Genomic DNA, 57,671 nt, shown 5'->3' on the forward strand with positions numbered 1-57,671 from the left:
AGAATCTTTAAATTTTTATCTTATCTAAGGTTAGTTAATACTTTTTTTATTTTCTATTATTTGATTAAATCTATTTTCATTCTTTATTATGAAATATATCTTCTGTTTTTATCAATAATTATCTTTTAGAAATTTTAAATAATCTTCAAAATAATTGAGCTTTTAAATTAAATAATATATAATATAAAATCTTAAAAGGAGGATAGTTATATGAATATAACATTTCAGGGGAACCCTTTAACCGTAGAAGGGACACAATTACAAGTCGGAGATAAAGCACCTGACTTTTCTTCTGTAAAAACTGATTTGAATTCATGGTCATTATCAGAAGTTGATGGTGTTAAAATTATTTCTGTTGTACCATCGTTGGATACTGGTGTATGCCAAATCCAAACAAGAAAATTTAGTACCGAAGCAAAAAATCTCGGTGGAGCAAGTGTTATTACTATTTCACTAGATTTGCCTTTTGCACAAGCACGCTGGGCTGGTGAAGAAGGAATTGATAATATGACTATTGTCAGTGATTATCAAAATAGAGAGTTTGCATTAAAATATGGCTTGCTGATTAAAGAATTAAAATTGCTTTCTCGTGCTGTTTTGGTTCTAGACAAAGATAATACTGTTAAATATGTAGAATATTTGAAAGAAATTACCGATGAACCAGATTATAGTAAAGCAGTTGCTGCTGCTAAAGCACTTATGTAAATAAAAGAGGAACAAACTGTTCCTCTTTTTACTAATAACGGTAAGAAAAATTAGCTCCGATAAATATAAATTGTTTAGCGTCAATTGTATGCACTAAATTGCCGCTTGTTGTTTCGGTAAAAATGCTTTCCATCATACCGCTTTGTTTCCAGAGCAACTCCCACGTCATATTAGGTAGCATATGATATCGTGCGGAAATTTCTAAAATGGTATTATTGGGAGAATAACCTAATCCTTGTTTTAGAATGTTTCTTACGGTCCAAGAAATTCCAACAGTGAAAAATTTTAATAGTTCTTGTCCCATATCTAATGATGCTTTGAACCACATGTCATTTAGTTTGAAATCTCCATAAATTTCCAGATTGATAAATACGTTTTGCTTTAAGAGTTGTACGCCAAGAGATGCATTATAGTATGTTAAATTAGGAATAGTTGTTTGTACTTTGGGCAAGCGGATGACCCCATCCTGATTGACATTAGGTCGGTCGATGTAATAAAATTCATTAACCCAGCGGGGTTGCCAGCTGCCAAATGCTTGTGAAACTTCAAAACGTATAGGAACAATTTGACTAAACATCATAAGAAAACCTCCAGTCAAGCCAGATCCAGATGGAATAGTGAAATCGGCATTTATGGAGCTGCTGCCTCCAAAAATATGTGTGTAATCGACATAGAGCATAAAATCAAAAATATTTTTTTTCTGAGCTAACTGAAATTCAACTCCTGCTTCGATCATGTTAAATGGAAATGGATTAGATGATGGTGAAAAAAGATACAGACCGGGAGAAAAACTTTGAAAAGGATCTAAATCAGTTCCGTATACAAAATATAACTTTAAATCTTTGAGGAATTGTGCCCGAGGATTTTTAATGCCACTTAATGGTTTGGCGTACAGTTCTATGGCCATAAGATCAGGTTGTGCGATATTCGCTAATAGATAATTAAATCCTATATATGTTGCGTCCATTTGAAAAGATAATGTTTTGAAAACCTCATAAGGACCGAATAGGTTAGGATGATAATCATAAAAAAAACGACCATGACCAATAGAAATACTTTGATTGGTAACGACAGAAATACCGATTCTTTGGAAAATGGTGTTTGTTTTCATGCTGGAATATTGAAAGTCAAAAGTTATTTTAGAAACCAATGCAGCTTTGGTTGTCCAGAGAGCTGTAACAAATGCGCTAGTCCAATCAAAACGCAACGGTATATCATAGCTCATATAAAACCAAGCAATTTGCATATAAGGAGAAAAAAATATATCCGAATAAGGTAATGTGTCAAATTGGCCATATTGAGCACCGATATTGAACCCTGCACGGATTATTGAAGGTTTTTTAGGGCTAGGAGGCACAGGAATATCAGCGAGCCTGTGTAACGGAGGAAGAATGTCTGTTTGTTCAAAGGTTTCAGGAAGATATAATTGAGCATCCGGTACGCTGCTTTCCTGAGGTCTTAGGGCATCACCCTGCTGAATGATGTTATCTCCAGGCAGAAACGTAGCATTTCCTTGAGCATAAACAGAAGCAAAACAGATAAATATGCCAAACAGAAAAGTCAAGTACTTAATTATTTTCATTCTTTAATTATATGGGATTATCCGATAAATTTCAAATTTATTATAAGACTGAATTCTTGATTTTTTAAAAAAAATATTTTATGATAAAGGGAATATCAATGTAAGGAGAATCTATGGCACAAGGTATTGGACAGCAATATACTTATTTAGTCATAGGGATGGGGATTTTTGGCCAGCATATTGCTGAAAGCTTGTCGCGCTCAGAAGCTGAAATTATTGTTGTTGATCAAAATCCTGATCCGCTTCAAAAAATTAAAGATTTTCCTGTATTTCCGTTTCAATTGGATTCTACTGCCGAAGATGCTTGGAAAGAACTTGATATTACTAAGGTGGATTGTGTTATTGTTTGTATAGGTGAGGATATGATGGCTAGTATTTTAACAACATTGCTGATGAAAAAATTTAACATTCCTCGTATTATTGCACGCGCCAATAGTGCCGAACATGCTCAAATTTTAGAGCTGATCAATGTATCGGAAATTATCCGCCCTGAAATAGAAAGTGCTGAGAAGTTAGCTGGTGGTCTTATTGGAGAAACAGGATTTGTTTTATCATATGAACGGATTTGGAAGGATCATGCGATTATTGAAGTGCGAATCAATAAACATATTGCAGGTCAAACATTAGTAAATCTTGATCTTAGACAGATTTATAAAGTGAATGTTATTGCTATCAAGCATCCAGTTGCACGTGTTGATGAAAATTTTCAAAATATTAATGAGTATGTGATTGATGAAGTTCCGGATCCTAGGCAGCCGCTTGCTGAAGGCGATATCCTTATTATTTTAGGCAAGTTGTCTGATATTGATAGGCTGGAAAAATCTCCTATTGCGCAAATGAAATAATCCGGAGGATCTATGCAGCAAGAACTCAAAAGTGAAGATGAAATCATACAGGAATTAATGATTCTTTTTGAAGTCGAAGGGGATCGTATTGGTATTGGAGATGATGCTGCCGTATTGGAGTATCATCAGTTGCTTTCTGTTGATGCGATGGTTGAAGGTGTCCATTTTCTTAAGGAAAAAGCTTCTTGGGATGATGTTGCTTACAAACTTTTTGCTGGAAGTGCTAGCGATATGGCAGCAATGGGTGGTTATGTGACTGGTTACCTTTTGAGTTTAGGAATGCCTTATGATTGGCATAATGATGATTTACGTATTTTTATTCAAGGTATTAAAGAGTTCATTCATGAATTTCCTGCTGATCTATTGGGCGGAGATATTGTGCGTTCAAAAGAGTTTTTTGGGTCTGTTACAGTTCTGGGAAAAACATTTACTCAACCTTGGCTTCGAACTGCAGCCAAGCCTGGTGATTTTATTTATGTAACGGGTACTTTGGGTGATTCACAGCTTTATCTTCAGCATGAATTGAGAAAAAATATTTTGCCTATGAAAGATTTAACTTATTTTAAGCAGCGTCATTATCGACCTATTCCTCGTATTGATTGGGCGCAAGAAATCAATAAAAAATATCGGGTTCATGCGGCGATGGATATTAGCGATGGTTTGATTGAAGATCTTAGTAAATTATGTCGCTTATCAGGAGTTAATTTTTATGTTGACGCGAATCTTCTGCCTTTGAGTACAGCATTTATTGGGGAAGAAAATATTTCAGAACATAAAGTGTTTTATCAGCATAATGCGCTTATCGGCGGCGAAGATTATGAGTTGATTATTATTACGGATGAAATTATGGATGAAGATACTTTGCTAGATCAAGGTGTAAAAATAACTAGAATTGGTCGCATTCTTACGGAAGAAGAAACTAGTATTGTCTTATGGAACAATAAGCGTCATACCAGTAATGAATTTCAGGGTTATAGGCATTCTTAAATGCAACAGCGCTTAGAAAATACTCTTTATAAGGTGATGCGTGCGTATTTTCCAGATTTCTCGGGGGGGGGGGGGGGGGGGGGTAAATATTCCTTATATTAAACTTTCTCAAGGGAGATTCAAAAAACAGCGTAGAAGCATTGTTTTTGGAACGTATGATGCGCTTAAAAATGAAATAAAAATTCATCCTATTCTTTTAGAGTCAGTACCAGAAATTGCTTTAGAGTTTGTTATTTATCATGAATTACTTCATTTTATGGAGCGTGATATTTTGCTGGTACGCAAAAAGAAAATGCGTGTACATACTAAAGAGTTTCGGCAGCAAGAAAAAAAATTTTTTCACTATGATAAAGCCCAAAAAATATTAAAAGATTTGTTATATAATCGTGAAATTTCTTATGTAGACAGACTTTCTCTTGAAGAACAGATAACTGCTTCTGTGGATAACGATAACCTTGACAAGATTTTAACATACTATAAAAACAAACAATAAGGAGTTCTTATATGGTAAAGAAAAGGTATATGAATAAAAATAACTGGCTCATGATGGGATTAGGTATCCTGATTACGTTTTTAGGGTATTATCTTATTTCGCCTATCACTAGAGATTATGAGACTCCTAAAGCATTTTTTGCAATTCTGGTTCTTAATGTTGGATTGCTGATAGTAATTTTAGGGCTTTCCTTAAATTTTTCGGTAGGACAGTCTAGATGATCAATTGCTCACCTAAGGAATCCATTCGTTATTTGGTGACGCAGGCTCTTATTAGAATAGGAGCTGAAATTCCTCATTTTATTGCGGTTGAATCCCCAGAAAATCCAGAATATGGTCATTATGCTGTTCCGATTGCTATGCAGCTTGCGCGTTCTCTGAAAAAAAATCCACGGCTTATTGCTCAAGAAATATATAATATCATACATCAAGATTCTATGTTTTCTAAGGTTGAAATTGCAAGAGCTGGATATTTAAATTTTTTTTTAAGTTCGGATTATCTAGAGCAAAAACTTCAATTTATTATGAGCCATAATGATTATGGAAAAAACTCTTCTCTTCAAGGCAAACATATACTTTTGGAATATGTCAGTGCAAATCCTACAGGGCCTCTTCATATTGGACATGGGCGTTGGGCAGCTATAGGTGATAGTTTGGCACGGTTTCTTAGTTTTTCGGGAGCTTCAGTACACCGCGAATTTTATATTAATGATGCTGGAATTCAAATCGCCCATCTAAATGAAAGTGTTCAGGCAGTACTTAGAGGAGATGCTATTTCAGAAGACGGTTATCATGGAACATATATTACAGAACTTGCTCAGGAAACAAAAGCACTAAATCAGCCTCCGGAACAGATTATGTTGGAAAAACAAAAAGCTACTCTTAATGAATTTCGTGTTGTTTTTGATACTTGGTTTTCAGAGAAAACATTACATGAATCAGGTGATTTAGAAACAGCCATCCAAAAACTTAAGGGAAAAAATGCTGCTTACACTAAAGATGGAGCACTATGGTTTCGTTCTTCTGAATTAGGAAAGGATGATAAAGATCGTGTTTTGGTTAAAAGTGATGGCTCGTATACTTATTTTGCTGCAGATATTGCCTATCATTTCAGCAAAATAAAGCGAGGATATTCTTTTTTGATTGATATTTTAGGTGCTGATCATCATGGTTATGTGGAACGGATTGCTGCAGCTGTAAAAATTTTTGGTGGTGAATTATTTGTGCTTTTAGGGCAGCTGGTGAATTTGTTCCGGAATGGTGAGCCTGTTCGTATGTCAAAACGTACTGGTGATTTGATTTCGTTGGATGAAGTAATTAATGAGATAGGTGTTGATGCATTACGTTATTTATTGTTACGGCGTCCTATCCGTTCAGCACTTGATTTTGACCTGGAGAAAGCAAAAATTATCAGTAATGATAATCCTGTTTATTATGTTCAATATGCTCACGCTCGGATTTGTTCTATTTTAAGAAATACCCAGCTGGATGCCGATTTTCAGCATTTTAAAGGCGAACATGAAAAAGAGTTGCTTAGAGAAATAGTAAAATTTGAAGATATTATTTTAGAAATTGCTCATGATTTTGATTTACAAAAATTGCCTGCTTATCTTGAAGGATTAGCTTCATGTTTCCACCGTTTTTATAAGAACTGCAGAATTATTGACGATCCTAATGAATCATCACGATTAGCGTTATGTGTTGCTGCACGGACAGTTTTTGCCAATGGATTAGAATTGCTGGGTGTCTCTGCTCCAGAAGTAATGAGCCATGAGGCTTGATAAGTGGCTTAAAGTAACTCTTATTTTTAAGCAGCGTTCTAAAGTCGTATCTTACATTGAAAACAATAAAATCCGTGTCAACAACGAGCCGGTGAAAGCATCAAAAACTGTTAAGATTGGTGATGTTATTAGCATACAAAAAGAAATTGGCGTTTATCACTATACAGTTTTGAGACTATCAGAAAAAAATGTGACAACAGTGGAAGCTAAAGAAATGTATGCTTTGCAGATGCTAGAACAACAAGGATCAGAAGATGAGAAATTCATCAGAAAGATCGAAAAAGACAGGGTGCTTGCTGCAAAAAAAGATTGGAACAAAATGTATGATAATAAAAAACAGCAACGTAAGTTACGAGCGCGAAAATATAATTTTGAATAGCGTAGAATTGACATTTCGAGAAAATTGTGATAAACTTTATTTTCAAAGTTAGAAATTATTTATGGAGGCACTTATGTCTTTAATCGTTGATATTCATGCTCGAGAAATTTTAGATTCTCGAGGTAACCCAACAATCGAGGCAGACGTGATTTTAGAAGATGGTACTATCGGTAGAGCTGCTGTACCAAGCGGAGCATCGACAGGCGAAAATGAAGCAGTTGAGCTCCGTGATGGTGATAAAAGTCGTTACTTAGGAAAAGGAGTGCTCAAAGCTGTAGAGAATGTTAACACTATTATTGTTGACGAAATATGCGGTTTAGATGCTCTTGATCAAGTTATTGTTGATAAAACAATGATAGCTCTTGATGGTACAGATAATAAAAGCAAATTAGGTGCTAATGCTATTTTAGCAGTTTCTATGGCTACTGCAAAAGCTGCTGCTCATTATTTGGATGTGCCGCTTTATCAGTATCTTGGCGGTACGAATACCAAAGTTTTACCAGTACCGCTTTGCAATGTTATTAATGGTGGATCTCATGCGGGTAATAAAGTGGATTTTCAAGAATTTATGATTACTCCTATTGGGGCACCAACTTTCCGTGAAGCGGTTCGCTATGCTGCAGAAACCTTTCATGCTCTGAAAGACGTGCTTAAATCAAAAGGATATAATACTTCAGTAGGTGATGAAGGTGGATTTGCACCTGATTTGCAGTCTAATGAAGAAGCACTTCAATTATTGACAGCGGCTATCGAAAAAGCCGGCTATAAACCCGGAGAACAAATTGCTATTGCATTAGATCCAGCTACTTCAGAGCTTTGGAATCATGCAGAGGAACAGGGAAAAAAAGGTTATCTTTTTTGGAAATCCAATAATGAAGTTCTTAATTCAAATGATATGATCAATTACTGGGTAGAAATGTGCAACAAATATCCTATTGTTTCCATTGAAGATGGACTTGCTGAAAACGACTGGGAAGGCTGGAAATTGATGACAGAAAAACTAGGAAATAAAATTCAAATTGTTGGTGATGATCTTTTTGTTACTAATGTAAAATATTTGAAGAAAGGCATTGAGAATAGTACTGCTAATTCTATTTTGGTCAAAGTCAATCAAATAGGCTCATTAACAGAGACTTTCGATGCCATTGAAATGGCGAAAACTGCTAAATATACATCTATCTTATCACATCGATCTGGTGAAACCGAAGATGCAATGATTGCTGATTTAGCTGTTGCAACAAATGCAGGTCAGATTAAAACAGGATCAATGTCTCGTTCAGATCGTTTAGCAAAGTATAATCAATTACTTCGCATTGAGGAAGAATTAGGAAATGGTGCTATTTATAAAGGAATTGAAACGTTTTATAATCTTGGTAGAGTATATCTGCCTGTATATAAATAATATTTGTATTATAAAGTTATAAACTAAATAGAAAAATAATGAACAAGGTAGTAGAAATTGATAGTAAATTTGAACTTATTATCTAATACCTTTTCTTTTTCAATCTATTTTTATAGCTATGTAAGTGTGGAATTGTATATTTTACTCATTATTTGTTTCTTTTAGTGTATTTTTGAGAACATCTTCATATTGAGAATCATCAAGAGGGTGCTCTGTAATATCCCATGGAAGTGTAGTCATTGGTTTTCCTGATTGTTGAACTTTGTAAGTTCCACCAATAGCACGCCCATTATCAATAATGAGGTCATGAGTGATAGTTCCTTTATAAATACCATCAACAGATAGGGTACCTACTAACTTTCCTTGTTGTTTAAAGAGTTTAAAAATCTGAACTTCGTAAGTGCCGTTTATTTTCAAACTTTGATCAATGAAATCTTTATATTCAATCATAATTCTTAATGGTTTTTTTATAATGCCTGTAGTTTTATAGATCAAATGTCCGCCACGCCAACCAGATTTTTTTTCACCAACAAAGTTAAGCATTTTCATTGTACGAATACGAGGTAGTGAAGAATCGATTCCTTTTTGAAATTCAAGAAAAAATTCAATATCACTAACTTTTCGATGACCAATATCTTCCATGCGGTGAATTTCGTTATCTTGATGGTCGAGTGCTACAATGATATATTTGTGTTCACCGAAGGAAACTTTAGAATCAGTAAATTCAGTATTTGTGACAATACTTAAAACTTGGGGTTCTAAGGTAATTTCTTTGCCTTTATGTATTTTTTTAGGAATATGATCGATTCTTAAAATTTTATATTTGACGGCGGCAGGAATTTTTTTCCAAACTAGAATAATTTTATCATTGTAAGTTCCATCACTTGCTGATACAGGAAATATAGGCTGGTTCATAAAAAGCAGCCATAAAAACAATAAATTCCATACCTTCATAAGATCTCCAAAATGATTATAAATTAATAAATCGCTTATCTTTTTGAGCTAATAAATCTAAAATAGTCATATGAATTGATTCTGGATCAGAACTAGCATCTATTATTTCGATATAATCAAAGTCAGATGCTATTTTCTGGTATCCTTTCCAAATAGCTTCATGAAATTCTTTGCTTTCACGTTCAATTCTGTCTAGACCAATGGTTTTATGTTTAATCTGCAAGCGTTCTGTGATGGTTGTTAGTGGAGGGTTTAACAAAAAAGTAATATCAGGATGCTTGTTGAAGACAGCGACTTGAGAAATTTCTCTTAATACTTTTTGGTCCAGATGGCGCCCAAAGCCTTGATAAACCAAAGAAGAATGAAAATAACGATCACTGATAACGACAAATTCTTGTTCCAGATGAGGAATAATTTTTGTTTCTGTTAATTGACTGCGTGCTGCAGAAAAAATGAAGAATTCTGTAATAGGAGTTGATGTTTCCGTTAACAAAAGATCACGTAATTTTTCACCCAAAGGGGTACCTCCAGGTTCACGAACTAATATTACAGGAATTTCATGCTTTAAGCAGTATTCATATAAAAGTTTGCATTGCAAAGATTTTCCCGAACATTCCACACCTTCAAAGCTAACAAATAACCCCTTCATATTTTACCTCTTGAATTTGGTATTTTGCTGCTGATTATTATAGAGTATTTTGGCTTTTTTGTCTACTTAATAAGGTTATTGTAAAATAATTTGACCTTGGAACAATTATTTTTTATAATAATATAGGGCTTAACAATCTTGTGTAGCGGATTGTTAAAATGGAGGAATATTTATGAAAAAATTATTTTTATTGTGTCTCGTTTTGGGTCTTTCGTCTGCATCATTTGCACGTCTTAATCCTACAATCAGCTTAATGAGTCCTATGGATAGGCATTCATTGTTTGTTGCAATGGTAGAATCTGCTGATGCTTATCAAGCGGCAAAACATACCAAAAAAGCAAAAGAATTTTATCGTGCGGCATTGGAAGTATATCCTATTGGCGATCAAGCACATGTCGTTGCTCAAAAGCTTGGCATAGATTTAGATGATGAAGAGACTTTTCAGCAATTTTTGTCGACAGGAGATGATGCTTTCAAGAATAAAAAATACAATACGGCATTAGCAATGTATTTGATGGCATTGGAATTAAATCAGCCTCTTGATTTATACAAAAAAATATATCAAACTTATTATGCTTTAGGTGATACAGAACGTGCTAATTTTTATCAATCCATTCTCTCCAATGATATGAAAAATGATATTGATAATAATATGGACGATCCTTCGATTATAGATGCAGATTATACGGAATTAGCCTACGAAAGTATAGCAGATATTGATCAGCCAGTTCCCTATAATGATCATAAGAAAGAAGAATTAATTCAAGCATTTGACGATCTTATTTAATTTTTACTGATAGTTTGAAATTATGCAAAAAAATGGCATATTCTTTTAATTTTGATGATCCATCAATTATTTTTAATAACAATGTTCCAACGATTTTAGAAGCTTCAGCAGGGAGTGGTAAAACAACTATCCTAACAGAACGTTGGATAGTTTGTTTTCTTTATTTGCTTGTTGGAGAAGAAAAAACAGTTGCAGAAGCGTTGAGTTCTATTATAGCACTTACTTTTACTAAAAAAGCTGCTGCTGAAATGAAAGAACGCATTCGGTATCGTATGAATCAACTCTGGATAAATAATGAATTGCCAGACATGATTTTAAATCTTTCGAAGTTTCATTCTAATATTAATATCTTAGAAGCGATGAAGATTTTGAACGATCAAAAAGAAGAAATTAATGATTTATTATCTTTAAGTACTATCACAACGATTAATGGATTTATTTTGCAGAAATTAAAACAATATCCCTTAGAATCAGGGTTGAATAGTAATTTATCTCCTACAGAGGAGAATAGTAGAGTATCGAATGCCGAAATTAAAGCCCAAATTTCTACGCTTCAGTCTCTTTTTGAACATAAGGAATCTAAAATTTTGCAGAAAATATTTACACTGGGCATAAGTTTATGTGGATTCGCACAATGGGAAAAACTCTTCCAAGATTTGCGAGAGCTTATCACACAGCATAACGAAAATATGATCTACGATGCTTTAGAGAATTCTCAATATATGATTTTTAATAATCAAATACAGAATATATTAAATACTAATGACTCTGTACAAAAAATTTTTGATATTATTTATCCTAAATTAAATGTTCTTATTGCTGCTTTAGAAACAGAAAATGCTTATAAACCGTTGACAAAGAACAATAAAGTATTCTATCAAAATTTATGTAATTTCAATAAGGACCATCTTCTAAGCTTGTTTTCTAAAGATATTCTTGGAGAGTATATATTCAGTGAATTAAAAGATTCAGAAGGGTTGCAATTAAGAGAAATAAGTAATCAAAAGTATAAAGAATTTATTACATGTCAATATCAAATTTTAATTCCATTAATTATACCTATTTCACAATTATGTTCTCAGAAATTAAATCAAATTTATCATGAAGATAATCAAATTTCTTTTAGTGAAAGTGAATATTTATTTTTAGATATTTTAAAAAATCCTCTATTTGACCAAAAAGTCTGCGGAAACATGAAATTTTTATTTATTGATGAGTTTCAAGATACATCGGATATTCAAAAGCAAATTGTCAATAAAATTTTGGAGCATAATCATATTGTTCCATTTTTTGTAGGGGATCCAAAACAATCAATTTACAGCTTCCGTAAAGCAAATGTACAAGTATTTTATGATACTCAAAGAGAATTCGAAAAAAAAGGGTTCCAGCCAAAACAACTCAAAACCAATTATCGTTCTGGTAAATTATATGTAAAACTCATCAATCACCTTTTTAGTGAAATTTTTGCAAACGATGCTCAAAATATTACTTATTTTCCACAAGAGTCTTTTCGAGATGTTCCTGCACAATTTTTTTATACATGTTCTGAAGCATTAGATACGGCTTTTATTCAAGCAGTGCATTTGCTTAGTAGCGAAATGGAACAAGGTACCAATCCTGGAAATGTTATTATTTTATTGAAAAGAAATAGAGATATTCTTAAGTTTCAGAAAGTATTAAAAAAATATTTGCCTGATATTCCAGTGACTTCATCAATTAAAGAGCCATTATGGACCAGTCCGTATATTATGCCATTGATTCGGTTTTTACGAGTATTAGTTATGCCACAGGATAATTTTCTATTGGTCTCTCTGCTTAAAAGTGAATTTTTTAGAAAAAGTGATCCTGAAATAGATAAATTGATTGAGACCTCATTAAAACTTAATATTTCTATATATGATATTTTAGAAAATCATGATAAACAAATTATTACTCATTTGGCTTCTCTTCGAGACCGCATTCCGTTAGATGAATTAATTGATCAAATAATAAAAGAAACAGAATATGATTACGTTCTGCAATTGTATCCCAATCCTGGAGAAGCATTGGCAAGTATGCATTTATTTCTTACGGAAGTACAAATGTTGCAGCAAAATTATTCAATGAGTGTATACGAATTCCTTAACTATGTTGATCAACATCCTGATTCAACGGATACTGCGGAATTTTTAGGAGAAGAAGGAAAAACTCTCAGAATAATGACGATTCATTCTGCTAAAGGTTTAGAAGCTCCCTGTGTTTTTTATATTCATGAAAATTCTTCATTGAGAGAAAAATTTCCACTTTTTATCCAGGATCAAATTGCATTCAATGTTCTGGGAAAAGATGAGTTAGGTGAGAAATTATCTGATCTCTATAAAAAGGAACAATTATCTGAGCAAAAGCGCCTGGCATATGTGGCTTTGACGCGGGCAAAAGAAAAATTTTATTTTTGTGGCCTTCAAAGTATCGTCAAGAAAGTAGAAAAAAAATCTGAAATTTTGCATGATAAAACCTGGTCTACTTTTTTCAATATAGAATTAATAGAAAAATTTTCATCTCTATGTAATAAAATTGAAGATATTCCTGAAAAAGAGCCTTTAATACCGGCTGATCAAGAAAGGCTAGATCAAAATGTTACCTGTTATTATGAATCTCTAAAAAGCAAAGCAGATATTAAGCAGAATCGAGAAATAATACCGCAATTTTTATCAGTAACGCAACTTTTAGATGCTGAATTTTCTCCAAAATATTTTCAAAAAAAATATAAAATTAAAAATTTTGATATTAATAACTATATACAAGAACTTGATGAAGGTGCATTATATTCATATACTCTTGAAATTGGATCTATTTTACATCATATATTGCAAAATTTAGATATGCCCCCCAAAAATGAGGTGGAAACTTATCTTAATTTGCATTATCCTCATATGAAATTATTTTTTGAAGATATTTTACGGTATGCTTATTTGTATTGGAACTCTGAGTTTTATCAACGAGTATATAAAAACAACACTTTGATTGATAAAGAGCGTGAAGTTGCCTATCTTGTTAATCATGATAATAATATTATCATACGGGCAACGGTAGATTTATTTCTTGTATCTCATGAGAAAAATATTATTACAGATTATAAGTTATCGATAAAAAATAAATTGGAACGTTATCATAGGCAATTATCTTATTATGCTTTGTTATCAGAATATGCAGGTTATCCTATCAATGAGCTTATTCTTTTTGATTTGAGTGAAGGAAAAGATATAAAATTATCTTGGTGCAAAAATACTACTGAGAATTTTTTTGATCAGGCTATGCAAATGGCATTAAAATTATTAGCTTAAGTGAGAATATTAAGGATTAATCCTTTTAGTTTATCTGTCAAATTTAAAATGTCAATACGATTTCGTTCGTCATTAAGTATTCTTTGAGCTAAATCAGCTAAAGTTTGATCTATTTGTTGAGAAATCTTAAATAATTTTGTTCTTGTTAGTCCCACCCGAGCAGTAATTTCTTTAGTAATGGAATTTTTTACGATACCTTTAACCATCAAACGTATATATTTTTTATAACGCGCAAAATTTTCTGGTAATGGTTTTTCAGCTAGCTCCCGTCCTATTTTATCTAATTCTTCTCCTAATAATGATATATTATTTAAAACTTCATCACTATTGTGAAGCATTTGTTCAAGTATGGGTTCATCATTAATATCATCCATCATATGTAGGAATAGTTTTTTCGATTTTTCAGTTTGGGAGAGAGATAAATGAGAAAATATATTTTTTTGACGAGTTGTTCGGGAAATAATACGCATAAAAAGACCTCCTTTACTTGTTTCTTAAAAACGATAAAAATAAAACAATAAGCTGTTCTACTGACATTTCCATATCACAGCTGTCACAAAATTCATCTAAAGGTTTTTTAATTTCTGTATCGCTGTAACCAAGTGTGCGCATTGTAAGTAGAATTTCCATTTTCTTTTTAGGTAGAGAAATATTTATCGTAGACATTTCAGCATGCGAGATATTTTTTTGCATTTTTTCTTGGAGATCTAAAATTAATTGTTCTGCTTTTTTGGCACTAATGCCTTTAATCTTCGATAAACTGGCTACATCACCGGTTACTATTGCAGTTCTTAATTCATAGCCTGTCAAATCATTGAGGATTTTAAGCCCTTGTTTGGGTCCTATTCCTTTTGCTGTGATTAACAAATCAAATAAATTCCGTTCTTCCCATGTATGGAAACCAACTAAATACATTTCCTGTTCCCTAACAATAAGTGAAGTATAAATAAAAAAAGTATCATTTTCTGTAGAACTATTCAGGAGTCGATCGGATACAAAGATATCATAACAAATACCTGATGCCGTTTCGATTAATATTTTAGAATCTGTTTTATGAATAAGTTTTCCTTTTACTGCTCCGATCATGATGACTCCAACTGATCATTAATAAAAATACTTTGACCGTCAAAATAAGCTCCTTTTTCTTTAAGAAAATTATTAAGATCTTCTTCTAAAAAAGCATCAATTTCATGTGCTGATTTCATTTTAACAATTTCTTTCCATAAAAATAGACATTCTTTTGGATTGCTGTATGAGCTGACAAATTTCACCAGCGGCAAAAATAAAGGATTCATACTTAACGAACGCATCCCTATACCCAGAAATAAACGTGTATAAACCGCTTCTTTTGCCATCTCTCCACACAAAGAAACTGGTATTTTGAATTTGTTCGCTTTCTGTACAACATGGTAAATGAGTTTGATAATAGAAGGGTGGCTGTTTTGATAATAACGTGCTACAAGTGGATTATTTCGATCTGCAGCAAGAATATATTGAGTAAGATCGTTAGTTCCAATACTGATAAAGTCAATATGAGGGAGAAAATCATCAATGCAGATAACAACGGACGGCACTTCTACCATAATTCCTAATGGTATTTTGTTGCCATTAGGAATTTCATCTTTTAATTCGTCTGCTGCTTGATAATAGATATCTTTTAAGAACATGAGATCTTCCAGTGTTGAAATAAAGGGCAACATTATTTTTATCTTGGGATTAATAGAGGATGCTTTAATTAGAGCGCGCAATTGCATTTTTAACTCGTCCGGAGAGTCAATAAACATTCGTGTAGAACGGTATCCTAAAAAGGGATTGAGCTCATTTATTAAATTTTTATCCCTATGTTTTAAAAATTTATCGCCACCTAAATCAACAGTTCGAATCGTAACTGGATAATTATTGGCATACGTCAAAAATTCTTTATAATATTGATAATGTTCTTCTTCATTCAAACTTCGCTTTTTTGACAAACAGAAAACTTCTGTTCTTAAAAGTCCTATTCCGTCTGCGTGGTGTTTTTTAGCCAGAGTAATATCGTGTAATGATCCAACATTTACCATTATTTCCAATGATTGGCCATCTAATGTTGTGAAAGATTGGCTTATAGATTCTAAAATTTTATTTTCATATTTTATACGCATTTGCCTGAGAGTTCGATAGTTTTCCAACATTTTGCTGTTATGATTTATGATTACTTCACCTTTGTATGCGTCCATGATAATATTTTGATTATTTTTGACATGAGATAGTAAATCTTTTACTCCAAAAATAGCTGGAATTTCCATAGATTCTGCTAAAATAGCTGCGTGGGAAGTAATTCCGCCTTCTGAAGTAACAATTCCTAAAATTTTATCTTTTGAAAATGTCAGAAGATCTGCTACGGAGAGCGATTGAGCAATAAAAATAACAGGATCCGTGATGTTTTGAATTGTCGATGAGCCATTCAATATTTCTAAAATCCTATTCCCCAAAGCAGCAAAATCCTGATAGCGAGCACGGAAATATTCATTATCTAGAGCATCAAAGTCTTTTTTAATAAGCGCTAATTTTTTTAGAATAGCTTCTTGTGCAGAAATTTGCTCATCACAAATGCATTGTGGGATTTTATATTTGAAAAAATCATCATTAATTAATGAATTATAAAGGGTAATCATTTGTTGTCCTGTTTTATCAGAAACTTCTTCATGATTCCATTTTAGTGATTTTAATTCTTCTTTAAGTTTTGTTAATGAGTCCTGGTATAAAAAAACTTCTACTTCTTTACCCTGAAATTTTGCGGTTGTATAATTGAACATTCTTTTAGAATTCTTTTTAAGAAAAATCGGCCCCTCAACGATTCCAGTACTAATTGGAGTTCCTTTAAGGACAAACATTTGCTTCCTCCAAACAAAATTCAAAAATAATTACCATAATCATAGCATAAAAACAAAAATTTCTCAAATTGACTTATAATAAATCAAAAATTATTATTTTTAGTTTTTGGTATCAAATACCGAAATATTATTTTAGAGAAATACTAAGGATAAAATATGGAAGCATTTATTGAATATATAACAATTACAGTATTAATTATTGGTGCAATCTTAGGTGCTATAAAAGGATTTACTGCATTATTTTTTTCTTGGTTCGGCTTAATCGGCGGTGTTATTTTTTCTCATCAATTCTCTTTAGGACTTATGTACCGTTTATTGCCTCAATATACTCATAGTAAAATGTATATTATTTTATTTGCAGTTTTTGTATTTATTGTTATTTATATTTTAGCAGCAATGCTTGGTCATTTTGTTTCGCGTGTGATTTATACATTTCAATTGAGTTTTCTCAACCATATTTTAGGAGTTGTATTAGGCACGATACAAGCTATGCTAATTATTGGTTTTTTTATCGGTTTGCTTAACTATTATGGTTGGATCAATGCTCCTTCAATGCCAGTAACTAAATTTGTTTCCTACTGGGCAACTCAAACGTTTCATCTGCTGAGATCTGTTGTTTCCATGTTGACTCAATGTTGACTCAATATTGATGAGAATTTTGCCTATCTACCCATGCGTGAGCTACTTGTGAGGTCATCGTACGGACTTTTAAAATATAGGATTCTCTTTCTGTTACGGATATGGCGCCAAGCGAACCAAGCATATTAAAAATATGAGAGCATTTAATAGCTAAGTCATAGGCAGCAAAGACAGCTCCAGCTTGAATAGCGTGTGAAAATTCTTTTTCAAGACTGTCAAAAAGTTTGAAATATAAATCTTTATCTGCTACTTCGAATGCATAAATTGAATAGTCCCTTTCTGAATCCAGATGTAAATCGCCATATTTGGTATTTTTATTCCATTGAATATCTTTGAAATGTTCCACATTCTGCAAATACATTGCTATCCTTTCTGTGCCATACGTGATTTCCGCCGGAACTAAGGGTAATGTAATTCCTCCTACTTGTTGGAAATAAGTAAATTGAGTGATTTCCATACCATCCAACCAAACTTCCCAACCTAACCCCCATGCTCCAAGTGTAGGTGATTTCCAATCATCATGGACAAATCTTAAATCATGTTTTTTGATATCAATCCCTAAACATTCTAAACTATTAATATACAAATCGATAACATTATCGGGAGCAGGTTTTAATAGGGTTTGAAATTGATAATAAAATCCTAAACGATTAGGATTTTCGCCATAGCGTCCATCACCCGGACGACGGCATGGTTCTGCATAAGCTGTAGACCACGGTTTATGGCCTAAGGATCTTAAAAAAGTATCCGGATTAAATGTGCCAGCTCCTGTTTCTAAATCATATCCTTCTCTAATAAGACAACCGTGTTGAGCCCAAAATTCTTTTAAGCGGAAAATAATTTCTTGAAATGTTAATGCTTCTTTTTTCATAATATCCCTTTTTTATATTTTGTTCCAGCGCGTATTATTCTGTCACGTAATGCTCTTCCTTCTCCGTAATCAGGAGGGAGCTCACAATATATAGTGTGTGTATTGTTTTTGTCACATTCAAAAAAAGTTTTATATAGTGCTGCCGCGTACGAAATAATAGAGTCAAAGAAATAGCAGTCAACATTAGTATTATAATAATGCAGTGATAATAATGCCGAATGTTCTGAAAAAAATATTTCTTCACCACACTCAAAGAAGACAACAGTTGCTTGTGGTTGATAGTGTTTAAATTGAGTTCCCGGAGAACGATGACTTTCGTGAAGATTATGACTTGGTTTTATGTCAGTTGCATCTGCGATCATTTCTGCAGTGACAGCTCCCGGCCGTAAGATAAAAATTTGATCTTTTTCTACTTTGACTACTGTAGATTCAATACCGATGCTTAAAGGACCACCATCAAGAATAATGGGGACTTTTTGATCCATGTAGAACTGACTCATTTCTAAAGTTGTTGGAGAAACTGCTCCTGAAATATTAGCAGAAGGTGCTGCAATTGGTATATCAAGCCTAGATAATAATTTTAATGCTAAATCATGATCAGGAATTCGAATTCCAACTGTATCCAATCCCCCCGTAGCAATGTGGCTAATTTTGTTGTTTTTGGGTAGTATTAATGACAGTGGCCCTGGTGCGAATATTTCTAACAGCTTTTCTTCAATAGAGTTAATAGAAGCCGCTGCTTGTAAGACATTATTAATTGATGCTACATGGATAATAAGAGGGTTATTTGTGGGTCGACCTTTGATTGCAAATATCTGCTTTAATGCTTTATCTGAAGTTGCATCTGCTCCTAAACCATATACTGTTTCTGTTGGAAATACAACAAGATCTCCGGCATAGAGGGCTTGAACAGCCTGTTGGATTAATGATTCATCTGAGCCTATTAATGTTTGCATTAAAATCGTCTCGCGTGTTTCCGCAATAAAATATCAATAGTTTTAACGTAGTCAGTGTCTGCATTGATTTCAGCATATTCCAAGCCCAGATTTCGAAAAGTTTTTCTATAATTTTCAACAAAGGAGGAATTATTGGTGATCGAATGATGTTGCAAACTAACTAATTTTGATATTCCTGTCTCAATATCTTCCAATTCCGTCACTATTGGTAGATGCAGCATACTAGTAAAATTATGTTCTATTTTGTCATAAATGACAATAGGTATAACTTCATGTCTACGTGCTAATTTTGCTAACGCGGTTTCATAATTTTTGTCAAAAAAATCGCTAAGAAGAAAAATTATGGATTTTTTTTTCAACATCGACGATACACTATGCAACGACTGACTGATATTTGTCAGCCGTGATTTTCCTTGAAAATAATATATGTCGCGGATAATCCTGAGTAAATGCGAATGACTATGAGTCGGAGGAACAACTTTCTCAATATTATCAGAAAATAAAAGCATACCTATTCGGTCATTCGAAAAAAATGCTGTAAAACCAAGTAAAGCCGATATTTCAGCCATTATCGCCCTTTTGGAGATCCGAGATCCAAAATCCTCTGAAGCCGAAATGTCTGCAATAAAATAAGTAGTTAACTGCCTCTCTTCAATGAATGTTTTGATGAAAGGTTCGTTCATACGAGCCGTAACATTCCAATCGATATCACGTACATCATCACCCAATGAATAAGCGCGTACTTCGTCAAATTCCATACCTCTGCCACGGAATGAACTCTTATAATCGCTTTGCAAGGAATCATTAACTAAGCGACGGGCTGTCAGTTCTAGATGTTTGGTTTGCGCTACTATTTCTGCAATTGAAATGTCGCCAATCTGCATAGACATTATTTTTTCTCCTGATCTTCAGTAATATCAATTACCTTTGTGTGAGAACGTTTATATGGATTTTGAGGCTGTGGTTTGCTGGTCATTTTAATGACACGAACACTAGTTTTGTCAGTAAAAAGCGAAATAATCAGCATAATAGCAAATACAGATGCAAATATAACAAACAACCATAATAATATCGGCAGCCAAAAAGAAATGATTAAAATTCCTGCTAAAATTAATGCTATACGGCTTAAAACTTGTTGCCACATAATATCGACCTCACAAATCTTTTCTTTCTTTTCTTATAGAAAAGGAAGTTCATGAAAAATCATATGTAAAACTGCAATGATCAGAGTCAACCAACCTGATGTCAAAGAAAAATAACTTGTAAAGCCTAATATTTTTTCTTTCCAAGAATCAGGTAGCTGTATCCAATCCAGCAATTCAGGTGTCAGGAGTAGTGAATCGATAAACAAAATTAAACAGGGAATTAAAGCACCAATAACTGTGATGTTCCCAAATGATCCGAAATCAGGAGCAAAAAAGTTCCACAAAGCTAGGAAAAATGCAACAAAACCGGAAATTTGTCTTACTTTTGGCTGAGTGAATAAATCTGCTCCTTTTTTCAGGAATACAAGAATTCCTGAAGGCTGCTCTTTTTTGGCTATGCTCTGTTCAATGGCAGATCCCCATTGATCGGCCAGCATGAGAATAGCATAATAAAATAACGCTACGGTAAATAAAAAAACTCCAAAATCCATAAACATAAATTCCTCCATCCGGTAAGATCATTCTCTTACTAGACTTATTATACTGAATTTTATAATGCTCGTCAACAATATTAAATAAAATTCTTACGCTCTAAAAATCTTATAAATCCAATAAGTACTTAACCTTTAGATATCTAAAAAAAGAATACAGTTAAAATGTTGAATTTTCTGATAATGAAATTTGATTTATTTTGTGAAATATTCTATAATTTCATGGAATGATTATTTATTGAGCAGTCAGGAGAGTAAAATGAGTAAAGAAATTAATACCAACAGCATGATAGGCGAAGGCGCTATTTTCGAAGGCAAATTTCATGTTGCTGGCTCTTTTCGTATTGATGGACATTTTGAAGGGGAATTAACTGTTAAAGATCATTTGTTTATTAGCCCTGTTGGGAAACTCAAAACTGATACTGTTTACACTAAAACTATTGCAGTAGCAGGTATTTTTATGGGTAATATTGAAGCTAGCGAAGAGGTACTATTGCTGTCGACAGGACGTGTTTTAGGTAATATCAAATCCCCAAAGATGGTCATTGAACCTGGAGTGGTAGTTCAAGGGACAATCGATATCACCGGAAAACCAGGTGCTTCTCCAAAAATTGAAATTCCTAGTCTTGATGAGGATAGATTCTCAAAAAAGATCTCAAATAAAAATATAAAATCTCAAGGTTCCACAGAAGACTTGCCGAATATATAAGAAAATTAATAATTTTGTGGGGTTTTATGAAAAAAAAGGCTCTAGAAATCGGCTATATGAAGCAGGCCGGTAAATTAGTTGCGGATTGTTTTAATTATTTGAAAACTATCATAAAACCAGGAATAACAGGAAAAGAATTAGATGCTGCTGTAGAAGCCTTAATTTTTTCCCGAGGAGGACGTCCTGCATTTAAAAATTATGCTCCTATGTGCGGTGTTAGGCCTTTTCCTGCTTCAATATGCATTTCTTTTAATGAAGAGGTTATTCATGGCATACCCTCAGATCGTGCCATTCAAGATGGTGATGTTGTTTCTGTCGATATCGGTGCTGAATTAAATGGATATTATGGTGATTCCGCTTATACTTTTTTGGTAGGTAAAGTATCTAACGAAGTGGAAGAATTATCCCGAATTACACAAGAAGCCCTTAAAGCAGCTATTCGCGTATGCGAACCAGGAAATTATATTGGCGATATCGGCAAAGCAGTAGAATCAGTGGTTAAGAAAAAGTATGGTATTGTCCGTGAATTCTGTGGCCATAGCATAGGTAAGCGCCTACATGACGGCATCAGTATTGTCAATTATTATGATCCTAAACGAAAAGGACCCAAACTTGAAGCAGGGATGACTTTAGCAATAGAACCCATGATTAATTTGGGAACAGAAAAAGTTGTTGTACTAGATGATGGATGGACTGTAGTTACTCAAGATGGTAAACCGTCGTGTCATTGGGAGCATTCTATTGCTATTACTTATGACGGTCCCGTTATTTTGACAGATAGGGAAGATTTTTTTCTTGACTGAAGTGATTCTTTTCGGATTGTTTGTTAAAATATAAATTATTTTTTCATTCTTATCTTTGTATAAAAAATTTAATCTTATTTTTTAATTTTTTTTGTATAGTCCTTGATTTGTCTTATTTTATTTTTTTATAATAAAAATATCATATTTTTTTAAAATTAATGTTAAGAGGACTTTATGAAAAGAATTTGTCCGGCTATTGAGTTACTCAATAACGACTGTAAGCATTGTATTGGAAAGATCAGTCATTTCAACAATGTTGACAGACTGACCTTCCAAAAATTAACTAGTTTGGGTGTCTGCAAAGGCTGCCCGATCTCTATTGAAAAGCAAACAATTTTTGCTGATCCTATAATTTTTCAAATTAACGATTCCCGTATTGCACTGCGTAAGAAAGAAGCTCAATTGCTCATGATTGAACTCTAGATTAATATAGTATTTATTGGGAGAAGCAGCGCAATGAAAAAAGCATTTTTAATCGGCAATCCGAATGTGGGAAAAACCGCCGTTTTGAATATTTTAAGCGGGTCATCATTCAGTGTTGGTAATTGGGCAGGTGTAACAGTTTCTCGCCAAGAAGGTGTTTTAAATTTGAGTAACGGAAAAATTCATCTTTTAGATCTTCCCGGTTTATATAGCTTGTCTCCGTGTTCCCAAGATGAAGGTATTAGTGCTCAAGAAATTTTCGGCAGTGATGCTGATGTTTTTTTGAATATTATTGATGTGAATAATTTGCACCAAAATATTATGCTTTCTGCAGAATTGGGAGAACTTGGAGTTCCAGTGATCGGATTGCTGAATTTTTATGATGAATTCAGCCAATCTCAGGAACTGGATATTAAAGCATTAGAAGAAGTATTAGGTTATCCGTTGATTGCTTTCAGTGCTCGAACAGGGCAAGGAGTGGAGCAACTAAAAACTTTGTTAGATGAAACAAAAGATTTTTCAGTATGGAAAAGCAAAACTAGAATAGTAACACAACCAGCATATCAAAAGCTCCCTGAAATCTTCTCGCGGGAGTTCGAACGTTATGGTCTTGCTCGTTTTGCTTCTAAATTAGATCCTATTGCTGTACTAGCTCAGCTTTCTGTTAAAAATTCTGTCGTTATGCAAAAGTTCCATCTTACTGGAAAAGATGTTGATGCTGTGCTACTGTCTCGTAGAAATGACGTACCCGATTTCATACAGGATATCATTGATAAAAAAGAATATGTCGTTCAAAGTGCGAAAGTAGTCTTGAAGCCTGGAAAAAAAAGCAAATCATCTCAAGCACGTGCTGCTGATTCAATACTTTTACATCCTATATTTGGAATGGTGAGTTTTTTTGCTATTATGTTGATTTTATTCACGATGGTATTCAATTTAGCTAATCCTTTTATCGATTTTATAGATTGGTTGGTTGGTGAAAAATTTGCTACTTATGCTTCGGAATTTCTTGGTGATACGCATCCAGCTTTTCAGTCTTTTATTGTTGACGGGCTGATCGGAGGTATCGGCAGCATCTTAACTTTTGTTCCACTTATATTTATTCTTTATATATTTCTGGCCGTCCTTGAAGAAAGTGGCTATTTAGCTCGGATTGCTGTTTTGTTGGAATATCCTTTGTCAAAGATTGGGCTTTCCGGTAAAGCTTTTTTTCCGATGATGCTGGGGTTTGGATGCAATGTTCCAGCAATTTATGGTGCTCGTGTTCTTGAAACTCCTGAACTCCGTAGATTAACGGCTTTATTGGCTCCATTGATGTCCTGTGGGGCAAGGCTGACTGTTTTTGCACTTTTTGTATCTGCCTTCTTCCGAGGAAATGCTAGTCTTATTTTGATAAGCATGTATCTTGTAGGACTTGTTATTGCTGCAGTATTGAGTTATATTTTTTCAAGATTCACACTATTTTCATCGGATAACAGCTGTTTTGTAATGGTTTTGCCGCCGTATCGAGTACCTAATGGAAAAGTAGTTTTTCGAAACGCTGCAAAACATGCCGGGTCTTATATTCAGAAGGCTGGAGGTATTATCCTTGGATTACTAATGGTCATTTGGGCTTTGTCATATTTTCCTAACGACGGCGATATTCATGAATCGTACCTCGCAAAAGCTGGTCGCGTAATTCAACCGGTTTTTGTGCCTCTGGGCTTTGGCGAACGCTGGGAGCCTGTGGTATCAATTATTCCATCTCTTATTGCCAAGGAAGCAGTAGTGGGTTTTCTAGGGCAAGTGCTTGTTTCAGAAGATGATAGTAATGATGATGAGCCCCAAGCTCAATTTTTATTAGGGGAAGAACTCCGAGAAATAAGCCGTGAATTTTTGGTGACAGTTCAGAAAGCTGTGGTAGGGTTTTTTACATGGAATGTTGCAGATTTGTTCACTCCTCCCGATGAAGAGGAACTCGAAGCCGAAGGTGGTGTAGGAATTGTTAATAGGTTGCGCAATATTTGGGGTGATGATCCTTTAGCCCCCGTGAAAGCTTATTCGTTTATGCTTTTTATTTTGTTGACAGTGCCTTGTGTTGCCTGTATTGGAGCCCTTAAACAAGAACTTGACAGAAAATCTTTTTGGATTACACTGACATTGTATGTATTTTTGCCTTATGTTGTAGCATTGTGTTATTATCAAATAGCCAGATTTCTTGGTTAAAACGGAGGTCTTTATGAAAACTATTATTATTCTATTGGTGCTAAGTCCTTTCTTATTTAACGGTATCAAAGCATTATGGCGCTTTTTCAAAGGTGAAAAAGTCGAGTGTGGCACATGCCCGATGAGCGATGGCTGTTCCTGCAAAACAGATAAGTGTGGTCGATGTTAATAAGCAATATTTAAGAAAAATTTATGATTCGCAGCAAAATTTCCGATAATATGAAAGTATAATTGGAGGAAATATGCTGCAACAAACATCTGTCCCGTCAATAAAAAGAAATAAAGTTTCTCAAGGTATTCGTTCGCAAAGATTAGTACATTTTTTTCGAGCTGTTGCGTTATTTTCAGTGCCTATTCGTTCGGTGGAATTTGGTCTTAGGCGTAGAAAATAATCTGCTTTTATTTTTATTGCTGAGCCAAATAGTACATAAAAATAGCAGTTAATAAATAAAGTCCTGGAGATAGTTCTTTTCTTTTTCCCAGTACAATCTTGATAAACGTATATAGTATCAATCCAACTGCAATTCCGTTAGCAATTGATCCCGAGAATGCTGTTATTGCCATCATGCTGAGTGGTGCAATAGTATCATCCAGCGTACCAAAGTTAATATGACTTAGACTGTCTAGAAGCATTAAACCAACAATAATAAGGCAGGGAGCAGTAGCAATATTTGGGACCATCAAAATCAAAGGCGTAAAAAGCAGTGCAGTAAAAAAACATAACCCTGTAAATATAGCAGTTAATCCTGTTCGGCCTCCTACAGAAACTCCTGATGCTGATTCTATATAGGTAGTGACTGTAGTTAATCCAAAGCAGGAACCGATAATTGTTGATACGGCATCAACGAAAAAAGGTTTTTCAATGTTAGGGAGGTTTCCATTCTTATCCAGCATTTTTGCTTGTGATGCAACGCCTAAAAGAGTACCTAGCGTATCAAAAAAATCTCCAATAAAAAATACAAAAATGAAAGGAAGCGTTGAAGGCGTTGTCAATCCAGAAAAATCAAATTTAAACATAACAGGTTCCAAAGACGGTGGTAGCGAAAAAATTTTGTCGGGCCACTGAGTAATTCCCAACGGAGTCCCAGCCAATGTAATGCTAATAATACCAATCAGCATGCTACCGGGAATTTTGCGTAGCTGCAATGCAATTGTTAATAATAAGCCACCCAAAGTTAATATGATATTAGGGGTATTTAGTTTAGCCATACCTAATCCATGAGTTGTAGGGATAATGATACCTGAGTTTTTTAGCCCTAGATAAATGAGAAAGATGCCGATAACTGCACCTATTCCGAGTTTGATAGAAGCAGGAAGAAAATGTGCAGTTGCTTCCCGGAAACCGAATATAGTCATCAAGAGAAACAAAATTCCCGAAAACAATACTAATGATATTCCTTGCTGCCAAGTGAAAATCCCTGAAGCAACTAACGTAAAACTGAAAAAGATGCTAGTTCCCATGCCTGGCGCTAAAACAAAAGGATACTTACTATAAAGACCCATAAAAATAGATGCTATCCCGGATACCAAAGCTACAGCTGTGGCTACGCTGCCTACCGGCATGCCTGCACTTGCCATAATAGTGGGGTGCACTGCTAGAATGTAAGACATAGCCATAAAGTTAGTAATTCCTGCAACAAATTCGGTTTTGACCGAAGTATGATGTTTTTTTAACTGAAAAATTTTTTCCAGTGATATAGCCATAAAGTTCTCCTTATGTTGAAATGAATTGCCTATAAATGAACCATAATATCATTTCATGATAGGAAAAACTGCAGTATACTATTGAAAAGTAATGTGTTGAATATATGAAATAACATCATAGCGTTTCATTTACAGTGAAACGTAGAAACTCCTGTCCTTATTACAGGGATATATGAGGCTCTTTATTATAGGTAATACTTTTCAGTTTGTCAAGATTTGACTGTTGACAAACTAGTATTTTTTTGATAAAATATTAAAATTTGGTTTTGGGGTGGGAAATGAAAAAATTATTGTTCATCTTTCTTTTTGTTATTGTGCCTATAGATGGGTATACAAAAGCAGTATCTGAGGAATTGATAGCTCGGCAAGAAAAAGTTCGAGCAAAGTGGAAATATAATCCTTTTCGTACTAGTAACCGTGAACGTTTATTGTTTGGGTGGCAGAATCCTAATGCGTTTATCACCCGATTTTGGATTGGTGGGATACCTAATCTGCATTCTGTTTTTCCTAATCCCAACATGAAAACACACGATATTGCTATGGCATTTGCTCCTTTGCTGGCAACGGAGCTTAATGTGATTCCCTTTGAAGTGGGGCAACTTAAAGTCCGAATTGGTATTGGGTTTTTGGCTGATTTGAATTTTTTTGTTTATAAATCTCATATAAAGCAGTTGTATGGAAATACGTTTTTGGTTTCGGATTTTCTTAATGTATCTACTTTTGTTGATTTTGTCGTTGATGATACCTGGAAACTCCGATGGCTTCCACTGATTCACTTATGCTCGCATGGGGGTGGCGATTATTTTGGTGACCCTTCTCTCGGTGGCACAAAGGAATGGGCAGATATGGGTTATGAAAGCATGGGCTTTGAATTCTATTACAACTGGAATTATTTTACTTTTTATTCGGGAATACGTTTCGGTATGCGGGGTGTTTTTGGATCTTATTATGCGACGTTATTTAGTTTGTTTGCTGGTGCGGATGTTCGTGTCCCGGTGTGGGGGTATTTGAACTTTATTGTAGGATTTTTTGTTGCTGGTGATTATAATACAATCAACACCTTAAAACGGGAAGGTAATCATGTTAGGAGGCTTGCTTCCCACAAACAATGGAATCCAGTATTTTCATCTGCATTAGGTGTAGAATTAGACAGATTAACGCTTTCTTTTAAGTATAGTCAAATGCAGTCTCGTCATTTAGTTGCGTTCTGGAAACGGGATATCCGTTACGGTTTTGAAGCTACAGTTTATTTTTAAATTTCTTGCCTTTATTCAATAAGTAAAGTAGGATATTGTTGTTTATCAATTTTAGGTATTTAATGATGAAATATAATGTTTTTTCAAAAACTGTGAATTTTCTGACATTGGTTTCGTTTATTTTTGGTGCATGTTCGTTGACTCCTTCTCAAGAAATTGGCGAGACTGAAAATGGCAAAGAGAATCTTCAATATCAGAGAATGCCATTAGACTCCAGCCCATATTATGGGCGTTCGTTATTAAATGGTAACTCTTTAAAAGCATATGATTTTATCCTTGAACATCACTTTACTTTAAGGTCAATGCTGGGTGTATAATGATATTTATCATAGTCTTTTAATTTGATTAACAAAAATATTTACATAACCAAAGAAGAATTGAATCGTGTTCTTAACCATATTATGAATGATGATCCTTGCTTATATACGATGCACCCAGTTGCTAGTATAGAAACTTATCAAGGTTCTTCTGTTGATTGTATGTAGGGTTCCGTTCATCAACATCGGATTTATTATACATAGAAGAAATAGAAAAAATTTATCAAAATACGGATAAAATTTTATAGAATATCTTGTCTGGGATGAAGGAAGCACAAAAAGTTCGGGTTATTCATGACGAATTTATAAAATTGGTTTGCTATAGTATGCTCTTAGAACATGAAGGGGATCTTAGGGGTGCTTTTATAAACTTCAGAATGGTATGTGAAGGATATGCGCGAGGATTATTGTTTCTTTTTACAAAGAGCTGGTATTTTGGGTGTTTATATTGCTGGAGATACCCCTCAAGGAATGCATGCTGGGAAACCAAGGTCCGTATTGATGGTCAGTGGTATAATATAGCTCCTACATGGAATTATCTTGTTGGAGTGAATGCTGAAGTTATTTATGACTGTTTTTTGAAAAATGATGCTGAGTTTTATATCAATCATACTCCTAAAACTGATACATATGGTTATGCAGTTCTCCCTGATTCCTCTGATCAAAGTTATGCGTTGTTAGACACTGAATTTGTTGTGCATTAAAGCCGCATGTAAGTTTTTTTTCTTAAAAAAATAAAAAAATATTGATTGTGATGGTTTCAAAATGGTATAATTATTTAGGAGATTATTATTTCAAAATCATTCAGTAAGGAGTAAATATGAGTGATACAGCTTTACATGAATTTATGGAGCAGGAATATCAGCATGGATTTCACACAGATGTAGAAGTTGATCAGGCTCCTCTTGGGCTTAACGAAGATATTATTCGGCTTATAAGCGAACGCAAAGGTGAGCCAGAATATATGTTAGAATTTCGTCTTAAAGCGTATAAACACTGGTTGACAATGACCCCCCCCGAGTGGTCGCGCAATCAGTTAGAAAAAATAGATTTTCAGAAATTGCGTTATTATTCGGCCCCCAGAAAACGTTCTGGGCCTCAAAAGGCATCGCTAGATGAAGTAGATCCTGAAGTGTTAAAAACTTTTGAACGTTTGGGAATTCCGCTCAGCGAGCAAAAACGGCTAGCTAATGTTGCGGTTGATGCAATTTTTGATTCAGCGTCTGTTGCAACTACGCATCAAAAATTTCTTGCTCGTCACGGAATTATTTTTTGCTCAATCACCGAGGCTATCAAAGAATATCCCGATCTTATCAAACAATATTTAGGTTCAGTTGTTCCGGTTACGGATAATTATTATGCTGCTCTTAATTCGGCGGTATTTACGGATGGATCGTTTTGCTTCATACCGAAAGGTGTAGTCAGTCCAATGGATTTAAGCACATACTTTCGCATCAACTCTCAAGAAACAGGCCAGTTCGAGCGTACACTTATTGTTGCGGAAGAAAAAAGTTTTGTTAATTATATTGAAGGCTGTACAGCACCACAATTTTCATCTCATCAGTTACATGCGGCTGTTGTGGAAATTGTTGCTTTAGAAGATGCCGTTGTGAATTATTCTACAGTGCAGAATTGGTTTCCTGGCGATAAAGATGGAGATGGCGGCATTTACAACTTAGTTACCAAAAGAGGCATCTGTAAGGGTGATCGTTCTAAAATTACATGGACGCAGATTGAAGTTGGGTCGGCAGTTACGTGGAAGTATCCATCAGTAATTCTTAAGGGAGACCACAGTAGGGGGGAATTTTATTCCGTTGCACTTACCAATAACAAGATGCAGGCTGATACTGGTACGCGTATGGTGCATTTAGGAAAAAATACAAGTTCTTACATTGTTTCAAAAGGGATTTCTGCGGGACAAAGCCGAAATGTTTACCGTGGTTTGGTGTCGATGGCGAAATCAGCAGTGAATGCAAAGAATTTCACTCAATGCGATTCCATGCTGATTGGTGGTGAATGTTCGGCAGTGACGTATCCCTATATTGAAGTTAAACATCCGTCATCGCAGATTGCTCACGAAGCAACTACCAGTCAGATCAGTGAAGAACAAATCTTTTACCTCCAATCGCGTGGCCTGGATAGAGAACAAGCAGTATCATATATTTTGAATGGATTTTGCCAGGAAGTATTTAAAAAATTGCCGGCCGAATTTTCTGTGGAAGCTGTTCGGCTGCTAGAATTGAAATTAGAAGATAGTATAGGATAAAATAAAGTATTAAGGACAAATTATGTTAAAAATAGAGAATCTCCATGTACGAATTGAAGAAAAAGAAATATTAAAAGGTATATCATTAGAGTTCAAAAAAGGCGAAATTCATGCTGTTATGGGTAGAAATGGCTGTGGAAAAAGCACCTTGGCCAAAGTTATTGCTGGGCACCCCGATTATGAAGTTACGGATGGCGATATTTTAGTAATGCAGGATAGTACTTATGTTTCGATGCTGGAAATGGAACCCGAAGAACGTGCTGCTTTAGGAGTATTTGTGGGGTTTCAAACGCCTGTGGCTATTCCTGGACTTGATAATGAAAGTTTTTTACGTACTGTTTACAATAATTATCGCGAGCGGCACGGGTTAGAACGTATGGATGCTGTGGATTTTCGTGAATTTGTGAGCGAGAAAATGACAAATTTAAGTATGGGCGAAGAGTTCCTTAGTCGTGGTGTTAATAGTGGTTTTTCTGGAGGTGAGCGTAAAAAAAATGAAATGATTCAACTGTCTCTATTAGAACCTAGTTTGGCAGTTCTTGATGAAATTGATTCTGGTTTGGATGTTGATGCACTTGCTACAATTTGTAGCGATATCAAAAAATTGAAAACAACTGATAATACTTTTGTGCTTATTACACATTATAATCGTATTTTGAAACATTTAAAACCGGATTTTATCCATGTTTTCAATGACGGCAAATTGGTACTTAGTTCGAATGATGCTGAACTTGCCCATCAAATTGAAGAGCAGGGTTTTGAATCGTTCCTGAAGGGGGCGTAAATGAAAACTTTAGATGCTTATTTTCAAGAGTATCTTGGTGATCGATCCAATGATAAAGCTGTTATATTTCCAAACGTCAAAAGTGAAGAATACCGCTACAGTATGATTGTTCCCAAATTGGCATCGATGGCATTGGATCCTTTCCAAAAAGGTCAAATTATTGATGTGCTATGGGAAAGTGATTATAATTTTTTTTCTGATCAACAAAGTGAATTTTTCTCATTAATGGCCTATGATCAGCTATCTCCTTATTTTTTTAGACATAAGAATTATTTCAAACAAGCAAGCATAGCAAAAGATCCTTTGTTTTATAATATTAAATTTCCAGAATCGCGTGATACTATGACGATTACTTTTGCTGGTAGTAAAGGGTCGCTGATGGATAAAAAAGTTTATATTTGTGTTGGGGCAAACCGTAAAGTGAAAATCTATATTAATTTTTTGTCTGAACATAGTTCACTAATGATGCCACTTATCTTTGTTGAAGCAGGTGCTTACAGTCATGTAGAAGTTATCTATGTTGTGCCTCCTTTGTTTAATCGAGGTGTGATACTGCCTATTTACGAATTTATTGCGCAAAAAAACAGTCATATTTCATTGCAGACGTTCACGGAGGGAATAGAGTTTCACCGCTTAGCATTTATTGGTTATCTTGCCGGTACTGAGAGCCATATTGATTTGCGCACTGGATTTTGCCTGCGCGGCAAAGAAGCATGTGATTTATATGTGCGTATGTTCCATGAGGCTCCTGACAGTACTAGCAACCAAATGATCAAAGCATCTACTTTTGACTCTTCGACGATGAATTTTAATGGTCAAATTTATGCAAATCACGAAGCAAAAAATATTTATGCTTATCAGATGTTGAAAGGGATGCTTTTGGGAGAAGATTCACAGATTTTTGCCCGACCCCAATTGGATATTGAGTATTTTGAGCTGGCCTGTTCGCATGGGGTTTCTATCGGTGGCTTTGATCCGGAAGAACTCTTTTATCTGAGAAGTCGAGGTGTTGCTGATAAAGATGTGTATCCTTTGTTGCTTTACGGGTTTTTTGCAGAGCCTTTTATGGAATTGGATTTGGAAGATTTTTGGATTTCCAAGATAAAAACCGCACTTGGTACAGAGGCATCTTAAAATGGCTGAACTTGGACAAGTTATTGCTTCTATTCGTGATAATTTTTCGTTTTTTTCAATGCCGAACAACCAAAATTGGGTTTATTTTGATAATGCTGCAACTGCTCTTAAACCTGATGCTGTTCTTAAAGCAGTGCACGGTTATGATACGGAATATACGGCAAATATTCACCGTGCTGTATTCGACAACAGCTACAAGGCCAGCGAAGCATATGAAAATGCACGCTCCATAACAGCACGTTTTTTGGGAGCAACGTATCCAGAAGAAGTTATTTTTACATCAGGAACGACAGCGTCTGTTAATTTATTTGCCCGAAGTTTTGCGGAAACCTTTCTTCAACCTGGTGACCGCGTTGTTTTATCAGAAATGGAACACCATGCTAACATGCTGCCATGGCAAAAATTGGCTTGCGAATTTAATTTCGAATTGGCTTTTATTCCGATTACGGAAAAAGGAGAGTTAGATCTTTCTGACATTGATATATTACTAAGCAGCAACACAAAGTTGCTTGCAATAACTGCTGTTTCCAATACATTGGGAACGATAAATCCTATTGATTTTTTGGCGGAAAAGTGTAAAGAAAAAAATATTTTTGTTTTTGTTGATGCTGCTCAAAGTGTAACTCATCAGCCCTATTGTTTAGCTGAAAGTGCTATTGATTTTTTGGCATTTTCCGGCCATAAGATTTTTGGTCCTACGGGAATAGGTGTATTATGGGGGCGAAAAGATTTGCTCAAAAAAATGCCTCCTTTCTTTTACGGAGGAGGTATGGTTTATGATGTATCACTGGAGCAAGCTACTTATGCTTCATTACCATCTCGATTCGAAGCCGGAACACCGCCCATTGCTCAAGCGATTGGTTTGGGAGCCGCTTTAGAATATGTACAACAGTTAGGTTGGCAAGCTATTAAAGAAATTGAAGCACAAAATATTGAACGTGGCAAGAAAATATTCAACCGATTCAAGGATTATGTTTCGTTGGTTGGAGATTCTACTAATAGAGTACCGATTTTTTCTTTTGCGGTCGATGGCATTCATCCTCATGACGCTGGTTCGTTTTTCAGTGAAGCTAAAGTTGCTGTGCGTACGGGGCATCAATGTACACAGCCTGTAATGAAACGTTATTGCTTGCCGTCGGTGTCACGGATTTCAGCTTCTATTTACAATACAGAGCAAGATTGGCAGCAGTTTGAAGCTGCTTTGTCAGCTCTTTTGGAGTTTTTTTATGTCAAATAACTTGGCAAGTTTATATCAGGAATTAATTCTTGAACATAGTCGTAATCCCCGTAATTTTGGGACTCTTCCGGTGCCACCAGCTCAGGAAGGTTGGGGGGTTAATCCGTCGTGTGGCGATAAACTGGTGTTGTATTTGGAAAAAGATAGTGATAAAATTGTCAACATCAAATATGATAATGAGGGATGTGCTATTTTTAAGGCTTCCTGTTCATTGATGAGCCAGATGTTGATGGGAAAAACAACAGAGGAAGTAAAAAAAATTCTTAATGTCTACATGGATTCTCTTATACTTAGTAATGATGTGCCAGATAATGAAAGTATAGAATTATTAGGTAAATTGAAAATTTTCGAAAATGTAAAAAATTATCCAGCCCGTGTGAAGTGTGCTGCTTTATTTGCGCGTACAATGCAGAGTATGCTGGATAATGAAAATACGGTTGTCAGTTCTGAAGATATTTCTTAATTGAGATCTTATACGGTCTCAAATTTTTTTTTTTTGTTCCGATATTGAGATATCTTGTGGGAGGCGTGCCGTGCGATTAGTATTTTTTTGTTTGCTGTTGATTAATAGTTCTGCTTTTGGATTGATGGCGAAAATTTCTTTTGCCAAGCAAAATTATACCAGTTCTGAACCTATACAAATAGTTCTTTCGGTGTATAATACGAATAATAAAAGCGTTAATATTGCATTATCAGATACTTTGTACCAAACCATTAGTTTTGAACTCCGCACAATAAAAAATGAAGCAGTTCCTCTTAAACCATCTGTGGATGCACAAGTAAGAACTATCTATGCAAATCCTTCTTTGTACCGATATATTACTCTTGAGCCGAATGAAATTTTTTCACGTATTTTTGATTTGCGCGACTTTTTTGATATAACAGCTTTCAATTCGTATTACGTAAAGGCGTCGTTTTTTCCGGATCCCGATAATCGGGCCGAGTTTTTTAAATCCGATTATACGGTATTTACGCATATTCCTCCAGTGTCTGTTCAGCAAGAAATAGTTCTTGTGCAGACAGAAAGAGAAAAAATACTTCAAGAAGCAAAACTTTTGCTTCCTAGCGAAAGTATTGCAGACTTGTTTGAAGCGCAAGCTGTAAAAGATTGGGAACGATTCTTGGTGCATATCGATGCAGAACGTTTGATCAACAGCTTTGATAATTATGCTCAGCAGTACAATGCTGCACGTGAGGGGTCCTTTAAATTAGATATTCTGGAAAATTTCAAACGCTTTCTCACTGTCCATTGGAACTCAACGTTGATCAGCTATGATATTAAAGAAACTCTTATTCAGGAAAATAAAGCATATGTTACTGTCGACGCTGTTGAAGGAATAAGATTCACTAGCCGCCGATTGCGTTATAATTTCATTATGTACAAAAATGGAGCTGGTCAGTGGTTGATTGAAGATTATACGGTGCTTGCTTTAAATTGATTGGGATCAATACTTGAATTTCTATAAGAGTTATGGTATAATGCCAGATAAGGAGTACTTATGTTGGATACCATATGGGTAATATTGATTCAGTCAAAAAATAATATGACCAGTTTTATTGATAATTTAAAAAAATATTTTATTAAAAATTCTATTCGTTTATTTGCTCATGCTTCAGAGATTGATGTTCCTGGTTTCAAATCTTATTCTATTCCAAAACAAATTACTATGGTAGCAGGGATCCTAGTATTTTTGTTAATGCTGGCGTTTTTCTTTGGCACACAGAGGCCGCTATCCTATAGTAAAATGGGAGATGCGGTTATTACTTCGGTGATTGCAGAGAAAGAATTTAATACGATTGCGCTTCGTAAATCTATCGAAACTAAACAAGATTTAGATATGCTGTCAAAAAAAAAACCATTAGCTTTTGCATTTTATCGGATTCTTCCTGGAGAAAATATGTCTTCTGTTGCACAGAAATTTGGACTTTCTATTTCTACAGTACTATCGTTGAACAGTTTAGATAATGCACATTCCGTTAGAGTTGGTCAGCGTATTTTATTAGCGACCCGTTCTGGTATTATATACAATTCTACCCAAGATGAACCTTTATCTTCGATAGCGGAACGTTATGGTATTTCTTTTGATGACACGATGCTTGTTAATAGTTTGGATTCTACAGATATTTCGGAAGGCAAAACTTTATTTCTACCAGGTGCCAATTTTACTGTAAAAGCCATGGCCGAAATTTTAGGTTATTCGTTTGTGGCTCCTGTGAAACGTTTTCGTTTTACTTCTCGATTTGGTTATAGGCGTCATCCTTTGGGATTAGGGCGACGTTTGCATGCTGGAATAGATCTTGCTGCTCCAACAGGTACGCCTATTTATACTGCACGAGAAGGTCGTGTGATTTTTTCTGGTTCTGATGGAGGGTATGGTTTAATGGTGCGTATTCGCCATCAAAATGGATTTACTACTTATTATGCTCATATGTCGAAGATCCGCGTAAAAACGGGTGATTGGGTAATAGAAAATCAACGTATTGGTGATGTTGGCAATACGGGACGTTCGACAGGACCTCATTTGCACTTTGAAATCCGAAAATATGGAAAACCTGTTAATCCTTTAACACATGGTCTGCAATTGTAATTTAAGTTATTTTATTAAACTATTGACAAAAAAATCAAATTCTATTATAATTTTTTTATTATCGACCTTCTTCCCAGAAATGGGCATGGTCCGAAAGGAGGAAATATGCAGAGAAAGTATGAAATCGCTTTTCTACTCCGCGAAAACGAATATACAGCAGTAATAGAGCGTATTAAATCAGCTCTTGAAAAAGTCAGTGCAGGTCTTCAGTCTGAAGATACGAAAATGGGAGTACGAGAGTTAGCTTATATTTTGATCAAAAATCGTGAGAAATTTCGCCGTGCTTTTTATTATTTTGTTAAAGTGGAAGCGACGCCTGAACAAATACGTAATTTTGAACAAGAAACTAAGTATGATCAGGGTATACTACGTCGTATGATTGTTGCGGAGTAACTTGTGGCTTGGGATATCAATAGAGTAATATTAATTGGCCGTTTATCTAATGATGTTGATCTTCGTTATACGCCCAGTGGTGCTGCTGTTGCTAAATTTGGTCTTGCGGTAGGTGGGAGGCCAAATAGAGAGAATCAAGATTCAGTTTCATTTTTTAATATTGTAGTTTGGAATAAAACTGCCGAATTTTGTGGCCAATATTTGAAAAAAGGTGATCGTATTGCTATTGATGGTCGTTTGGAACAACGTTCTTGGACTGCACAAGATGGCGCTCGGCGTTCTGTAGTTGAAATTATTGCTGATAGGGTTGAGTCATTAGGATCTGCAGGTGTGTCTTATTTTAATAATAACAATAATACTCAAGCAGCACCTAAACCGGTTGCTCCTCAAAAACGAGAAGATGATTATTATGATAATACAGATTTTAACGATGCTCCCTTAGATGGTTATGATCCTTTTGATGAAGAAGTTCCGTTTTAAGTAAACTAATTTTTGGAGAATATTATGTTTGAAGAACAAAAAAAAATTAATCCCCAAGAAGGTCTGGAAGATGCTGGTCAGATCTTAGGAGATTTGAATAAAAAAAATAATCAGGAAAAAGAAGATCGTCTTGCTAGAGAAAATCAAGGACGTATGCCTAAAGATAATCATTTTCGTGGTGGATCTAAAAAGAAATCATTTTTTGCAAAAAAAGTATGTAAATTTTCAACTGGACAAATAGATCCAGCTTCTATTAATTATAAAAATGTTGAACTATTGAAGCGATTTATTATGCCTAGTGGTAAAATTGTTCCACGTAGAATAACAGGAACATGCTCAAAATATCAGCGTATACTTGCTAATGAAATTAAAAAAGCACGTATTTTAGCATTATTACCATTTTCTGCTCGTTAAAGGGTAAAATAATGGAATTTTCTATATTTATATGGGTAATTAGTTTAATCTCATTCTTATTGTCTCACTTGTTAAGACCAATTAATAAATATATTGCTTATAAATTAAAGTCTTTAAACATGCATGCGTATTATTTTTTGGGGTTACTTATATTATTTATTGTTTTATTTTTATATTTGCCGTATGAAAAGGTTTTATGGAAAAACTTAAATACTTATATCCAATTTACTTTTAATGCATTAGATATTTCATTTATATTTCTCATACAAAATATTTGGCATATTATTGTGTTTTTTAGAAATATTTGGCTGGGATTTTTAATTGCATGTTTAAGTATAGATATTGAAAATCTTAATTATCCTTTTACGGGTTCCTATAGAAATATGAAAAAATTTCATCATACCAAAATTTTACTTTTGGTATTTTCATTATTTTTATATTTGGTTTTGCATCAATTTTCATATAAAGGAATATGGAGTTTAGTGCTATTAAATATAGTTGTTTATACAGCTGTTTATTATTGGCACTTTGGGTTTTACACGTTGTTATATATATTTAAACGAAGTCATATTCCTTATCCATTGGGGTTACTTATTTTACTGCTTCCTATTATGATGGCAGGTGAATCGTTTTTTTTACCTTTAGTAGCGTGTGTTGGGATTGGCATTTCAGATATATGGATGGATTACCATCGACGTAATGCAGCTTCTTTGTTATTTACTTTTGAATTAAGATAAATTAAAAATTGGAGGACACTATGAAAGTTATTCTTCTTGAAAATATTCCAGGTTTAGGTCGTGCTGGTGATATTAGAATGGTACGTGATGGCTATGGTAGAAATTATTTAATACCACAAAGATTAGCAGAAATGGCGACTCATAGTCGTGAAAAATATTTAGAACGTAAGAAAGCTTCATTAGCGAAAAAAGCTCAGTTAATGTATGAATCTGCTCAAGAATTGAAAGAAAAATTAGAAGAAATTTCTCTTTCAATTGCAAAAAAATCTAGTGTAGAAGGTAAAATTTTTGGTTCTGTAACAGGTGCTGATGTTGCTTCTTTGATTGCAGAACATGGATTTACGGTTGATAAGAAACGTATTTCTATCCAACATGTTAAAACATTAGGTGAGCATACATTTTCGGTTAAATTGGATGAAGGTGTAACGGCACATATGAATATAACAGTTTTATCTGAAGATGCTGCTATTGTTGGATGATGATGAATTCTGTTGAAAAAAATATACTTGTTTCGCCACACTCTGTTGAGGCAGAACAGGCTGTTTTGGGGGCAGCTTTATCTAATCAAAGAGCTTTATATGCTATTACAGAGTCACTTGTTGAGAGTGATTTTTATGATCCTGCACATCAATCTATTCTTCGTACAGTTGTTATGCTTGAGTCGAAATCTCGGCCTGTGGATATTATATCTGTTACTGATGCACTGACTAAATCGGGAGAGCTTGCTAAAATTGGTGGTCATCATATATTAATTGATTTAGTAGATCGTTATGCGTCTGTAGCTAATATAGAATATCATATTAAGCTAGTTAAAGATTATGCTTTGTTAAGGGCTTTGATTTCTGCGTCCCGTGAAATTATTGATTTGGCAATGAAACGGGAAGATGATGTTGAAACGATTTTAGATAAAGCTGATAGTTTAATGTTTGAAGTTATTGGTAAGCGGGAATCCTCTGAATATAATCGATTATCAGTCTATCTGAAACGTGCTTTAGAGATGGTTGATCAGCGTTCAGCTGCGGGTAATTCACTGATGGGAATTCCTACAGGATATCCTGATATTGATAATCTTACTAATGGACTTTCTAAGGGTTCGCTTATTATTTTGGCAGCACGTGCAGGTATGGGAAAAACAGCTTTTGCTCTTAATATTGCACGTAAATTTCTTCAAACTGTGCCTCATGATCAGGATAATAAATTAGGTGTTTTAATGTTTTCGCTTGAGATGACAGGTGAAGAAATAGCAATGAGATTTCTTTCAGCTGAGTCACTTATACCAATGGACAAAATTAATAAGGCACAATTGACTGTGGATGAAGCAGAATCTCTTTTAGATGCTGCAGGGACTCTTAATCCTTTAAATATTATCATTGATGATACAGGAAATATTGCTTTGAATACACTTAGAGCAAGGGCTCGTGCTGTTATGAGAAAGTTTCCATACCAATTGATGATTATCGATCATATTCAAATAATTTCATTACCGGGAAATACTTATAATGCAAATCGTAATAATATGCTAGCACAAATTACCGGTACTCTTAAAGCTTTAGCGAAAGAATTAGGCATACCTATTATTGCTTTATCACAGTTGTCAAGAGGAGTGGAGTCGCGGCAGGATAAAACACCTCAATTGATGGATTTGAGGGAGTCTGGATCTATAGAGCAAGATGCCGATATTGTTGCGATGTTATATCGTGAAGATTATTATCGAAAAGATTCTCAATGGCCTGGTATTGTTGAATTGAATTTTGCTAAACATCGAAATGGCAAAACTGATATGATACCACTCCGATTTTTTGGAGAAACCATGCGTTTTGAAAGTTTAGATCAAAATGCTCAGTATGCTTATAAAGAGTATAAAAAGAATCAATCTGAAAGTTTTAAGCCATTTCCCCAAAAAAAATATAATCAAGATTATTCTGATCCTGCATTTTAGTTGACAAAACCTATAATTTATAGATAAAATATACAATATACCTTTTTAGGGTTAATTAATGAAAAATATAACGAAAACTTTTGACGGATTTAAGAATTTTCTTGTTGAAATGGGAGAATTTGGTGTATATAGTGTTAAGATATTTAAATCTTTTCCTTCTATTATTCACTATCGTTCGGAATTTTTAACGCAGATTGTTAATATTGGTATTAAATCTTTGCCTATTGTGATTTCTACAGGATTTTTTATGGGAGCAATCTTAGGAATACAGCTTGGTGCTGCGATGAATCATGTTATTCGTGGATCTGCATTTCTTATTAGCGGTGGTGTTTTTCTTGCATTGGTTCGAGAGATGGGCCCTGTTTTAACCGCTTTAGTTGTTGTAAGTCGTGTATGTTCTTCTGTAACAGCAGAAATCGGATCCATGACAGTTACAGAACAAGTTGATGCGTTAAGAGTCATGTCTGTAGATCCTGATGAATATTTAGGAGTTCCACGAGTCTTAACAGGTATGCTTGCTTTGCCGATAATGGGAACAATGTCTATTTTTGCAGGAATTATAGGATCATGGCTTTCTATGTTGTTAGTTCATGGTGTGTCAACACAGATGTTTTTTGATAATGGACTTTCGATTCTTATTTTACGTTTTGTTATCGAAGCATTGTTGAAATTATTACTATTTGGATTGCTGCTTTTGCTTATTGCAACATTTTATGGGTTTCGAACAGTTGGAGGATCAGTTGGCGTAGGAAATGCCACAGTCAAGTCAGTAGTTGTTGGTACCTTTGCTACGATTATTTTAGATTATGTTGCAGGTACATTATTCCTGCTTATCTGGTGAGCTTATGAAAAGTATTATTGAAATTCATAATTTGCGTAAGTTTTTAAGAGATCGATTTGTATTAGACGGTATTAATCTTGAAATTCATGAAAGTGAAACTTTTGTGTTGCTAGGCCAGAGTGGCACAGGAAAAAGTGTTTTACTTAAACATATTATTGGATTAATGCAGGCGGATTCTGGGACCTTATTTATTAATGGTCATGATATGACAAATGCTTCAGAAACTGAATGGCGCAATATCAGGAAAAATATAGGAATGTTATTTCAAAGTGGTGCTATTTTTGATTCTTTAACGGTCGGTCAAAATTTATTGTTTGTTTTAGATCATTTGATGCCTCATATGTCTTATCCTGAAAAAGAAGAAAGAGTTAGTTATTGTCTTAAAGTTGTTGGACTAGAAGGACTTGAAAATATTATGCCTGCTGAGTTATCCGGTGGTATGCGTAAACGTGCAGCATTAGCTAGAACTATTGCTACCAAACCTGATATTATTTTGTTTGACGAGCCTACGACAGGGTTGGATCCTATTATGACTGCAGTAGTAGATGATCTCATTCTTGATGTAAAAAAAGAATTGGGAACTACTTTCATTGTGGTTACTCATGATATGGCTAGTGCTATGAGGGTTGGTGACCGATTAGCTCTTCTTTATAAGGGTCAAATTAAATTTTTAGGTACTAAACAGGAAGTTGAAAATACAGATAATCCCTATATGGTACAGTTTATGAATGGGGATTCTAAAGGTCCTATGACGGAAAATCAAATTGTTGGAGATACAACATGGCTACCATTAAAAGAGAAAAACCCAATTACACAGCAATAGGTGCGTTTTTGTTTATAGGTCTTGCTCTCATTCTAGTTGGAGTAGTTTTTGCCGATAAATTGGTCTATAAAATTAAAGGAGGATATCCTTTATATGTTACGTTTAATAACGTGGATGGACTGTTAGTTGGTTCGAAGCTGAAAATAGGATCTGGTAAAGAGATCGGTCAGGTTGATAAAATTGATGTTGACGGGTCTACATTAATTCTAACGTTGGTTGTTGAAAAAAAATATAAAATTAATCAGGATGCTAATTTTCAGATTTTTTCCAGTAGTTTAGTAGGCGGAAAATTTATAGAAGTAGTTAATTATACTGGTAAATCACCGCATTTGGAAGCTGAAACTACTATTAAAGGAATTGATCCATTCTCAATTAATCAAGTGTTTTCAATGTTAGGTTCTTTTATGTCAGGCGATTCTGCTGATGGATTGGGTAGTAATGTAAATGGTATTTTTTCGTCTATAAGTACCACTGCAAATACAATAGCGCGTATGGTAGAAGATAATCAGACAAATGTGGATGTAGCTATGGAGAATTTAGCATCAGCTTCTGTGAAACTTAATAGTTTAGCGTATTCCTTGGATAGGAAACTCAATCTTTTAAGTGATAAAGATTTTGATAAAATTATTAAAGATCTGGAAAGTAGTCTTTCAGAATTGAGTGTGTTCATAAAGGCTGTAAATGCTGCTGATGCTCCTCTTTCGGTACTCAAAGATCCTGCTATTAATCACAGCATCCGTACTATTGTTACTAACTTAGAAGACACTACTGAACGTGTTAAGAAAAAGCCGAGTTTATTGTTTAGAGGCTAAGGAGGAACACAATGATTCCGTTTGTTGATCTGAAAGTGCAATATCAAGCTTACAAAGAATCTATTAATGCGCGAATTCAGAATGTTTTAGAAAGAGGAGATTTTATTTTAGGTCAAGATGTTCATGAATTGGAAGAAAAAATGACAGAATATGTAGGTGCATATACTGTCAGTGCATCATCAGGAACAGATGCGTTACTTATTCCTCTTATGGCTCAGGATTTGCAGCCTGGAGATGAAATTATTACAACACCGTTTTCATTTTTTGCTACTGTAGAAGTGATTCTATTATTGAAATTAAAACCTGTTTTTGTTGATATTAATTCGAATACTTGTAATATTGATACTTCTAAAATAGAAGCAGCTATTACCTCTAAAACGAAAGGTATTATTTCTGTGTCGTTGTATGGTCAAACGTCTGATCTTGATGCAATAAATGATATTGCACGGAAATATAATATTTTTCATATGGAAGATGCGGCACAAAGTCTTGGAGCTGTCTATAAGGGGCAGATGTCGGGCAGTGTTGCTGAAATGTCTGGTACATCGCTTTTTCCAGCAAAATCTTTAGGTGCTTATGGAGATGCAGGATTAATGTTTTTCCGTGATAAACAATTTGCCAATGAGTGTCGTATTTATATGAATCATGGGCAAGAATCGCGTTATAATCATAAATATGTTGGAATTAATGGCCGGCTGGATACACTACAAGCTGCTGTTACGTTAGCAAAATTTGAGCATTATGAGGAAGAACTAAATAAAAGACAAGAACTTGCTGATTTTTACAATAAGGCATTTAATAATACAAGTATTGAATTTGTTGAACGGTCTAAATTTACTGATAAACATGTTTGGGCTCAATATTCGATTAAAGTTAAAAATAGAGAATCTTTTGCAATTTACTTAGCCAATAAGGGAATCCCTACTGCAGTTCATTATCCTAAACCTTTGCATTTACAGCCCGCATTAGGGTTTTTAGGATTAAGAGAAGGTTCATTTCCTGTCGCTGAAAAAATATCTAAAGAAATCATCAGTTTACCTATGCATGCATTTATCTCTCTTGAAGCAAGAAATGTAATAGCAGATAATGTTATCAAAGCATTGGAGCACTCTTCTGAAGGGTAAGACATGAATGCAACATTTTTACTAGTTTTAGCTTTAGTATTAATGGCTGCTTCTGCATTTTTCTCGGCATCCGAAACTGCATTTTTTTCGTTAGACGAGTTGAAAATCAGAAAATTTAAGCCTTCAGATGCGCGTCATATCCGTAATTTATTAAAAAATGCTACTATATTATTAGTAACGTTACTCACAGCAAATACTATTACTAATATATTATTAACAACAGTTTTAAGTGCATGGCTTGAAGCTAAGGGTTATCATTTTTCATTTTTAGTATCTACTCTTATTGTATCGGGAATTATTATTCTTTTTGGAGAAATACTACCTAAAGCTGTTGCGACAGCACAAGGAGTAAAAATTATTCCCTATGCTGTTTTTCCTGTTTCTTACTTGATTCGTGTTCTGGATTTTATTATTCGGCCGCTAAATCGCTTATCAGAACGATTTACACAATATTTTCAATTTCTTCTCCCTGAAATGGATAATAAAGAAGATAGACGTACAGCATTATATAATGTGGTATCGCGTGGTAAATTCTTAAAACAAGAAGAAAAATTGTTAATTGCTCGGATTCTTTCGCTGGCTGAAAGAAGAGTAACTGCCGTGATGACGCCAAGACCTCGAGTTTTTTCTATTGATGAAAAAGCAACTTTAGAGCAACTAAAAAATGATCTTTTACCGGAACAGCATAGTAAAATTCCAGTATATAAAGATCAAGATAGTCAAGTTATAGGAGTTATTTATTTTGAAGATATCGCGATAAACTTTCGTGATTCTAAGTCGTTAAATCTTAATATTAAAGATTTTATTCGGCCTATATATTTTGTTCCTGAATCAAAAACGCTTGCAGAACTCTTAGAAGATTTTCGTAAAAAACATATTCGGATTGCTGCGGTTGTTGATGAATATGGTGATTTTCTTGGTATTGTAACGTTGAGTGACATTTTAGCAGAACTTGTTGGCGAGGTGGTTGATGAGGATTTTGAAAAGGATATCGTTCAATTATTACCTAATCGTTACTTTGTGAAAGGGGAAGTTTCTCTTTTGGAATTTAATGAAGAGTTTAAAGTAAATCTTGTAAGTGAAGAATATGAAACGATTGCTGGATATTTGATAGAACAAGCCGGTGGAATTCCCCCTTTATTTTACAGCTATGAGCATGATAATCTCGTGTTAACAGTTCGTGAACGTACGGCAACCCGAATTGAAAGTTTATCCGTGAGGATTAAGTAATGATCGATTGGCATCTGGCAGTGGAGTATTTTGGTTGGTCTATGTTTAACTTAGCTTTGAGTGGTTTTTTAGGTGGCAGTGAAACAGCATTTTTATCATTAAATCGAATTTTCCTATATGCTCGTCAAGAAAGCGGTTCTCTGTCCGCAAAAATTTTAATTTTCCTTGTAGAACGTTCAACATTGTTTGTAACGGCGATTGTTATTGCCAATAATGTAACATTGATTTTAGGTACTTTATATATTACTCGTATTCTTATTGAAGTATTTCATGTGTCACTATTATGGACTACAATTTTGGGAGCAGTCATTACAACTCCGTTTCAATTAATCATAGGTGAAGTATTGCCTAAATCTTTTTTTCATCCGTTTTCTAATCTTTTGTCTTATAAATTTTCTTTTATTTGGATTATTATTTATTTTGCCTTGCTTCCTTTATCTTTATTTTTTAGAGGAATTTTATTTGTTTTAAGCAAAATTTTTGGCGTGAGCAGTAAGGATGAACAAGGATTTGCTCAAAGTGAATTCCAAGATCTGTTGGATGTGTCTCTAAAAAGTGGTGCATTAAATACAGGTGAACGTGAATTTATCAATAATATTCTGGAATTCCGTGATATCCGTGCACGTGAAGCGATGACTCCTTTGTCGCAACTTGTTTGTGTTGAGCAAAGCGAAACAGTACAACGTACACTTGATATTATGAAAGAAAAACAAGTATCTATATTGCCTGTATACCATTCGCGTATTGATAATCCAATAGGAAGGGTGAGAGCAAAAGATCTATTAACTGCTATGCCGAATGAGCCTGTTTTGAATTATGTACAAGAAGTTTTTTTTATTCCGGCTACAGCACATTTGGAAAAAGTATTAATTCAAATGCAGCGTCGTCATCTACCTTTAGCGTTTGTTGTTGATGAGTATGGTGGTATTGTTGGCGTTTTGAGGGTTGAAGATATTGTTGTTGAGATTGTTGGAGAAGTAATTGAAGAAGGTGAGATTGATTTTCTTATTAATCCTGACGGTTCTGTCTTTGCTGATGGTTTGTGTGATATTGATGATTTGTTCGGTATTCTTAAACTTGTTATCAATACTGATGAAGTCAAAACTTTAGGAGGATTTATTATGGAAAAATTGGGTAGAATGCCTCAAGTGGGTGATGTTATTTTTTATAAACCTTGGTATTTTTCTGTTCAAAGCTTGCGGGGACGCAGTATTGAAAGAGTTATTATTTCTAAAAATAAACCAAAATCCCATATTCAAAATGAGTCTGAGAATGGAATTTAGCGGTAAAGAATCACGTCGATTAAAATCCGTGGATCGAGAAGAAATTGTTCGCATTCAACGTTTTGTTAGTGAAGGTCCTGCATTAGCTTACGATAGTAATGGAAAAGTTTTGTTTGTACGTTATGTGCTTCCTGGAGAATTAGTACGTGTTAAAGTATATAAAGAAGCTAAAGATTATGCAATGGCAGATCCTTTGCAGATTGTTGAACCTTCACCGTTACGCATAAAACCTGAATGCCCATATTTTAGCTTATGTGGTGGCTGTGACTATCAAATGATCGACTATAAAGAGCAGATATCTCTGAAAAAGCAATTAGTTGAAAAAATATTTTTTCAAATAACAGGACAAAAAATTCTATTAACAGGAATTTTAGAGTCCCCTTTGCATTTTAGATATAGAAACAATATGACTTATAAAGTAACCCCTCATAAAAAAACAGCAGGATTTTTTCGCAAAGATTCTAAATCAGTTGTTGATATAGAAAAATGTCTCTTAGAAATGCCTAAGATAACAGAAGCATTTTGTTCGGTAAAAATGCAGAATTCTAATGAGTTACCATTTCCACCCCACAATTTTAAAGTCCGCTCTTCGACAATAGGGGATACTTCTGTTTATTGGATTCCATCGAATTATCCTGATACCCATGTTTATGAAGAAATTACAGTTTATGGAAAAACTATTCGTTTTAAGATTTCGAAAGATAGTTTTTTTCAAGTTAATTCTTTTCTTGTACCTCTGTGGCTGGAAAAAATTATTTCTTTTCTTGATCAGTCACATAATGAGCGTATTATTGATTTGTATTGTGGTATAGGCCTTATTACCTTGTTTGTTTCTTACTATGCGCGTGAAACGATAGGTGTAGAAATTGCAAAATCATCGGTATTGGACGCAAATTCTAATTTAGAAATCAATGATATTAAATCTAATGTCAAATTTATCTTAGGAGATGCAGGAGAGATACTTTCTGCGATAGGTTTTGCAGATGTGATTATTGTTGATCCGCCTCGAGCTGGAATGGACGAGCAAACCAGGAATTTGCTTTTGCAGCATTTGCCTAAAAAGATTATATATTCTTCTTGTAAAGCCTCAACAATGGCACGTGATATTGATATATTATCGTCTCATTATGAGCTTCAGGAATTATGGCTTGTTGATATGTTTCCTCAAACATACCATGTTGAACTTTTAGCTCTTTTGGTACATAAAAGTTAACAAAGTGATAAGTATTTTTGATAATATATCATCAATACCTAAAATATAGAAATTTGTATATTGCATAATCTGATCAAGCTTATGCAATGATCAATATAATAATTTTTATTTTTCGTAAGGATTACTATTCTCCTCTTATGTGAATTTTAAGAAATATATTTCTAAATTTTTCAAAAATATTGAATGCTTTTTAAGCAGAGATGAAATTAGTTGTTTTAAAGGATACAAAGTTAGTTTGTTACAAATGAAATATTTATAATAAACTAGTAAATTAAAAATTTACCTAAAGTATCTCCCAATAGTGTTTCAAATTTATAAATGTATTGATTAACCTATAGACTATAAATAGTATTAATTTATTTTTAGCATATAATGCCATCAAGCGTTTTAGTTAATTATTTCATATTTCTGTAACTTTTAATAGATCAATAGAAACTAGAAAATTATTGTAAAATAGTTCCATATTTTTACATATGGGACTATTTTTATTAATTGTATTTATATTCTGGAAAAAATCTTATATACACAGGTTACGACTAAAATGCTTGCTAATATTGCTTTGATAGTATCACCGATGATAAAGGGATATAATCCTACTGATAAAAGTTGTTCTGCAGGAACAAATAGTGAGAGTTGCATCAGTCCAAAAGAGTATGTAATGATTTTCCCTAATAATGTTAAGCTTATAGTTATAGGTAAGGAGTTTAAGCATCCTTTATCACTGAAATATCCTAAAATATAAGCTGTAGGTATAAAGCCAATAAGATATCCCCCTGAAGGGCCTAAAACACTATGAAGACCAAATGCTCCTCCGGCAAATACTGGCAATCCACAAATACCTTCGAAAAGGTAGAGTATTAATGAACTAGCTGCAATATTTCTACCAAGGGCGAATCCTACGATAGTAACTCCTAAAGTTTGACCTGTTATGGGTACTAGAGGCAAGGGAATAGTCAATTGTGCTAATAGTGCGACAATTCCAGAGCCAATGATGGTTTTTATTATAGCAGCTAAAGCGGTTCGTTTTAGCATCCAAGTTTTGACTTGAGATAACATTTCCATACGTTTTCTCCTTGATTTTTATATTCGGCTACAGTATAATAGTTTTTACCAAATTTGTCAAGGAACGAACTGTGGAAAGAAAAATATTGATTTACGGTGATGAAGGTACTAGTATTTTGGGAGTTCATTCTTTCCAGATTGCTTGCTCGGAAATTCTTAAGCTACCTTGTGAAATAGTAGACAGTAACTATATTGTCTCCCAAGACTGGTATCATCATTATGCCTTAATTATACCTGGTGGGGAGGATATTCCTTATTGTTCCAAACTTAACGGAATCGCAAATACAAAAATCAAAGAATATGTTAGGAATGGGGGATTTTATTTGGGAATTTGTGCAGGAGCTTATTATGCTTCTAAAACAATAGAATTTACTGGTGAATCTTATCAAGTTTTTCAGGAAAGAGAATTGGCATTTTTTGAAGGCGTTGCTAGAGGTTCGTTGCTGGAGCTTACAGGTGGTTATCATTTTAGTGAGTGTTCGCGTTCAAAAGCGATTGTTAATATTAGATTTTTAGATAAAATTATTCCTTGCTTTTATCATGGAGGTCCATATTTTGATGGTGCTGCTGCTGACCAAATTTTAGGTTATTTTCTGGATTTGCGTCCTGCAATTATTCATAAAAATTATGGTAACGGATCTTATTTATTATCTGCTGTTCACTTTGAAAATCAGTTAATACCTTATCGTAAATTTTTACAAGAATCTTCTTTAGAATGCATAGATATTCTAAAAGAAAATTTAATTTGTTTCTATTTAGCACATAAGAGTACTTTTATAATTTGGGAATTTATTGCAAATATCATGATTTCCCAGCAAACAGTTGAATTTACGTAAGATTATGATTTTTAGAAATAAAATCAATAGAAAAATATAAAATTACTTACAAGTAAATTTTAACATCATATATAGTTTGAAATAGAACATGTAAAATATTAAATGTAGAAAATCTCTCGGAATTATAAAGCTATTGACTAAAATTTTTGACAAAGAAATTGTTTTTGTTTTCCGGGAAAGCAAAGAAAAAATGTTATTATTGATGAATCCGATTGGGATTAGAAGAAATAAATAGAATTCAAACAGTGCAGGATTGTATCTAATTCATCAAGATCAGGCTTTGATCCCCATTTTGTCATTAATTCTGATGTTCTAACAATTAAAGGGTATTTTTTAATTCCAAAAATATTATCTAAAACAGCATTGTCCTAAATCCATTTGTTTTTTTCTTTCGCTAAAACTTTGAAGTTGCAGTTTTGTGGTTTTACCATAACAATAAGGACACGAAACTCCTTTGTTATAAAAAGGTGATGATAGATCTTCTGAGTTGAGGGGCATTCTACAGGCATAGCATTGTTGATAATTTCCCGGAACTAAACCATAACCTACGCTAACACGATAGTCGAAAACAAAACATTCTCCTTGCCATAAACCTTCGGATTGAGGTATTTCTTCCAGATACTTCAAAATGCCACCCTTGAGATGGTATACTTGCTTTCCAATGCCTTTAGTGACTGCATAAGAAGTGGATTTTTCACAGCGAATCCCGCCTGTACAAAACATAGCAATTATTTTATTTTTCCATGCATCACGATGAGCTTCCAAAAACTCCGGAAAATCAACAAAACATTGTGTGTTTGGATTAATCGCATTTTTAAAAGTACCAATCATATATTCGTAATGATTCCGAGTGTCTAAAATCACTACATCAGGTTGCTGAATAAGCTTATGCCATTCTGTGGGAGATAAATAGAATCCTCGGTGCTGCTCAGGAATGAGATTTTCTACACGCATAGTAACGATTTCTTTTTTGATTTTTACTTTCATACGATAGAAAAGCACTTTATTTTTATCAGCAAATGATTCTTTGTATTCCATTTGGTCAAATCCTAGGTTCAGCAGTAATTGTTTCAAACTGTCAATTGCTTGCCGGGAACCAGCTATAGTACCGTTTATTCCTTCATTTGCCAATAATAATGTACCTACAATATCATGGTTCTTGCAAAAAGTGAGTAATGTTTGTTTATATTCTTCTAGAGAGGTTAAATTTTTGAATTGATAAAGAGCTGCAATAACATTTTTTTCCATGTGGTATACCTCCAGTAATTTAGGGTAATGATTTTTAATGTGATTTTAGCAGGAAAAGAGATGCATAATGAATCAATACAAAACTACAATATTAAAGCAGAGTATATCATAAAATCTTATTTTTTGCAAATAAAACATTTTTTTATAATTATGGTAAGCAATTAAGTGGATCAAATGATAACTATCTAAAAAGAAAAGCAAAAATATTGTAAATTTTGAACAATATTTTTCTATTAAAATAAATATTGAAAAAAAAAATGAAATGTTGTATAATATCTTGTGATATTTTAGTGGATAAGGAACTCTAACGTGCATTCAAGAAAAACATTAGGTCAATATTTAAGAGAACATCGTGAACAAAAAAACATGAGTTTAGATGAAGTAGCTCGTGAAACTAATATAGCAAAAAAATATATCGAAGCTTTAGAGAATGATGAGTATAGTTTTTTTCCTGCTGAGATGTATGTCACAGGATTTTTATCTGCTTATATTGAATTTTTGGAAATTGATAGAGATTTTGTGTTATCAATGTATCAAAGAGTTATAACAAAAGAGCAAGAAGTACCGTTGGAAGAATTATATGCTCTTCATCGAACAGATGGAAAACTGAAAAAAGTTGTTACAATCATTGCTTTAATTCTGCCGATCTTTATTTTGGTTTTGATACTTGTTTTATCCTCATCTAATAAGACAAACATTAAATCTTCGAAAAACGATACAATTTATTCCAATCCAAAAAGTATGGTGTTAGATATAAATGTAGAGGATTTGCCTAGCAATAATGAGTTTACTGTTGGTGTGAACGATGAAATTCGTATTCTTAATAATAATTTGGTTACCATATTAATGTTTTTAGGGCATGGAAAGGCAAAAAATCAAATAGTATTTCGCTTAGGGTCCAATCAATATACTCAAAAAAGTGGAGATATTCTTAATGCTGATCTTACAGGAGATGGTAATAATGATTTAGGTATTGAGTTTATTAATGTTAACGATCAGCAGGTAAGTTTTAGTTTGACAGTAAAAAAACAAAATATTCAAAATGCTCCTTCTGATGGTACTCAAAATTCTAATTTTTCGTTAGCACCTTATATTAATGCCATTCAAAATGAGGTAGTAATTGGACCAGTCAATGGTGTGTCTAAATTTACCGTTAAAATAAATGCTGATCGTCCTGCTTGGTTAGAATATAAAGCTGATAATGCAACTCCTGTTCAAACATTATTAAGTGCTGGTCAAACAACAACTTTTACTTTTACAGATGGTTTAGCATTGTTGCTAGGTAATGCTGGTGCAGTTACTATTTCTTTTGGAGAACTGACTAATGTCATAAAAGGAGGGGCTCCAGGAGAAAGTTCTTATTCTGTTTTTTATAAAAAATTTGATCAAGGATCTTATCAACTATTTCGTGCCCGGTTAAAATAGATAAATAAGGAATCAATATGCCACCTTTTGTTTGGAATGTTCCCAATATTATTACTATATGCCGATTTTTGTTAGTTCCTTTATGTATACTCCCTCTTTTACCTGTTTTTGGTGCTTATACTCCTAAAAAAATGTTGTCTATTTTGATTCTTTATATGATTACGAGTGGTACTGATTTTCTGGATGGATATCTTGCTCGAAAACTCGATCAAAAAAGTAAATGGGGTGAATATATGGATCCCTTAGTAGATAAATTTCTAGTTTGGGGATTGTATGGGGTATTTTTATTTATTCCTAATATGAGAATTCCTATGTGGACATTTTGGGTGATATTTTTTAGAGATATTATTGTTACAGGTCTTAGAAATATTGCAATGAAAAAAAATATTAATTTTTCTACTTCTTTTGTTGCAAAACTAAAGACGAGTATTCAATTAGTAGTTGGTGGTTTATTATTGTTTTTTTTATATATCACTACTTTGAAAGTAGATTTTAATGCTACTACTGATTTTATAAATATTTGGACTGATAATTTAGCATGGCTAAATAATTTACCACAATATTTAATCATACCTACAACAATATTTACTGCTTATACATTATTAGATTATATATTTATATTTATATATAATATGAAAAAATCATGAAGTAATACGTAGTAATCCCTCTTTAGCGATGTTATTTTGAGGATTTAATTTTAATGCACTTTTGAATGCAGCTTCGGAATCATTTATTTCTTTAGAGGATTCTAATACTAATCCTAAGTAAGCATAATAATTTGCTTTAGCATTATTATTATCTGATAATGAAATAGCTGCTTTGAATGCTACTTCTGCTTGACGGTAAAGATTTAACTTAAGAAGAGCTAATCCTAGTCTGTTATAGCTTGTAGCACTACGGGGATTTAACCAGATAGCTTTTCTGTAGACACTGATAGCTCTTCTAATGTCATTTGCATTTGTGTAAGCATTACCCATTGCTGTATAGATACTAGCTTTTTCTCCAATATTTTCGATAGCTTTATTCCCAATTTCTGTTATTTTACTACTATTTTTTAGAGAATTGATATATTCTATATAAGCTTCCAGATTTTGAGGATTACGTATTATTTGTTTTTGAAAAACATCTTCATTCATTTGAGCATAAATGCTCATCTTTATTGTAAATATAAGAAATGCAATACGAATCATACTATTTCCTTATTTTTTGCGATTGGATATATTCAATTATTTTCTATGTGAATAAAAATTTTATTTTTATAATAATAGTTAAGCTCATGATGGAATTCAAATCAAAAATAGTTTCTTATTCTAAGAGTATATATATCATATCATATTTCTTTGGGTTAGTCAAACATTTTGATTTTTTCTTGACAAAATATACTATTTGCTCTACAATGAGCTTGCCGCCTTTACACCTTGATCATTGAACTTTCCTTTGTTTTTTATGGATGCGCAGCACTACCGCACCTCTAATTAGTATAATGCCTACAGAGGCTCGTACGTTCTTTAGGGTGCGGTATGTGGTATCGAGATCGTAAAGGTGGCAGCGTACAGCCCTGTGGGCTTTTTATATAAATATCATGGTTTTTGATTTTCATGTTTCATAAAATATCAAAAATTATATCTTTAAGCATTTGCATTTTTTAATCTTGCATTGTCAGAGAAATAATATTATAATATTTTACCCTCTTTGAATTAAAATAAGGAGCCATTATGTTATATTCCCGATCTTATATTTTTACTCAGAAGGAATCTCCCCATGATGCCGAAATAGTAAGTCATAAATTAATGCTAAAAGCTGGACTTATTAGGAAATCAGCAGCTGGATTGTATACTTGGATGCCTCTGGGTAAGAGAGTTTTGGATAAAGTGATTAAAATTGTTAAGCAGGAAATGGATAAAACAGGAGCTCTTGATATTTTGCCACCTTTTGTGACACTTGGGGAATTATGGAAGGAATCTGGCCGTTGGGATATTATGGGCCCAGAAATGTTGAAAGTAAAAGACCGTCATGATCATGATCTTGTTTTAGGACCGACTCATGAAGAAGCTTTTACAGCTATTGTCCGCGAGACAGCGCAATCTTATAAAGATTTTCCTGTCATGCTCTATCAAATCAATACAAAATTTCGTGATGAAATCCGGCCTCGATATGGAGTGATACGTTGCCGCGAGTTTATTATGAAAGATTCGTATTCGTTTGATATTGATGAAGATGGTTTAAATCACAGTTATCAAATGATGAGAGCGGCATATCTCAATATTTTCAGAAAAATAGGCTTGAATGTGGATCCCGTTTTAGCTGATTCTGGTAATATGGGAGGTACAGGGTCGGAAGAATTTATGGTTCCTAGTTCTGTTGGTGAGGAGGAAATTGTTCGTTGCGAATGTGGTTATGCAGCTAATGTCGAACGTGCGGAATCTGTTATTCCTTCTGTGGAAACTTTAGAAGAAGAACCTTTGCAAAAAATTTCTACTCCTAATATTAAGACAGTTCAAGAACAAACTCAATTTTTAGGAATTGATGCGTCTTATTTTATTAAATCTATTGTCTATGAAGCTGACGACCGTTTGATTATGGCATGTATAAGAGGTGATTTGCAAGTATGTGACTCAAAATTAAAAAAACTGCTCCAGGTACAAGAATTATCGTTAGCTGATCCTCAACGTGTTTATTATGAGTTAGGTGTGCCTGTTGGATTTCTGGGTCCTGTTGGCCTTAATATAGAAATTGTTGGAGATAACAGCATTTTGAATTTGAAAAATGCGGTGACTGGAGCAAATCAAAAAGACTGGCATTATCAGCATGTTTCGGTTGGGCGTGATATAACATTTTCTAAGACAGGTTCTTTTTATACTGTTGATAAAAATCATGGTTGTATTTATTGCGGCAAAAATAGTTTGGAAATCTATAAAGGAATAGAAGTTGGTCATATTTTTAAGCTAGGATATAAATATTCTCATTCTATGCAGCTTTCTGTATTAGATCAACGTAATCAACAAATTTATCCCCTGATGGGATCTTATGGGGTGGGAATTGGGCGTACTATTGCTGCAGTCATTGAGCAAAATGCCGATGAAAATGGGATTCGTTTTCCTCTTTCTATAGCTCCATATTCTGTTATTATTGTACCGACAGTTCACGAATTTATGGATATAGCATTTCAGTTTTATCACAAATTGCAAAATTCAGGCATTGAAGTTTTATTAGATGATAGGGATGAAAGGCCTGGTATTAAATTCAAAGATGCTGATTTATTAGGCATTCCTGTCCGTATTACTATAGGTAGAACATGGAAAGAAGAGAAAAAAATGGAAATAAAATTACGTTTGACGGATGAAATTTTATTGTTAGACGAACATCAAACTCTAGAAATGGTGAAAAATCTTGAGAAATAATATATTATCTATTGGATATATTTTGTTTTTTAGTATGAATGCTGTTAATCATTATAGTTTTTATAATATTGTTGGAGACGTGCCTTTTCAATATGAGATTGTATATAAGGGAGAATTAATTTTAAGCGGCCGATATGTTAATATTACCAACAAAAATGCTTGTTTTAGTTTCGATTTTGTGATTCAAACCAGTGATGAGACAGTTTCTGCAGAACAATTGGTAGTTAATTGGGATTTTTCGGGATTAAAGTCTCATAATATTTCTCCTTTATTCAGTAAATTATGGAATGCTGCTGCTTTTCGTGTGAAGAATAACCTTGCTTATTCGGTCATGTTACAGTCTGATAATATTTTGTCTTTTGATAAAAAAGGGCAAATAAATCCTGCGGGTTATTTTTTGGAGATAGTACTGCCTATTATAGATTTTAAAAATAATGTGAGATCCTATTCTTATCAATTTGGTTATACAAATGCGTTTGGAGAAGAAAGGAATGTTGATTTTACTGTAAATGGTTGGAATTTTTTTATTGCGGGTGCTCCTGATGATACGGATACTTTCGATGTTTTTCTTGCTCAAGACAGGCTTGTGGAAGAAATTTATACTATTTATGAGAAAAAAAATAAAGATAAAAATCCGACATTATTTTGGTTGCAGACAACAAAATCTGATGTTGGATCAAGTTTTCTGCAGAAGATGAATACCAGTTCGACAATAGGGATGTATATCATCAATTTGGATGAAAGGTTAGTGGAGCAAGCTTATATCTTAACAAAAATGGAAGTAATACTACCATTTATTACAGATGTGGCATATACTCCTATTAAGGTGGAGTTGGATGGAGCGTTTACGTTAAGACAAAAAAATGTGAATTGAGGGTGATATGAAAAAAATGATTTCGTGGAATGTTAACGGCATTCGAGCTATTGCTCAAAAAGGTTTTCTTAGCTGGCTGTATGATTTGGATCCTGATATTGTTGGGCTGCAGGAAATAAAGGCAGAAGAAACCCAATTGGAAGAAGAATTGCTTAATCCCACGGATAGGAACAGTTATTGGAATTCCTCACGTACAAAAAAGGGATATGCAGGAACAGCTGTGTTCAGTAAGATAAATCCTGTGAAGGTTGAATATGGATGGGGACAAGAAATTTTTGATCTTGAAGGGAGAACGATTATGCTGGATTTTGAGAGTTTTATTCTCTTTAATATTTACTTTCCTAATGGCGAAAGATCTCCCGAAAGACTGCAATATAAGCTGGATTTTTATAATTCTTTTTTAGAACATGCTGTTGAATTGAAAAAGCAAGGACGAAGTTTAGTGATTTGCGGAGATGTAAATACAGCTCATACAGAAATAGATTTAGCGCGTCCTAAAGAAAATCAAAAAACTTCTGGTTTTTTGCCAATTGAAAGGGAATGGATTGATCGCTTATTAGCTGCTGGGTTTATCGATACTTTTAGGTTTAAGCATCCGAGTGTTCGTGACAAATATTCGTGGTGGAGCTATAGAGGCGGTGCGCGTCAACGAAATGTAGGTTGGAGAATTGATTATTTTTTCATTAGTGAAGATTTACAGTCTAAACTTGTAGATGCTTTTATCTTAGATCAAGTCACCGGTTCTGATCATTGTCCTATAGGGATAGTATTGGATATTTAAATGAATATTCAATCTTTGAATCCTGTGTTATTAATGTTGTTGCAGTATCAAAAAGGTATTTCTCAGGCATTTTTAATGCAACAGCTTGGGATTTCTGATTCTGCTATTGCTATTAACATAAAAACATTAAAAGATCAGGGTTATGATATTCAATATGCTAACGAAAAATTTATTTTAATAAATCCTTTACCTTTTGTTTTGATTCCAGAGAAAATAAAATTAAATATTCCTCAGAATAATATACCGGAAATTTTGTTTGTTGATCGATGTACATCTACTAATATTATAGCTAGAGATTTATTGTCGAAATTTTCTTCGTTTTTTTTAATAGCAAGAGAACAATATCGAGGAAAAGGCAGAATGAATCGGACCTGGGAAATGCAGAAAGATAAAGATTTAGCGTTGAGTTTCGGATATCATACAGATATACCTCATTCTTATTTTTTTTCTTTGATTCGCGTTGCGGCT

Annotated in this window: 62 protein-coding genes and 1 riboswitch (1 of these 63 running past the window's edge); of the genes, 47 read left to right on the forward strand and 15 right to left on the reverse strand. The window is 33.9% G+C overall.

Going from position 1 to position 57,671, the window contains the following annotated elements; all coding sequences use genetic code 11:
* The first annotated feature begins 210 nt into the window (after window positions 1–210).
* On the forward strand, window positions 211–705 hold the full coding sequence (gene tpx / locus BM018_RS03760; RefSeq protein WP_092318779.1) for a thiol peroxidase: 495 nt from the start codon (window positions 211–213) through the stop codon (window positions 703–705).
* A 31-nt stretch (window positions 706–736) separates the two neighbouring features.
* Here the strand turns inward: tpx and BM018_RS03765 are convergent, their stop codons facing one another.
* Complete coding sequence (locus BM018_RS03765; protein WP_092318781.1) at window positions 737–2,287, reverse strand: hypothetical protein; 1,551 nt, start codon at window positions 2,285–2,287, stop codon at window positions 737–739.
* A gap of 113 nt (window positions 2,288–2,400) precedes the next feature.
* On the opposite strand from BM018_RS03765, the gene BM018_RS03770 reads away from it, so the two are divergent.
* The 7 genes from BM018_RS03770 (at window position 2,401) to eno (ending at window position 8,173) form a co-directional block, all read left to right on the forward strand.
* A complete protein-coding gene (locus BM018_RS03770) occupies window positions 2,401–3,132 on the forward strand; it encodes a potassium channel family protein (RefSeq protein ID WP_092318783.1) in 732 nt (243 codons plus the stop codon).
* 12 nt (window positions 3,133–3,144) lie between these two features.
* Window positions 3,145–4,119: a thiamine-phosphate kinase gene (gene thiL, locus BM018_RS03775; RefSeq protein ID WP_092318785.1), complete on the forward strand. Its 975-nt coding sequence runs from the start codon at window positions 3,145–3,147 to the stop codon at window positions 4,117–4,119.
* A gap of 40 nt (window positions 4,120–4,159) precedes the next feature.
* A complete protein-coding gene (locus tag BM018_RS03780) occupies window positions 4,160–4,612 on the forward strand; it encodes a SprT-like domain-containing protein (protein ID WP_092318787.1) in 453 nt (150 codons plus the stop codon).
* Between the two features lie 11 nt (window positions 4,613–4,623).
* Complete coding sequence (locus tag BM018_RS03785) at window positions 4,624–4,833, forward strand: hypothetical protein (protein WP_092318789.1); 210 nt, start codon at window positions 4,624–4,626, stop codon at window positions 4,831–4,833.
* The gene (locus BM018_RS03790) at window positions 4,830–6,392 is read left to right on the forward strand and encodes an arginine--tRNA ligase (RefSeq protein WP_092318791.1); all 1,563 of its coding nucleotides are present in this window, start codon (window positions 4,830–4,832) and stop codon (window positions 6,390–6,392) included. The genes BM018_RS03785 and BM018_RS03790 overlap by 4 nt, the downstream gene beginning before the upstream one ends.
* The gene (locus tag BM018_RS03795; RefSeq protein ID WP_092318793.1) at window positions 6,382–6,771 is read left to right on the forward strand and encodes a S4 domain-containing protein; all 390 of its coding nucleotides are present in this window, start codon (window positions 6,382–6,384) and stop codon (window positions 6,769–6,771) included. The genes BM018_RS03790 and BM018_RS03795 overlap by 11 nt, the downstream gene beginning before the upstream one ends.
* 73 nt (window positions 6,772–6,844) lie before the next feature.
* Window positions 6,845–8,173 carry a phosphopyruvate hydratase gene (gene eno / locus BM018_RS03800; RefSeq protein WP_092318795.1) on the forward strand — a complete coding sequence of 443 codons (1,329 nt, stop codon included), beginning with the start codon at window positions 6,845–6,847 and terminating at the stop codon, window positions 8,171–8,173.
* Window positions 8,174–8,314: 141 nt separating this feature from the next.
* Here the strand turns inward: eno and BM018_RS03805 are convergent, their stop codons facing one another.
* Entirely contained in the window at window positions 8,315–9,127 is an 813-nt protein-coding gene (locus BM018_RS03805) for a hypothetical protein (RefSeq protein ID WP_092318797.1), read from the reverse strand.
* A gap of 16 nt (window positions 9,128–9,143) precedes the next feature.
* Window positions 9,144–9,776, reverse strand: a complete 633-nt coding sequence (tmk, locus tag BM018_RS03810) for a dTMP kinase (RefSeq protein WP_092318799.1) — start codon at window positions 9,774–9,776, stop codon at window positions 9,144–9,146.
* A 172-nt stretch (window positions 9,777–9,948) separates the two neighbouring features.
* On the opposite strand from tmk, the gene BM018_RS03815 reads away from it, so the two are divergent.
* Both BM018_RS03815 and BM018_RS03820 read left to right on the forward strand, forming a co-directional pair.
* Entirely contained in the window at window positions 9,949–10,563 is a 615-nt protein-coding gene (locus BM018_RS03815; RefSeq protein WP_092318801.1) for a tetratricopeptide repeat protein, read from the forward strand.
* 32 nt (window positions 10,564–10,595) lie between these two features.
* A complete protein-coding gene (locus tag BM018_RS03820) occupies window positions 10,596–13,886 on the forward strand; it encodes a UvrD-helicase domain-containing protein (RefSeq protein ID WP_092318803.1) in 3,291 nt (1,096 codons plus the stop codon).
* Here BM018_RS03820 and BM018_RS03825 read toward each other — a convergent pair.
* Genes BM018_RS03825 through ptsP form a run of 3 tightly spaced genes read right to left on the reverse strand, consistent with a single transcriptional unit; the run spans window position 13,883 to window position 16,759 of the window.
* Window positions 13,883–14,356, reverse strand: coding sequence for a YaaR family protein (locus BM018_RS03825; protein ID WP_092318805.1), 474 nt, complete (start codon window positions 14,354–14,356; stop codon window positions 13,883–13,885). The two genes, BM018_RS03820 and BM018_RS03825, sit on opposite strands and share 4 nt — an antisense overlap.
* 13 nt (window positions 14,357–14,369) lie before the next feature.
* The gene (ruvA, locus tag BM018_RS03830; RefSeq protein WP_092318806.1) at window positions 14,370–14,972 is read right to left on the reverse strand and encodes a Holliday junction branch migration protein RuvA; all 603 of its coding nucleotides are present in this window, start codon (window positions 14,970–14,972) and stop codon (window positions 14,370–14,372) included.
* On the reverse strand, window positions 14,969–16,759 hold the full coding sequence (gene ptsP, locus BM018_RS03835; protein ID WP_092318808.1) for a phosphoenolpyruvate--protein phosphotransferase: 1,791 nt from the start codon (window positions 16,757–16,759) through the stop codon (window positions 14,969–14,971). The genes ruvA and ptsP overlap by 4 nt, the downstream gene beginning before the upstream one ends.
* A 156-nt stretch (window positions 16,760–16,915) precedes the next feature.
* Between ptsP and BM018_RS03840 the strand changes: the two genes are divergently transcribed.
* On the forward strand, window positions 16,916–17,398 hold the full coding sequence (locus BM018_RS03840) for a CvpA family protein (RefSeq protein WP_092318810.1): 483 nt from the start codon (window positions 16,916–16,918) through the stop codon (window positions 17,396–17,398).
* A 1-nt stretch (window position 17,399) separates the two neighbouring features.
* Here BM018_RS03840 and BM018_RS03845 read toward each other — a convergent pair whose 3' ends face one another.
* Genes BM018_RS03845 through BM018_RS03865 form a run of 5 tightly spaced genes read right to left on the reverse strand, consistent with a single transcriptional unit; the run spans window position 17,400 to window position 20,867 of the window.
* Window positions 17,400–18,269 carry a glycine--tRNA ligase subunit alpha gene (locus tag BM018_RS03845; RefSeq protein ID WP_092318812.1) on the reverse strand — a complete coding sequence of 290 codons (870 nt, stop codon included), beginning with the start codon at window positions 18,267–18,269 and terminating at the stop codon, window positions 17,400–17,402.
* Window positions 18,266–19,225, reverse strand: a complete 960-nt coding sequence (locus tag BM018_RS03850; protein ID WP_092318814.1) for an L-threonylcarbamoyladenylate synthase — start codon at window positions 19,223–19,225, stop codon at window positions 18,266–18,268. Before BM018_RS03850 ends, BM018_RS03845 begins: the two co-directional genes overlap by 4 nt.
* The gene (locus BM018_RS03855; RefSeq protein WP_092318816.1) at window positions 19,225–20,115 is read right to left on the reverse strand and encodes a DUF58 domain-containing protein; all 891 of its coding nucleotides are present in this window, start codon (window positions 20,113–20,115) and stop codon (window positions 19,225–19,227) included. Before BM018_RS03855 ends, BM018_RS03850 begins: the two co-directional genes overlap by 1 nt.
* On the reverse strand, window positions 20,115–20,369 hold the full coding sequence (locus BM018_RS03860) for a hypothetical protein (protein ID WP_092318818.1): 255 nt from the start codon (window positions 20,367–20,369) through the stop codon (window positions 20,115–20,117). Before BM018_RS03860 ends, BM018_RS03855 begins: the two co-directional genes overlap by 1 nt.
* Window positions 20,370–20,402: 33 nt before the next feature.
* Complete coding sequence (locus BM018_RS03865; protein WP_092318820.1) at window positions 20,403–20,867, reverse strand: hypothetical protein; 465 nt, start codon at window positions 20,865–20,867, stop codon at window positions 20,403–20,405.
* A gap of 253 nt (window positions 20,868–21,120) precedes the next feature.
* Between BM018_RS03865 and BM018_RS03870 the strand changes: the two genes are divergently transcribed.
* The 6 genes from BM018_RS03870 (at window position 21,121) to BM018_RS07810 (ending at window position 25,393) form a co-directional block, all read left to right on the forward strand.
* The gene (locus BM018_RS03870; RefSeq protein ID WP_092318822.1) at window positions 21,121–21,570 is read left to right on the forward strand and encodes a bactofilin family protein; all 450 of its coding nucleotides are present in this window, start codon (window positions 21,121–21,123) and stop codon (window positions 21,568–21,570) included.
* Window positions 21,571–21,596: 26 nt separating this feature from the next.
* Window positions 21,597–22,373, forward strand: coding sequence for a type I methionyl aminopeptidase (map, locus tag BM018_RS03875; RefSeq protein WP_092318824.1), 777 nt, complete (start codon window positions 21,597–21,599; stop codon window positions 22,371–22,373).
* A 174-nt stretch (window positions 22,374–22,547) separates the two neighbouring features.
* The gene (locus tag BM018_RS03880) at window positions 22,548–22,796 is read left to right on the forward strand and encodes a FeoA family protein (protein ID WP_092318826.1); all 249 of its coding nucleotides are present in this window, start codon (window positions 22,548–22,550) and stop codon (window positions 22,794–22,796) included.
* A gap of 33 nt (window positions 22,797–22,829) precedes the next feature.
* Window positions 22,830–25,001, forward strand: a complete 2,172-nt coding sequence (gene feoB / locus BM018_RS03885; RefSeq protein ID WP_092318828.1) for a ferrous iron transport protein B — start codon at window positions 22,830–22,832, stop codon at window positions 24,999–25,001.
* A 13-nt stretch (window positions 25,002–25,014) separates the two neighbouring features.
* On the forward strand, window positions 25,015–25,170 hold the full coding sequence (locus BM018_RS07805) for a hypothetical protein (RefSeq protein WP_159428164.1): 156 nt from the start codon (window positions 25,015–25,017) through the stop codon (window positions 25,168–25,170).
* 73 nt (window positions 25,171–25,243) lie between these two features.
* The gene (locus BM018_RS07810; protein WP_159428165.1) at window positions 25,244–25,393 is read left to right on the forward strand and encodes a hypothetical protein; all 150 of its coding nucleotides are present in this window, start codon (window positions 25,244–25,246) and stop codon (window positions 25,391–25,393) included.
* Window positions 25,394–25,406: 13 nt separating this feature from the next.
* Here BM018_RS07810 and BM018_RS03890 read toward each other — a convergent pair whose 3' ends face one another.
* Complete coding sequence (locus tag BM018_RS03890; protein ID WP_092318830.1) at window positions 25,407–26,705, reverse strand: NCS2 family permease; 1,299 nt, start codon at window positions 26,703–26,705, stop codon at window positions 25,407–25,409.
* 98 nt (window positions 26,706–26,803) lie between these two features.
* A riboswitch (purine riboswitch) is annotated at window positions 26,804–26,901 on the reverse strand.
* Window positions 26,902–26,983: 82 nt separating this feature from the next.
* Here BM018_RS03890 and BM018_RS03895 point away from each other — a divergent pair.
* From BM018_RS03895 to BM018_RS04005, 23 genes are all read left to right on the forward strand, one after another.
* Window positions 26,984–27,961 carry a hypothetical protein gene (locus BM018_RS03895; protein WP_092318832.1) on the forward strand — a complete coding sequence of 326 codons (978 nt, stop codon included), beginning with the start codon at window positions 26,984–26,986 and terminating at the stop codon, window positions 27,959–27,961.
* 65 nt (window positions 27,962–28,026) lie between these two features.
* Window positions 28,027–28,278, forward strand: coding sequence for a hypothetical protein (locus BM018_RS03900; RefSeq protein WP_092318834.1), 252 nt, complete (start codon window positions 28,027–28,029; stop codon window positions 28,276–28,278).
* 254 nt (window positions 28,279–28,532) lie between these two features.
* Window positions 28,533–28,982 carry a hypothetical protein gene (locus tag BM018_RS03905; protein WP_143280404.1) on the forward strand — a complete coding sequence of 150 codons (450 nt, stop codon included), beginning with the start codon at window positions 28,533–28,535 and terminating at the stop codon, window positions 28,980–28,982.
* A gap of 116 nt (window positions 28,983–29,098) precedes the next feature.
* On the forward strand, window positions 29,099–30,544 hold the full coding sequence (gene sufB, locus BM018_RS03910) for a Fe-S cluster assembly protein SufB (RefSeq protein ID WP_092318838.1): 1,446 nt from the start codon (window positions 29,099–29,101) through the stop codon (window positions 30,542–30,544).
* A gap of 22 nt (window positions 30,545–30,566) precedes the next feature.
* Entirely contained in the window at window positions 30,567–31,328 is a 762-nt protein-coding gene (sufC, locus tag BM018_RS03915) for a Fe-S cluster assembly ATPase SufC (RefSeq protein ID WP_092318840.1), read from the forward strand.
* Window positions 31,329–32,462, forward strand: a complete 1,134-nt coding sequence (locus tag BM018_RS03920) for a SufD family Fe-S cluster assembly protein (RefSeq protein ID WP_092318842.1) — start codon at window positions 31,329–31,331, stop codon at window positions 32,460–32,462.
* Between the two features lies 1 nt (window position 32,463).
* Entirely contained in the window at window positions 32,464–33,699 is a 1,236-nt protein-coding gene (locus BM018_RS03925; RefSeq protein WP_092318844.1) for an aminotransferase class V-fold PLP-dependent enzyme, read from the forward strand.
* Window positions 33,689–34,162: a Fe-S cluster assembly sulfur transfer protein SufU gene (gene sufU / locus BM018_RS03930; RefSeq protein ID WP_092318846.1), complete on the forward strand. Its 474-nt coding sequence runs from the start codon at window positions 33,689–33,691 to the stop codon at window positions 34,160–34,162. Before BM018_RS03925 ends, sufU begins: the two co-directional genes overlap by 11 nt.
* A 70-nt stretch (window positions 34,163–34,232) precedes the next feature.
* Window positions 34,233–35,138: a hypothetical protein gene (locus tag BM018_RS03935; protein WP_092318848.1), complete on the forward strand. Its 906-nt coding sequence runs from the start codon at window positions 34,233–34,235 to the stop codon at window positions 35,136–35,138.
* A gap of 60 nt (window positions 35,139–35,198) precedes the next feature.
* Entirely contained in the window at window positions 35,199–36,287 is a 1,089-nt protein-coding gene (locus tag BM018_RS03940) for a peptidoglycan DD-metalloendopeptidase family protein (RefSeq protein WP_092318850.1), read from the forward strand.
* A 105-nt stretch (window positions 36,288–36,392) separates the two neighbouring features.
* Entirely contained in the window at window positions 36,393–36,680 is a 288-nt protein-coding gene (gene rpsF / locus BM018_RS03945; protein ID WP_092318852.1) for a 30S ribosomal protein S6, read from the forward strand.
* 3 nt (window positions 36,681–36,683) lie between these two features.
* Complete coding sequence (locus tag BM018_RS03950; protein WP_200778563.1) at window positions 36,684–37,160, forward strand: single-stranded DNA-binding protein; 477 nt, start codon at window positions 36,684–36,686, stop codon at window positions 37,158–37,160.
* Between the two features lie 24 nt (window positions 37,161–37,184).
* A complete protein-coding gene (gene rpsR, locus BM018_RS03955; protein WP_407640962.1) occupies window positions 37,185–37,574 on the forward strand; it encodes a 30S ribosomal protein S18 in 390 nt (129 codons plus the stop codon).
* A gap of 287 nt (window positions 37,575–37,861) precedes the next feature.
* On the forward strand, window positions 37,862–38,311 hold the full coding sequence (locus BM018_RS07600; RefSeq protein WP_143280405.1) for a hypothetical protein: 450 nt from the start codon (window positions 37,862–37,864) through the stop codon (window positions 38,309–38,311).
* 20 nt (window positions 38,312–38,331) lie between these two features.
* Window positions 38,332–38,790, forward strand: coding sequence for a 50S ribosomal protein L9 (gene rplI / locus BM018_RS03965; protein ID WP_092318856.1), 459 nt, complete (start codon window positions 38,332–38,334; stop codon window positions 38,788–38,790).
* A 2-nt stretch (window positions 38,791–38,792) separates the two neighbouring features.
* Window positions 38,793–40,250 (forward strand): replicative DNA helicase, encoded by a 1,458-nt coding sequence (gene dnaB / locus BM018_RS03970; protein WP_159428166.1) that lies wholly within the window; start codon window positions 38,793–38,795, stop codon window positions 40,248–40,250.
* A gap of 58 nt (window positions 40,251–40,308) precedes the next feature.
* Window positions 40,309–41,091, forward strand: coding sequence for an MlaE family ABC transporter permease (locus BM018_RS03975; RefSeq protein ID WP_092318860.1), 783 nt, complete (start codon window positions 40,309–40,311; stop codon window positions 41,089–41,091).
* Window positions 41,092–41,095: 4 nt separating this feature from the next.
* Window positions 41,096–41,914, forward strand: coding sequence for an ABC transporter ATP-binding protein (locus tag BM018_RS03980; RefSeq protein WP_159428167.1), 819 nt, complete (start codon window positions 41,096–41,098; stop codon window positions 41,912–41,914).
* A complete protein-coding gene (locus BM018_RS03985; RefSeq protein WP_092318863.1) occupies window positions 41,872–42,726 on the forward strand; it encodes an MlaD family protein in 855 nt (284 codons plus the stop codon). Before BM018_RS03980 ends, BM018_RS03985 begins: the two co-directional genes overlap by 43 nt.
* Window positions 42,727–42,737: 11 nt before the next feature.
* A complete protein-coding gene (locus BM018_RS03990) occupies window positions 42,738–43,850 on the forward strand; it encodes a DegT/DnrJ/EryC1/StrS family aminotransferase (protein ID WP_092318865.1) in 1,113 nt (370 codons plus the stop codon).
* 3 nt (window positions 43,851–43,853) lie between these two features.
* Window positions 43,854–45,080, forward strand: coding sequence for a hemolysin family protein (locus tag BM018_RS03995; protein WP_092318867.1), 1,227 nt, complete (start codon window positions 43,854–43,856; stop codon window positions 45,078–45,080).
* Window positions 45,080–46,363 (forward strand): hemolysin family protein, encoded by a 1,284-nt coding sequence (locus tag BM018_RS04000; protein WP_092318869.1) that lies wholly within the window; start codon window positions 45,080–45,082, stop codon window positions 46,361–46,363. The genes BM018_RS03995 and BM018_RS04000 overlap by 1 nt, the downstream gene beginning before the upstream one ends.
* Window positions 46,353–47,576 carry a class I SAM-dependent RNA methyltransferase gene (locus tag BM018_RS04005; RefSeq protein WP_159428168.1) on the forward strand — a complete coding sequence of 408 codons (1,224 nt, stop codon included), beginning with the start codon at window positions 46,353–46,355 and terminating at the stop codon, window positions 47,574–47,576. Before BM018_RS04000 ends, BM018_RS04005 begins: the two co-directional genes overlap by 11 nt.
* Window positions 47,577–48,074: 498 nt before the next feature.
* Here BM018_RS04005 and BM018_RS04010 read toward each other — a convergent pair whose 3' ends face one another.
* Window positions 48,075–48,638 (reverse strand): biotin transporter BioY, encoded by a 564-nt coding sequence (locus BM018_RS04010; RefSeq protein WP_092318873.1) that lies wholly within the window; start codon window positions 48,636–48,638, stop codon window positions 48,075–48,077.
* A 71-nt stretch (window positions 48,639–48,709) separates the two neighbouring features.
* On the opposite strand from BM018_RS04010, the gene BM018_RS04015 reads away from it, so the two are divergent.
* Window positions 48,710–49,474 (forward strand): BPL-N domain-containing protein, encoded by a 765-nt coding sequence (locus tag BM018_RS04015; RefSeq protein ID WP_159428169.1) that lies wholly within the window; start codon window positions 48,710–48,712, stop codon window positions 49,472–49,474.
* A 348-nt stretch (window positions 49,475–49,822) separates the two neighbouring features.
* Here BM018_RS04015 and trhO read toward each other — a convergent pair whose 3' ends face one another.
* A complete protein-coding gene (gene trhO, locus BM018_RS04020) occupies window positions 49,823–50,722 on the reverse strand; it encodes an oxygen-dependent tRNA uridine(34) hydroxylase TrhO (RefSeq protein WP_092318877.1) in 900 nt (299 codons plus the stop codon).
* A 309-nt stretch (window positions 50,723–51,031) separates the two neighbouring features.
* Between trhO and BM018_RS04025 the strand changes: the two genes are divergently transcribed.
* Both BM018_RS04025 and BM018_RS04030 read left to right on the forward strand, forming a co-directional pair.
* On the forward strand, window positions 51,032–52,147 hold the full coding sequence (locus BM018_RS04025; protein WP_092318879.1) for a helix-turn-helix domain-containing protein: 1,116 nt from the start codon (window positions 51,032–51,034) through the stop codon (window positions 52,145–52,147).
* Between the two features lie 17 nt (window positions 52,148–52,164).
* Window positions 52,165–52,794 carry a CDP-alcohol phosphatidyltransferase family protein gene (locus BM018_RS04030; protein ID WP_092318881.1) on the forward strand — a complete coding sequence of 210 codons (630 nt, stop codon included), beginning with the start codon at window positions 52,165–52,167 and terminating at the stop codon, window positions 52,792–52,794.
* Here BM018_RS04030 and BM018_RS04035 read toward each other — a convergent pair.
* The gene (locus BM018_RS04035; protein ID WP_092318883.1) at window positions 52,789–53,337 is read right to left on the reverse strand and encodes a tetratricopeptide repeat protein; all 549 of its coding nucleotides are present in this window, start codon (window positions 53,335–53,337) and stop codon (window positions 52,789–52,791) included. The two genes, BM018_RS04030 and BM018_RS04035, sit on opposite strands and share 6 nt — an antisense overlap.
* Before the next feature lie 525 nt (window positions 53,338–53,862).
* On the opposite strand from BM018_RS04035, the gene BM018_RS04040 reads away from it, so the two are divergent.
* The 4 genes in view from BM018_RS04040 to BM018_RS04055 are tightly spaced (at most 7 nt apart) and all read left to right on the forward strand, a layout consistent with a single transcriptional unit that may run on beyond the window.
* Entirely contained in the window at window positions 53,863–55,548 is a 1,686-nt protein-coding gene (locus tag BM018_RS04040) for a proline--tRNA ligase (RefSeq protein WP_092318885.1), read from the forward strand.
* Entirely contained in the window at window positions 55,538–56,422 is an 885-nt protein-coding gene (locus tag BM018_RS04045) for a hypothetical protein (protein WP_092318887.1), read from the forward strand. Before BM018_RS04040 ends, BM018_RS04045 begins: the two co-directional genes overlap by 11 nt.
* A 7-nt stretch (window positions 56,423–56,429) precedes the next feature.
* Complete coding sequence (locus BM018_RS04050) at window positions 56,430–57,203, forward strand: exodeoxyribonuclease III (RefSeq protein ID WP_092318889.1); 774 nt, start codon at window positions 56,430–56,432, stop codon at window positions 57,201–57,203.
* Window positions 57,204–57,671 carry the start of a biotin--[acetyl-CoA-carboxylase] ligase gene (locus BM018_RS04055; protein ID WP_092318890.1) on the forward strand. It continues 489 nt past the right edge of the window, so 468 of the gene's 957 nt are visible here — the first part of the coding sequence; its start codon is at window positions 57,204–57,206; its stop codon lies beyond the right edge, outside the window.

It is taken from the genome of Brevinema andersonii (assembly GCF_900112165.1).
GTDB lineage: Bacteria > Spirochaetota > Brevinematia > Brevinematales > Brevinemataceae > Brevinema > Brevinema andersonii.

What these genes read in the sequence shown, in the direction of transcription:
- tpx (WP_092318779.1), top strand. Translation starts at nt 211, where the DNA reads ATGAATATAACATTTCAGGGGAACCCTTTAACCGTAGAAGGGACACAA.
- BM018_RS03765 (WP_092318781.1), bottom strand. Translation starts at nt 2,287, where the DNA reads ATGAAAATAATTAAGTACTTGACTTTTCTGTTTGGCATATTTATCTGT.
- BM018_RS03770 (WP_092318783.1), top strand. Translation starts at nt 2,401, where the DNA reads ATGGCACAAGGTATTGGACAGCAATATACTTATTTAGTCATAGGGATG.
- thiL (WP_092318785.1), top strand. Translation starts at nt 3,145, where the DNA reads ATGCAGCAAGAACTCAAAAGTGAAGATGAAATCATACAGGAATTAATG.
- BM018_RS03785 (WP_092318789.1), top strand. Translation starts at nt 4,624, where the DNA reads ATGGTAAAGAAAAGGTATATGAATAAAAATAACTGGCTCATGATGGGA.
- BM018_RS03790 (WP_092318791.1), top strand. Translation starts at nt 4,830, where the DNA reads ATGATCAATTGCTCACCTAAGGAATCCATTCGTTATTTGGTGACGCAG.
- BM018_RS03795 (WP_092318793.1), top strand. Translation starts at nt 6,382, where the DNA reads ATGAGGCTTGATAAGTGGCTTAAAGTAACTCTTATTTTTAAGCAGCGT.
- eno (WP_092318795.1), top strand. Translation starts at nt 6,845, where the DNA reads ATGTCTTTAATCGTTGATATTCATGCTCGAGAAATTTTAGATTCTCGA.
- BM018_RS03805 (WP_092318797.1), bottom strand. Translation starts at nt 9,127, where the DNA reads ATGAAGGTATGGAATTTATTGTTTTTATGGCTGCTTTTTATGAACCAG.
- tmk (WP_092318799.1), bottom strand. Translation starts at nt 9,776, where the DNA reads ATGAAGGGGTTATTTGTTAGCTTTGAAGGTGTGGAATGTTCGGGAAAA.
- BM018_RS03815 (WP_092318801.1), top strand. Translation starts at nt 9,949, where the DNA reads ATGAAAAAATTATTTTTATTGTGTCTCGTTTTGGGTCTTTCGTCTGCA.
- BM018_RS03820 (WP_092318803.1), top strand. Translation starts at nt 10,596, where the DNA reads ATGGCATATTCTTTTAATTTTGATGATCCATCAATTATTTTTAATAAC.
- BM018_RS03825 (WP_092318805.1), bottom strand. Translation starts at nt 14,356, where the DNA reads ATGCGTATTATTTCCCGAACAACTCGTCAAAAAAATATATTTTCTCAT.
- ruvA (WP_092318806.1), bottom strand. Translation starts at nt 14,972, where the DNA reads ATGATCGGAGCAGTAAAAGGAAAACTTATTCATAAAACAGATTCTAAA.
- ptsP (WP_092318808.1), bottom strand. Translation starts at nt 16,759, where the DNA reads ATGTTTGTCCTTAAAGGAACTCCAATTAGTACTGGAATCGTTGAGGGG.
- BM018_RS03840 (WP_092318810.1), top strand. Translation starts at nt 16,916, where the DNA reads ATGGAAGCATTTATTGAATATATAACAATTACAGTATTAATTATTGGT.
- BM018_RS03845 (WP_092318812.1), bottom strand. Translation starts at nt 18,269, where the DNA reads ATGAAAAAAGAAGCATTAACATTTCAAGAAATTATTTTCCGCTTAAAA.
- BM018_RS03850 (WP_092318814.1), bottom strand. Translation starts at nt 19,225, where the DNA reads ATGCAAACATTAATAGGCTCAGATGAATCATTAATCCAACAGGCTGTT.
- BM018_RS03855 (WP_092318816.1), bottom strand. Translation starts at nt 20,115, where the DNA reads ATGTCTATGCAGATTGGCGACATTTCAATTGCAGAAATAGTAGCGCAA.
- BM018_RS03860 (WP_092318818.1), bottom strand. Translation starts at nt 20,369, where the DNA reads ATGTGGCAACAAGTTTTAAGCCGTATAGCATTAATTTTAGCAGGAATT.
- BM018_RS03865 (WP_092318820.1), bottom strand. Translation starts at nt 20,867, where the DNA reads ATGTTTATGGATTTTGGAGTTTTTTTATTTACCGTAGCGTTATTTTAT.
- BM018_RS03870 (WP_092318822.1), top strand. Translation starts at nt 21,121, where the DNA reads ATGAGTAAAGAAATTAATACCAACAGCATGATAGGCGAAGGCGCTATT.
- map (WP_092318824.1), top strand. Translation starts at nt 21,597, where the DNA reads ATGAAAAAAAAGGCTCTAGAAATCGGCTATATGAAGCAGGCCGGTAAA.
- BM018_RS03880 (WP_092318826.1), top strand. Translation starts at nt 22,548, where the DNA reads ATGAAAAGAATTTGTCCGGCTATTGAGTTACTCAATAACGACTGTAAG.
- feoB (WP_092318828.1), top strand. Translation starts at nt 22,830, where the DNA reads ATGAAAAAAGCATTTTTAATCGGCAATCCGAATGTGGGAAAAACCGCC.
- BM018_RS07805 (WP_159428164.1), top strand. Translation starts at nt 25,015, where the DNA reads ATGAAAACTATTATTATTCTATTGGTGCTAAGTCCTTTCTTATTTAAC.
- BM018_RS07810 (WP_159428165.1), top strand. Translation starts at nt 25,244, where the DNA reads ATGCTGCAACAAACATCTGTCCCGTCAATAAAAAGAAATAAAGTTTCT.
- BM018_RS03890 (WP_092318830.1), bottom strand. Translation starts at nt 26,705, where the DNA reads ATGGCTATATCACTGGAAAAAATTTTTCAGTTAAAAAAACATCATACT.
- BM018_RS03895 (WP_092318832.1), top strand. Translation starts at nt 26,984, where the DNA reads ATGAAAAAATTATTGTTCATCTTTCTTTTTGTTATTGTGCCTATAGAT.
- BM018_RS03900 (WP_092318834.1), top strand. Translation starts at nt 28,027, where the DNA reads ATGAAATATAATGTTTTTTCAAAAACTGTGAATTTTCTGACATTGGTT.
- sufB (WP_092318838.1), top strand. Translation starts at nt 29,099, where the DNA reads ATGAGTGATACAGCTTTACATGAATTTATGGAGCAGGAATATCAGCAT.
- sufC (WP_092318840.1), top strand. Translation starts at nt 30,567, where the DNA reads ATGTTAAAAATAGAGAATCTCCATGTACGAATTGAAGAAAAAGAAATA.
- BM018_RS03920 (WP_092318842.1), top strand. Translation starts at nt 31,329, where the DNA reads ATGAAAACTTTAGATGCTTATTTTCAAGAGTATCTTGGTGATCGATCC.
- BM018_RS03925 (WP_092318844.1), top strand. Translation starts at nt 32,464, where the DNA reads ATGGCTGAACTTGGACAAGTTATTGCTTCTATTCGTGATAATTTTTCG.
- sufU (WP_092318846.1), top strand. Translation starts at nt 33,689, where the DNA reads ATGTCAAATAACTTGGCAAGTTTATATCAGGAATTAATTCTTGAACAT.
- BM018_RS03940 (WP_092318850.1), top strand. Translation starts at nt 35,199, where the DNA reads ATGTTGGATACCATATGGGTAATATTGATTCAGTCAAAAAATAATATG.
- rpsF (WP_092318852.1), top strand. Translation starts at nt 36,393, where the DNA reads ATGCAGAGAAAGTATGAAATCGCTTTTCTACTCCGCGAAAACGAATAT.
- rpsR (WP_407640962.1), top strand. Translation starts at nt 37,185, where the DNA reads ATGTTTGAAGAACAAAAAAAAATTAATCCCCAAGAAGGTCTGGAAGAT.
- rplI (WP_092318856.1), top strand. Translation starts at nt 38,332, where the DNA reads ATGAAAGTTATTCTTCTTGAAAATATTCCAGGTTTAGGTCGTGCTGGT.
- dnaB (WP_159428166.1), top strand. Translation starts at nt 38,793, where the DNA reads ATGAATTCTGTTGAAAAAAATATACTTGTTTCGCCACACTCTGTTGAG.
- BM018_RS03975 (WP_092318860.1), top strand. Translation starts at nt 40,309, where the DNA reads ATGAAAAATATAACGAAAACTTTTGACGGATTTAAGAATTTTCTTGTT.
- BM018_RS03980 (WP_159428167.1), top strand. Translation starts at nt 41,096, where the DNA reads ATGAAAAGTATTATTGAAATTCATAATTTGCGTAAGTTTTTAAGAGAT.
- BM018_RS03985 (WP_092318863.1), top strand. Translation starts at nt 41,872, where the DNA reads ATGGCTACCATTAAAAGAGAAAAACCCAATTACACAGCAATAGGTGCG.
- BM018_RS03990 (WP_092318865.1), top strand. Translation starts at nt 42,738, where the DNA reads ATGATTCCGTTTGTTGATCTGAAAGTGCAATATCAAGCTTACAAAGAA.
- BM018_RS03995 (WP_092318867.1), top strand. Translation starts at nt 43,854, where the DNA reads ATGAATGCAACATTTTTACTAGTTTTAGCTTTAGTATTAATGGCTGCT.
- BM018_RS04000 (WP_092318869.1), top strand. Translation starts at nt 45,080, where the DNA reads ATGATCGATTGGCATCTGGCAGTGGAGTATTTTGGTTGGTCTATGTTT.
- BM018_RS04005 (WP_159428168.1), top strand. Translation starts at nt 46,353, where the DNA reads ATGGAATTTAGCGGTAAAGAATCACGTCGATTAAAATCCGTGGATCGA.
- BM018_RS04010 (WP_092318873.1), bottom strand. Translation starts at nt 48,638, where the DNA reads ATGGAAATGTTATCTCAAGTCAAAACTTGGATGCTAAAACGAACCGCT.
- trhO (WP_092318877.1), bottom strand. Translation starts at nt 50,722, where the DNA reads ATGGAAAAAAATGTTATTGCAGCTCTTTATCAATTCAAAAATTTAACC.
- BM018_RS04030 (WP_092318881.1), top strand. Translation starts at nt 52,165, where the DNA reads ATGCCACCTTTTGTTTGGAATGTTCCCAATATTATTACTATATGCCGA.
- BM018_RS04035 (WP_092318883.1), bottom strand. Translation starts at nt 53,337, where the DNA reads ATGATTCGTATTGCATTTCTTATATTTACAATAAAGATGAGCATTTAT.
- BM018_RS04040 (WP_092318885.1), top strand. Translation starts at nt 53,863, where the DNA reads ATGTTATATTCCCGATCTTATATTTTTACTCAGAAGGAATCTCCCCAT.
- BM018_RS04050 (WP_092318889.1), top strand. Translation starts at nt 56,430, where the DNA reads ATGAAAAAAATGATTTCGTGGAATGTTAACGGCATTCGAGCTATTGCT.